Source organism: Hymenobacter sp. (assembly GCF_036388155.1).
Lineage (GTDB): Bacteria > Bacteroidota > Bacteroidia > Cytophagales > Hymenobacteraceae > Hymenobacter.
Map to the genome: position 1 here is coordinate 1 of NZ_DASVSI010000135.1, position 57,505 is coordinate 57,505.

A 57,505-nucleotide genomic window follows, 5' to 3' on the forward strand; every position below is an offset into this window, starting at 1 on the left:
CACCACTAATCCTTTTTCAACGATTGAATTACTGCCCCGAGCGAGATGCTTCGCTGCGCGCTGCATGACGGGCTTTTCCCCCCTTACCCTCCTACCCTCCTACCCTTAGTTAGTTGATGTATAGCAAAGCAGAAGCAACCCAATTACGCCAGGCTTTCTGGACGGCTTTTGGCCAGTACATGGCTCCGGTGCCCTCGGCCGAAGGCGACTCTACCAATTGGATTAACTACAAAACCGGCATCAAGCACCTGTACTTCCGGATGCAGGCCGACAACCGCCGCGCCAGCATCGCCATCGAGCTGACGCATCCCGACGCCGGCATTCGGGAATTGTTTTGGGAGCAGTTTTTGGAGCTGAAAACCCTGCTGCACCAAACCCTGGGCGAAGAGTGGACCTGGGAGCCCGACGCCACCGACGCGCAGGGGTTGCCACACAGCCGCATCTATGCCGAACTAAGCCCAGTCAACCTCTTCAATCGGGACGACTGGCCGGCCTTGATTTCGTTCTTTAAGCCTCGCATCATGGCGCTGGACGCGTTTTGGGCCGATGCGCAATACACATTTGAGGCGCTGAAGTGACAGGCTCGCCGCGCCTGAAAAAGCCCTGGCCGCGTGCGCGGCCAGGGCTTCTGGCTTTTGGTGAATTGCAAGGGGCCGCTAGGCGGCTGGCGCAGCGGCCAGCCCAGCGACAGGCGCGGTGGCACTTCCGCCCGTGCTGCCCACGCGCCGGGCTTTTTTGTAGGCCTGGTGCAAGGGCAGGTTTAGTAGCCGAAACACTTCCATGGGTTTGTCCAGTTCGTACACCTGCTGCAGGAGGTCGCGCAGCAGGTCGGAAGTGGATTGGTTGGCTTGGCTGCGCTGGTCGATGAGGGCGCTGGTGCCGCGCACGGTGCCGGCGAAGGCGGCGTGCAGGCCGCGCAGCTGCGCCAGCACGGGCGGCGTGAGGGCGTAGGGCAGCAGGGCCGCGGCCTGGGCTTCGGCTGCCTCGAAGAGGGCCTTGGCCACGTCGCGCAGCTCCTCGGGCTTCATCCGGCGCAGCTGGGTGCTGTTGAGGGTGGCGCGGGCCAGCAGGGCGGTGTCCTGGGTTTTGGTGGCCACGCTGCGCAGGGGGCCCAGCAGCACGGGCAGGGCGGCCAGCAGGGCGGCGCGGGCGTCGGCCGCGCCCTGGGTCACGGCCGTGGTGCTGAGCGGGGCGGTGCCCACGGCGGCCGTCAGCCGCTGGTAGGCCGGGGCAATGTCGGCGGCCTCAGCGGCGGCCACTTCGCTGGCCCCGATGGCCGCGCCGTTGTCGGCGATGAACTTGACCAGCACGGTGGTCATGGCGTATTGTTTCTCCTCGCGGGCATCCATGGAAAACAGGTAGAAAAGTGGCACCGGCCGAATAGCGGCCGGCCCCTAAGATTACCGATTTTTCCGCATTTGTCGAGCTTACAAAAGGCGGACGGTGGAACTAACAATTCGGTATAGTGAATATTCAGTCAGAGGCTATACATTTGATGCATTGACCCGCTGCGTTTCCACCGCGGCGCTGGTCATCGGGCTTCCTCCACGGCCTGCTTCACACTGCTCGAGTTTTTCTACCGAACTCTTGGCTTCCTGCCCCTGGCAGGATACTCGGCGTTCGTGCACGTTCCTGCACGCTGCTTGTCGGCTTCCGACCCGTAACGTTTTCTTGTTGGGCTGTGGCATTTCCTGGTTTAGGCCATGGCAATGCCCCGGTATGCGTGGTGCGCTTCGTGCCCCACCCTTCCATCTCACGTTCATTCATTCTGAATTTAGCAATCCTGCTGACCACTTTATTCTATTCAATCCATGAAATCCCTCTTCCTGAGCTTGCCGGCGGCCCTGCTGCTGGCCACCGCGCTGGGCGCCTGCAAGAAGCAGCCGGCCGAGTGCCCGCAGCTCACCCGCGCCGCGCAGGCGTTTCTCGACTACTGGTATTTCCCCGAGGGCAGTTCCTGGGTCTACCAACTCAAGGGCAGCCGCCCGGCTGTGTACGACACCATGCGTGTGATTGGCGCCAGCGAAAGCCACCTGACCGACCCCAGCGGCGGCGACCCGCGCACCCCCTGCGTGCAGAGCTACAGCGCGGCCATCACCCATTCCAACCGCACCTACTTTCCTGGGCCGAGAAGCTCAGACCCGAGAAGATTAGGGACGGAGTACTTGGCCTCGTCCCCTCTGTTTCATGGCGAAGACTGGGTTATGGAACACTCGTTGGATGTGCAAACCCTATATCCCCCGGAGGTCGGGTTTGCCTATCCTGTCCGCTTGGCGCAGAAGATTTTCAACCGCCTCACCTTCGTGGACACGGCCGCCGTCACGGTGCCGGCCGGCACCTTCCGTCAGTCTGTGCACGGGGTGCCCGATTACGGCAGCAGGGTCGATTCCACGCAAGGCGGCAACTGGATTCGGCACCTCTATCGCAGCCGCTACGTGGGCATCACCAAAGTCATTTACACCAATAACCAAACCTGGGAACTCGTCACCTTCACCATCAAGCGCTAACTTATGAAACACCTTTTCTCTTTCTTGCTGCTACTAGTCTTTTACTAAACAAGTTTCGCACAATCCGCCAACTCCGCGATGCCGGCTCCCGTTGATACGACCGGCTCGACTTCTTGCGAGCCGGAGCTGTTACGGCTTCGCTTCCACTCGTACGAGACCACCCAGCTAGATGGCGCGCTGGGCCTGCAAATGGACGTAGCAACGCCAGCCGGGACAACGAGCTTTGCGCTGGTGTCGGTTACCTCCTCAGCGCCTCAGCTAGTGCAGGCAGCGCCCAACAACACAGCTTCTCAGTCGCTCACCGCCGGGCAGATAATCACAACCAGCATCCAAGTAAGCTACGCCCCGGCCCACCTTCCTTACTATCCGGTGCGCATTAGCACCACGTTACGAGCGGGTTCCACTGCCGATGCCCCTTGGTCAGTCGCGATTGCTATGTCTACTTCACGCCTTACGGCAGCGCTGAAATCTGGGATATTGAGGACTACGGCCGCCTCCGGCGCTCGTGGCTGGTGGGCGATGAAGCGACGGCCCCCGTCCGGCTCAGTGTAGCCCGTAGCGCGGTTCCAGCGTCCAATATTGGTCCCACTGAGGAAGCCGGCCCGCAGGACTACATTGGGATGCGCTTTGTGGAAGGACTGGCCTACGCTGTGCCTATACGTTATTCTTCACCCACAAACTCTGAAAACGACCCGCCGGCGGACCCACAGGCCCGCGATGGCTGCGGTGGCCTGGGGCAGCGCCGGTACCGGGGACGGATTGAGAACGTACGCATCTTCACCATGCACACCGCTGATGATAGGAGAATAGTGCCCATTGCCCTGAAAAACGCCCGTGTGCGGATTATGCGCAGCGTAGACGTGGGGCCGGATATTACCATTAAGCAGTTGTACACTGATGACCAGGGTTTCGTAACCGAGTATGGCAGCCGCACCGTTGAATTTGACCACTGCTCCATCAATAACAATAAAATTCATGTCTATTTATCCGTTGAGTTGATTGATAGCCCCGAGAAGGTTCGGATTAAGCGTTCGGGTGCCTGGTACAGCTGGACCCGGATTGAAACCGGACGGCAACCGCTCAGCTACAATAGCAGCACCCGCCAGACCCTCAATTTTGGCAACGCGGTGGGCGGCAACAGAGAAATTTCGTTGGACCCCAACGACGCCGGGCGCACCTTCACTTGGATTAAGTGGTCAAAACAGTTGTTACAGCAGGAATTAGGTTCGGCCGCTAACCTGTCTACCACGCTGGCAATCAAAATCGAGACCTCGGGCAGGTCGGCTTATTATGACCGGTTCACCCACAATATTCATTTCCGGACAGACCGGCTAGGCTCCGAGCGCACGGCAATGCACGAGTTTGGCCACTTTGCCATGCACGAGATGCAACGGGGCAATTGGCTGTCTCAGACGGGAGGACTTCATTATTCCGAGCGCAACAACAAACATCCTAATACTACAATCACGGAGGGATTCGCGGATGCTTTCTCGTACATTATGGACGAGATGACTTGGAGCGTACTCGACCAAGAATCTGGCCTGAATGAAGCTGGCAGCAACATCCACGGCCTCTGGCGAACCACTGTGTATAACCGTCCAGACGTGCCTCGCCCGCTGGATTTAAATCATCCGTTTGTCTCGGAGGAGATTATTGCCCGTGTTATGCTGGATTTGTGGGATGGGCCAAGCAACCATGCTCGCTTCAACAACACCAATGCTCCTTTCACTTACACGGATGGTGGGAATGATACATTTGAAATGTCCCTGGCCGACTTATTCCGCCCCTTCTACAGCAAACTAATCCCCGACCCGGTACGATTCTACAATAATCTCTTGCTGGAAAATACAGGAGCCAATGCCAACCGCAACGTGCAGATGCGCGACATCTGGCACTTTAATTTCTCCGACACTAGATATAATGTTGCTGATTTCACCATCTTGGGCACGGATGAAATCAGCGGTTCCCGCGTCATTACGCACGACCGGGACGACTACGAGTTTTGGGATTCTGACAAATTTGATAAAGTCGAAACATACAGTTATCAATACATTGGCACAGACGTCGGGGCAATTAACAGCGCATCCAATTCATACAATGTAACGACTTACGTGCAAGATGACTACGACACCGCGGGCCGCCTCATCAGCAGTGAAACCAAGAATGCCAACGGGGTTACGCTGAGCGACCCGCTACAGATAAGGGGTGGCGCGGAACTGGGCCTGCACAGCGGCGCCGAACCGCGCTGGTACAACCAATCCTCGGGCCTCACGCGCTACACCAAGCGCACCGACCACCTGAATATTGAGCTGCGGGCTCAGGCCCGCCTCACGGTGGGCCCCGAAAGCCGGATAAGCATCGGCTCGGCCTCGCCCTACCAAACCACCAGCGTCAGCCTCTACGACGGCACCTGCATCGTGGTCGAGAACGGGGCCACGCTCACCATCGCGGCCGGCTCCACGCTCAACATCTGGGAAGGCTCCACCCTGCTCGTGCGCAACGGCGGCACCGTGCAGGCCGACGGCGACTTAATGATTCGCTGGGGTGGGCACATCTGCGTCGAAGACGGCGGCAACGTGCGGCTCTCGCCCAGCAGCACCCTCTACGTTGATGCCGGCGCCCGCATGGGCGTGCGGGCCGGCGTGGGCCTACCCACCAATCTGGCGTGCACTAACCGAGTGTCAGCCTGCGGCGCGACCACCATCCTCAACTCCGGCGTGGTGAACGTAGGCGGGGGCAACGAGGCCCTGCAGTTCGACGGGGACGACGTGGTGTCCATCCCCAACACCAACTCCTACGTCAACGAATTGGGCCAGCAGTTTGCCATCGAGGCCTACCTGCGGGCCGACGACCTGAACGCGCCCGGCGCCCAGACCCTCTTTTCCAGCCGGAAGTTTTCTTCCAGCGGCACCAGCACCTACAACGGCGTGCTCTTCACCCTCTACGGCGGCCGGCTCCTGCTGCAGTTGGACGGCCGCAACTACTTTTCCGACGACGCCCGGCTGCCCAACGACAACGGCTGCCACCACGTAGCCGTGACGCGGGACGGCACCAACCGGGTGCGCTTCTACGTCGACGGCCGGGAGTCCTCGTACTCGCCCACCACCCCGCTGAGCGCCTTCAGCGACGGCCCCCTCGCCCTGGGCGCCGACCACCTGAACGGAGCCTACGGGGAGCACTTCCGGGGCATGATGGGCGAGCTGCGCGTGTGGAACACGTGGCGCAGCGGCGAGCAAATCAAGCAAACGTACACCCAGCGGGCCGTCGCCCCCCAGTTCGGGCTGGTGGTGAACTACGACATGCAGGACCCTTCTGCCAGCCAAAGCCTGAGCGACCTGTCGGGCGTGGCCCAAAGCGGGCGCAACCCAGTGCCGGGGGTGCTGGGAGCAACCAGCAGCGGCGCGGCCGACGACCCTACCTGAGTGAGCAGCTGCGCCCTGGCTTGCACCGTGCAGGGCAACTTCCGCACCGGCCCGCTCACCTGGACCGCCCCCGACTCGTCGGCCACGGGCCTGGGCACTCCTCCTAAGGCAAAAAACCGGACCGTCACGGCACTGAGCATCTCGCCCAACCCCGCCGCCACGGGCGGAACCGCCACGCTGCACTTCGACCTGCGCCAAGCCGGCCTCGTGCGGGTGTCGGTGCAGGACCTGGCCGGCGCCGAGCGGGCCGTGGTGCTCCAGCAAACCCACCTCGCCGCCGGGGCACAGCAGCTGCCGCTGCCCCTTCAGCAGCTGCCGCCCGGCCTGTACCTGGTGCTGACGCAAAGCCGGGGCGAGCGCGAGCACGTCCGGTTGGAAGTGCGCTAGCGCGCACAGCGGAACTGACGGCCAGTGCCTGCCAAGGCCTCACCCCCGGTCACATCACCAAGCCATCTCAAAGCCCCTGGCGCATCGTCAGGGGCTTTTTTGTTGCGCGCTGGCTGCAACCGCGGCGCATAGGGCGGCAAGATGAGTTTACCACCCCGCGCCGCTCCTTGCCGGCTCGGTGAGTCCGCTTGCACGTCCTGCGAGTTGCATTAAAGGACCTGCGAGCGACCAGCAACGCCTTGCGACTTTGCTTCAAAGGCTTGCGAGAAGGCTTCGCGGGGCTGCGACTTTGCTGCTATGGCCTGCGACTTGGTATTACCGGTCGGCGACTTTGTTTCACTGGCCCGCAGGACCGGCCGTTCGGCATGAAAGCGCCCCTTGCCTTCATCCCCGGGGAATTGGTATCTTTGCAGTCCTCGTTTATATCCATGTCGGTTCTGCTCACCCGTTTTTGGTTTTCGCTGCGCTTTGCCCTGCTCGCCGCTTCGGTGCTGCTGGTGCTGGGCCTGAATCAGCGCGCCGTGAGCGTGCTGCGGCCCGTGGGCAAAAGCGGCGCCCCCTTTGCGGCGCCCACCAAAGCCACCGTGGTGAAGCAGAAAGTGCTGCTCGAAGCCACGGCTTCGATGGACCATTTCGTGGCGCCGGTAGCTGATGCTTGGTTGCCGCCGGCCGTACCGGCCCTGTGGCTGCCCACGCTACGTCAGGCCCTGGCGGTGCCCCGCCTGCTGGCGGGCGTGCGCGCCGGTGAGGTTTTCCGAGTGCGCCTGCTGGCCGTGGCCCTCTCGCCACAGGCTCCCTAGTTGATTGGCTGATGGCATGATGTGGGGATGTGCTGCGCTGGCAGCAACATCGGGCTGAGCCTATCAGGGGCTTTGAGCTTTGCACATCATCCGTTCCATCAGCCAATCCGTCGACAGGTACTGGGCCAAGCCCTTCCTCAGCAAATCAGCACATCAAACAATTAGGAAATCAACATGCGTAACAAAGGATTAATTATCGCACTCACCGTCGTGGTTTCGGCGCTGTGTGCGTACTTCCTCTTCTTCACCTACGTCTCGCGCGGGGTGCAGCAGAAGGCCGTGGCCTACGCCACGCGCAACGGAAAACTCAACGAAACGGCTCGCCAGCACTACCTCGATTCGGTGTGGCGCGCGCCGGTGTTTGGCCCCTTCACCTACCGTGAAGTGCGCCAGAGCGAGCTGGGCCTCGGCCTCGACTTGAAAGGCGGCATGCACGTGACGCTGGAAGTGTCGCCGGTAGAAATTGTGCGCGCCATGAGCGGCAACAGCAAAGACCCTGCTTTTGTGAAATCGCTGGAGCAGGCCCAGGAGGCGCAGAAGACCAATTCGAGCACGCCGTTTACGGCGCTGTTTGCCCAGGCTTACCAGCAGAACGCGCCTAGCCAGCCCCTGGCCCGCATTTTTGCCAACACCACCAACAAGAGCCGCAACATCGACATCAACTCGTCGAACGAGAAGGTAATTGGCGCCATCGACAAAGAGGTGGAAGAAGCCATCGACCGCTCGTTCAACATCCTGCGCACCCGCGTCGACAAGTTCGGCGTGAACCAGCCCAGCATTCAGCGCGTGAAGGGCACCGGCCGCCTGCAAATCGAACTGCCCGGCGTGGATAACCCCGACCGCGTGCGCAAGCTGCTGCAAGGCCAGGCCAAGCTGGAGTTCTGGGAAGTATGGAACCAGAACGAAGTGGGCCCCTACCTCGTGCAGCTCGACAAGCAGCTGTCGGCCAAGCAGGCCGCTGAGAAAGTGGCTCCTGCCGTTGCAACTGGCGACACCGCTGCTACTGCCGCTGCCGGCGACTCAACTTCGCTGGCGGCGCAACTGGCCAAGAAAACCAAAAGCGCTGCTGCCGACTCGGCGGCCACCTCGGCCCAGGGCGGCGTACTGGCCAAGCTCTTCACCATGCCCGGCCGCCTGGGCGTGAACCTGCGCGACACCTCGCGCATGAACACCATCCTGCGCTCGCCCGAGGCCAAGGCCACGTTGCCTCCCACCCTGGCGCTGCTCTGGAGCCTGAAGCCAACCACCATCGACAAGCAGGAGTACCTGGAGCTGATTCCGGTGCGCAAGACCCGCGACGGCGTGCCCCCCATGAGCGGCGAAGTGGTAAGCGACGCCCGCTCGGACATTGGCCAGAACGGTGCCCCCGAGGTGCAAATGAGTATGACGCCCGCTGGCTCGCGCAAGTGGCAGAAGATGACCGCTGCCAACATTGGCAAGCAGGTGGCCATGGTGCTCGACGACTACGTGTGCTCGGCGCCGGTGGTGCAGAGCGAGATTTCGGGCGGCGTGACCAGCATCACGGGCAGCTTCGCGCTGGAAGACACCCAGGACTTGGCCAACCAGCTGAAAGCCGGTAAACTCCCCGCTCCTACCCGCATTGTGGAAGAAGCCGTGGTGGGACCTTCGCTCGGCAAGGAAGCCATCAACCAGGGCTTGTACTCGTCGCTGGCCGGTGTGGTCATCATCATGATTTTCATGGCCCTGTACTACGGCCGGGCTGGTGTGGTGGCCGACATTGCGCTGCTCTTCAACATCTTCCTGATTTTGGGCGTGCTGGCGCAGTTCGGCACCGCTCTGACGCTGCCCGGCATCGCCGGCCTGATTCTGGTAATGGGTACGTCGGTGGATGCCAACGTACTGATTTTTGAGCGAGTTCGAGAGGAACTGGACCACGGCCTCGGTCTGAACGACGCCATCAACAAAGGCTACTCGCGCGCTTTCTCGGCCATCTTCGACTCGAACGTGACGACCATGCTGATTGCCGTCATCCTCGGCTTCTTCGGCACGGGCCCGGTGCAAAGCTTCGCCATCACGCTGGGCATTGGCGTGCTGACTTCGTTCCTGTCGGCGGTGTTTGTGTCGCGCCTCATCATCGAGTGGATGGTGAAAGGGAATGAGAACCACCCGATGACCTTCAGCACGTCGATTTCGCGCAACCTGTTCAAGAATTTGAACTTCGACATCGTGGGCAAGCGCAAGCTGGCCTATGCCTTCTCAACCGTCTTCATCATCGTCGGCTTCGCGCTGATGGCCTACCAGGGCGGCCCCAACCTGGGCGTGGACTTCAAGGGCGGCCGCGCCTACGTGGTCGACTTCAACAAAACCATGATTGCTTCCGATGTGGCCGATAAAATCCGCCCCGTGTTCGAAGGAGCCGGCCTTGAGGTGAAGCAATACGGCTCGCCCGACCGCCTGCGCATCACCACCGGCTACCTGGCGGAGGACGAGAGCGTAGCCGCCGACACCAAAGTGGTAAACGCCCTCAACCAAGGCCTGCAAGCTTACAGCGCCGACGCGCCGGTTATCAAGTCGACCTCGAAAGTGGGGGCCACCATCGCCGACGACATCAAGCGTACTTCGGTGCTTTCGCTGGGCCTCACGCTGCTGGGCATCTTCGTGTACGTGCTGTTGCGCTTCGAGCGGTGGCAGTACTCCATGGCAGCCGTGGTGGCCCTGTTCCACGACGCGCTGCTGGTGATTGCGGCCTTTCCGATTGCCCGCCTGTTTGGCCTGAACTACGAAATGGACCAGATTTTCGTGGCGGCCCTGCTCACGGTTATTGGTTTCTCGATGAACGACACGGTGGTTATTTACGACCGCATCCGGGAATACCTGCGCGAGAACCCCAAGCTGACCTTCGCCCAGGTGGTGAACCCGGCTTTGAACTCGACCTTCTCCCGCACGATGATTACGTTCACGACCGTGTTCCTGGTGGTGTTGGTGATGTACATCTTCGGCGGTGAGACGCTGCGCTCGTTCTCCTTCGCCATGATTATCGGCGTCATCTTCGGCACGTACTCGTCGCTGTTCATCGCCACGCCGATTATCCTCGACACCTACGGCAAGAAAGAGGAGCGGGAGCGCCTCGCCGCTGGCGAAGACGTAACCAACCTGACCGGCGACGCCCCCAAGCTGAGCCAAGCCAACGTGTAGTGTCTAAACCACGGATTCCTGCGGATTTTTTGGATTTTGCGGATTTTGTGAATGGCTCTAACAACAAAAAGGCCGCCCAATTGGGCGGCCTTTTTGCGTCCTGAGGATAGAAGTGTGTCACTCGCCGGTCCGACGCCCTAGGCGTCCGACCGGTTGTCGGCAGGGCTTTCGGGGGATTGTGCGACCAATAACCGGTCGGACGCCTAGGGCGTCGGACCGGGCAGAGCCGACTTGCGAAACCATTTATATAAAGGCCAATCGTGCACAAAATCCGCGAAATCCGAAAAATCCGCAGGAATCCGTGGTTCAGACAACTAGTGCAAGCAACCGATTGGGCTTACCTTCCGAGTGGTCGGTAGAAGTCTACCACCGCTGCGCTATGCTGCACCTCTCCTCGTCTTCCTCTGCATCGGTGCCGCTCGCGGCGCTGCTAGCCGCCTGCCAGCGGCAGGAGCGCGTGGCCCAGCGCCGCTTGTACGGGCAGTTTCACGGCTTTGCGATGAGCATTTGCCTGCGCTACGCCCGCAACCGCGAGCAAGCCCTGGAAGCGGCCAACGACGGGTTTCTGAAAGCCTTTCGCGACTTGTACCGGTTTGACGCGGCCCGGTACCCCGAGGACGTGCCGGGCTCGTTTCGGGGCTGGCTCAAGCGCATCATGATTCACACGGCCATCGACCACTACCGCGCCAACGAGCGCCACCAGCACCAGCAAGAACTCGACGACGTGACCCTCAACCAAGCCGACAGCGCCGCCACGCCCCTCGACGCGCTGAGCTACGACGAACTGCTGGCCCTGGTGCAGCGCCTGCCGCCCGCCTACCGGGCGGTGTTCAACCTGGCGGTGATTGACGGCTTCGGCCACGAAGAAATTGCGGAACAGCTCCACATTTCGGTGGGCACTTCCAAATCCAACTTATTCAAGGCCCGAGCCCACTTGCGGACGATGCTGGCCCAGTGTACTACTCCTTCAACAGTTCGCCATGTGGTCCGATAACGATATAGATAACGCGTTTCGACGGCTTGACCCACCGGAACCCGAACCGTCTTCTTTCCCCCTTGGCGCCTGGCTGCGCCTGGAAACGCAGCTCGACCAGGCCCTGATTGCGCGCGCCGTGCGCCGGAAGCTGTGGAAATTCTTTGCGGCCGAAGTAGCCATTGTGGCCGCGGTGGCATTGGGCTGGTTCCTCTGGGCCAATAACACGGCGATTGCGACAACAAAAACAAGGAGCGCGGTGCAGGTTCCGGCACCAGCTGCGCACTCCGCACCAAGCGCTAGAGCAGGGGTAGCGGGTGCCTCTGGTGCGGCAACAACCCCTGGTAAAGCAATGGACAAAGCGCCAACAGCTAAGACTGGTGAGCCAATTGATAAGTCTGTTCACACGTTGCCCGCGCGGCGACCGGCGCCGCTGGCAGCGACTATGCCAACAAAGGCGTCGCAGGCTACTGAGGTGGCCAAGGCCTCTTCCGCATTGGCTTTGACCCACGGCGTTGCCTCCCCAAAAAGAGAGCGTTTGGGTAAGGACGCAACGCGACAAGAGCGGAGAAACCGCCGCAGCGAAGTGGCTTTAGCCAGCGCGGGCTACAATGCTACTGGCCGGCTGCGGAAAGCGACAGAATCTGTTGCTTCGGCTTTAACCGCCGCTTCGGACGTGCAGTCCTCTTCGGGAGTGCCGGCTGAGGCTGGCGCTGCTGGTGTGCCGTCAGGGCAGAACCCGGCTGGGCAAGCCGAGCCGCGGCCCTCGTCGGCGCTCGAAGCTGGACAGCAACTCCCGATGGCACTTACCCAAGGCGCAGGGCTAAACCAGGAAGCCCGCCAGGCAAGTGGCGAACCGCGGAACGATGACGAGACGGAAGCCCTGATGGCCCGGCCCGTTGGGGTAGCGACCATTGCACCCGAGCGGCCCGCCACCCTCCCGACAGTGGCGGTGGTCGATACGCCAACCTTGCCCTTGCCGACGCACCAGCCACGTTTTTACGTGGGAGTGGTGGGTGCGCCGGACTTCACAACGGTAAAATTCGCGGGGGTGAAAGCGCCTTTGCTGAATGCCGGCCTGACGCTGGAATACCGCCTCGCCAACCGCCTGCGCCTGACCACGGGGCTGCTGCGCTCAACCAAGGAATACGTGGCCCGGCGCGAGGACTACGATTGGAGCAAAGCTCCCCAGGTGGTCCTCACCCGAAGCTTTACGCAGGTAGACGGCGCCTGCACCGTGCTCGACGTGCCGCTGAACCTGCGCTACGACTTCTTGGCGCGGCCGCAGGAACAGGTGTTCGGCAGCGCGGGCCTTTCGACGTTTTTCATGCTGCACGAGCTGTATTCCTACGACTATTACGACAGCTACAACCAACCCAGCTATTGGGAGCGCCCGGTGGTGAACGAAAACCGCCACTTTTTCAGCATTTTCAACTTCTCGTTTGGCTACGAGCGCAGCTTTGGCACGCGTTGGAGCGTGCAGGCCGAGCCCTACGTCAAGGTTCCGCTGGCGGGGGTGGGGGCTGGCAAAGTGCAGCTTACCAGCGGCGGCGTGTTTATGGGCGTGAAATACGGCTTTTAGCACGCGCTGCTCCCTTTTCCTATTTCACCCTAGATAAGCCTACCAGATGTTCATGGCCCGTTCTCTTACTGCACGTTTTCGTCCGCTGCTGGCCAGCGCCGCCCTGCTGGGCGTGTCTGCCGGCTGCACCTATTCGAACGGCGACTCCGCTGACCCCGACGAAGCTACGCCCCAACCCTGCGGCATTACCGCCCAAAACGTCACGTACTCCGGCGTCATTTCGCCTATTTTTGACGCTAACTGCCGGGGTTGCCACGGCAGCAACGTCGCTTCAACCCGCGGCGGAGGCAACGACTTCAGCACCTACCAAAGCATCGAGCGCTACCCCATGGCTACCCTGCTGGGCACTATCGAGCACGCCCCTAGCTACAGCCCCATGCCCAAAGGCAGGGCCAAGCTTTCGGACTGCGACATCGAGCGCATCAAGGCGTGGATAGCCGCGGGCAAACCCAACAACTAACCCTATTTTTTCATGCAACGCTCTCTACCGCTGCTGGTTTTGCTGCTGGCACTCTGGGTCACAACCCGTGCGCAAGCGCAGACGAAGTACCTGACCAAAGCGGGGCTCGTGTCGTTTTTCTCGGCCACCCCCATCGAAGACATTGAGGCCCGCAACCAGCAGGTAGCGGCCGTGCTCGACTTTGGCACCGGCCAATTGGCCTTCTCGCTGCCCGTTAAGGGGTTTGTGTTCAAGCGCACCCTCATGCAAGAGCACTTCAACGAGAACTACATGGAATCTGACAAATTTCCGAAAGCTACCTTCGCGGGGCGTTTCGTGAATTTTGACGCCGCGGCCTTGGCCACGGCCGGCCCGCACAACGTGCAGGTAGAGGGCGACCTCACGGTGCACGGCGTGACGCGCCGCGTGCAGGTGCCCGCCAGCGTGGAGCTGAAAAGCGGGCAGCTCCTGGCCTCTGCTACGTTTCCAGTGGCGCCGGCCGACTACAACATTGAGATTCCGATGCTGGTGCGCAACAGCATTGCCAAGGTCATGACCGTGCGCGTGGTCCTCAGTTGCCCCCCCGCACCTGGCGCTGTTGGCGCCGCCCCGCGCCCCACCAATTAAGTTTTTGCCCTGTTCCTGCCTCTTCTTATGACTCGTTCCTTTACCCCTCTCCTTGCCCTGACGGGCCTGCTGCTGGCCTTGGCCCGCCCCGCCCAAGCGCAAGACGACTTGCTGAAAGACCTTGAAAAACAAACCGCCGACTCCACCAAGCGCGAGGTGGTAGCGGCCACGTTCAAGGCCACGCACATCATCAACTCCCAATCGGTGGAAACGCCGGGCAAGGGCACGCTGGCTTTTCTCATTCAGCACCGTTTCGGCACGCTCAATAGCGGGGCCTACGAGTTTTTTGGCCTCGACCAAGCCGTGCTTCGCCTCAGTTTCGAGTACGGCCTCACCGACCGGCTGGCTTTGGGCATCGGTCGCAGTTCGCAAGACAAGACCTTTGATGGTTTTGTGAAGTACCGGGCCTTGCGCCAAACCACGGGCGCGCGCGCCATGCCGGTGTCGGTGACGCTGTTTGCGTCGTCGGCCATCACCACTCTCAAATTCAACGACCCCGCCACGGAGCGCACCACGGCCTCGCGCGTGGACTACGCCTACCAGGCGCTCATTGCCCGCAAGTTCAGCGAAAACCTGTCGGTGCAGCTCATGCCCACGCTCATCCACCGCAATTACGTGGCCACCTCCAACATGCAGAACGACGTGTACGCCCTGGGCGCCGGCCTGCGCCAGAAGCTGACCAAGCGCCTGGCCCTCACCGCCGACTATTTCTACGTGCTGCCCGGCAACACCGCCGATACCTACCGCAACGCGCTGGGCGTGGGCGTCGACATCGAAACCGGTGGGCACGTCTTCCAGTTGCACCTCACCAATTCCAAAGGCATGGTCGAGAAGTTTTTCGTGCCCCAGACCGATGGCAACTTCTTCGACGGCGACATCTACTTCGGCTTCACCGTGGCGCGGAATTTCACCATTAAGTCGCAGCTATAGCCATAATAGACCGCCTGTCATTGCGAGGCCGCAGGCCGTGGCAATCCGTCCCACCAACGCGACTACTCCCGAGAAGTGCCACTGCTTCGCTTACGCAAAAAGCCCCGACTCCATACAAAGTCGGGGCTTTTTACTTTATCAAGCCGGTCGCTGAGAACAGAACGGCTTGCCGCGCTGCGCTCGCCATGACAGGCGACGATTACACCATAATGCCTTCGGCCACTACGCTCTGTACTTCGGGCACCATGCGCTTGAGCAGGTTTTCGATGCCTGATTTCAGCGTGACGGTGGCCGAGGGGCAGCCGGAGCACGAACCCTGCAGGTTCACGGTCACGATGCCTTCGTGGTAGCTTTTGAAGGTGATGTTGCCGCCGTCTTGCTCCACGGCGGGGCGCACGTAGTTGTCGAGCAGGTCGATGACTTTTTGGGCAATCTGGCCGTCCTGCTGGGTGGGGTCGCCGGCGGTGGCAGCTTGGGCGGCCTTTTGCTCAGCAGCGGGGTCTACGGTGAAGATGGGGCCCCCGGCTTCCACGTAGCTTTTCAGGAACTGGCGCAGCTCGGGGATGAGCTGGGTCCAGGTCATTTCAGGCTGGTTTTTGGTGATGGTGACGAAGTTCTGGGCGATGAACACACGGCCCACGTAATCGAACCCGAACAACTCCTGCGCCAAGGGCGAATTGGCAGCGGCTTCGAGGGTGGGGTAATCCACGCTCACGCCGTCGACCAGCAGGTTGTTGTTCAGGACAAACTTCATGCTCTCCGGGTTGGGAGAGGCTTCGGCATAAATGGAAACAGCAGACATGAGCGTATTTTCTAAGGTCAAGTTGGAATCTGGGCTTGAGAAAGCGCAACCGTGGCGAAACAGGTCGTAAACGCCTTCCCTTCAACCCGAACCTTGCCTACAACAGTGCAAGGGCAGCAGAGGTTGCAAAGGTACTGACCGGCGCACGGTTCTAGCCGTTTTGCCGCCAGCGCCGGCCACTTTCCGAAGAAGGTTTCTGAACGGTCAGGCAGCGTAGGGTGAGGGGCGCCGCGGTGCCGCAGGACCTCTCTCCCCAGGAGAGGGGAGCCTGACGAAGTGTAGCGCGGACTTTTAGTCCGCGAGTGGCCCGCGGTCATCCCAATCAAGCCGCGGACTAAAAGTCCGCGTTACAGCCGCGCCGCCGTAGCACCCTTCTTCGCGGGAGAGGAGCCGGGGGTGAGGTCCGCGGCACTGCGCCGACCTTCACGACGGGCTGGGCCATTTCAAACCTTCCCCGCACCCCCAGCAAAAAAGCCGCTCCCGCATTTTTTTCGTTATTCTGTTTTGGCCGCAAGGCCAACTTGCCGCCCTGCTCATTTTCCCGCTGCTACCAAGTGCTCCCAGTTTTGTCATCTCCGGAAACGCGCTTGCGCGACCTTCTCTTCCAACCCATCGACATGGCTTGGCTGGTGTTTTTCCGGCTGGGCGCTGGGCTGCTCATTGCCGTGGAGCACGCGGGCGCCGTGGTGCTGGGGCACCCGCAGCGCTACTTGGCGGCGCCTCACCACTTCACCTACCTGCTGGCGCCCTTGCCCAACTTGTCGGCGCCGGTGCTGTACGCACTGTATGCGGTGGTGATAGGCAGCGGCCTAGCAGTAGCGGCCGGCTGGCACTACCGGGTGGCGGCCGCGCTGCTTTGTGTGGGCTGCTGGTGGCTGTTTTTGCTCGACTCGACGACGTACATCAACCACCACTACCTGTTTTGTTTGGTGGCGGGGTTGCTGGTGGCGGTACCGGCCCACCGCGCCGCTTCGCTCGACGTGCGCGCGGGCCGCGTGGCACCGGCCACCACTGCCCCGGCCTGGACGCGCTACCTGCTGCTGGGCCAGCTCGGAGTGGTGTATTTCTTCGCGGGAGTGGCCAAGCTCAACCCCGACTGGCTGGCGGCCCGGCCCCTCACCGTGTGGCTGAGCCACAAAAGCGGCTGGTGGCTGGTGGGCCCACTGCTCACACAACCCTGGTTGGCGTGGCTGATGAGCTACGCCGGCTTGGCCCTCGACCTGCTGGTGGTGCCGCTGCTGCTGTGGCGCCCCGCCCGGCCCTGGGCCTACGGAGCCACCGCCATTTTTCACCTGAGCAACGTGGTCATCTTTGGGCTGGGCACCTTCCCGTGGTTTTCTCTGCTGATGACGGCCTTGTTTTTCGACCCCGACTTCCCGAGGCACTTGCCAGGGCCGGTGGGCCGGTGGTTTCGGCGACAGGTGCCCGTGCCCACGGAGCAGGCCGCGGTGCTGCCGTCGCGGGCGTGGCAGCGGCTGGTGGTGGTCGGGCTCACCACATACGCCGCCGTGCAGCTAGCCCTGCCGCTCCGGCACTTCTTATACCCTGGCCAGCCCCATTGGACCGAAGAAGGCCACAATTTTGCCTGGCACATGATGCTGCGCAGTAAAACCAGCACCGCCAGTTTCCGGGTACGCCTTGCCGACGGGCGCGAAGAGCTGGCCGACCTGTCCACCGTCGTCACGCCGGCCCAGGCCCGCTTTGCCAACCACCCCGACTGCATCCTGCAAGTAGCCCACTGGCTGGCGGCAGAGTACCGCGCCAAGGGACGGCCCTTGAGTGCGGTTTTCGTCACCTCTCAAGTGTCGCTCAACGGCCGCCCGGCCCAGCCCCTGATTGCGCCCGACGTGAATTTGCTGCGCTACCAGCCCACGCTACTAGCAGCCACTTGGATAGCGCCAGCGCCAGAATAGCTGGTTATGGCAGGCTTCGGGGTGGGGTCGCAAGGCTGAAAGGTAGCGCGGCCTACAGCCGGTTGGCCCGGGCCCGCAACAGCAGGTCGGCCAGCACCAGTTGGGTCATGGCTTCGACGATGGGCACGGCGCGCGGCAGCACGCAGGGGTCGTGGCGGCCCCGGCCCACCAGGGTCACCGCTTCGCCTTGGTCGTTGATGGTCTGCTGAGGCTGCAGCAGCGTGGCCACGGGCTTGAAGGCCACCCGGAAGTAAATGTCTTGCCCGTTGCTGATGCCGCCCTGGCTGCCGCCGCTGTGGTTGGTGCGGGTACGCACTGCACCGGCTTCGTCGGTATAAAACTCGTCGTTGTGCACTGAGCCTGGCAGCTTGGTGCCGGCAAATCCCGACCCGAACTCAAATCCCTTCACGGCATTGATGCTGAGCAGGGCGTGCCCTAGCACCGCCGGCAACTTATCGAACACCGGCTCGCCGAGGCCGGCGGGCACGTGGCGCGCCACACCCGTAATTACGCCGCCCACGGTGTCGTGCGCCGCCTGCGCCTCCCGAATGCGGGCTTCCATGCGCACGGCCGTTTCCGGATGGGGGCAGCGCACCGGGTTGGCGTCGATGAGGCCAAGGTCCAAGTCTTGGTATTCCACGGGCACTTCCACCTCACCCACTGCCGAGACGTAGGCGGCAATCTCGACCCCAAAATGGGCCAGCACCCGCATGGCCACGGCACCCGCCGCTACCCGGGCGGCCGTCTCGCGGGCCGAGCTGCGGCCCCCGCCGCGGTAGTCGCGGCGGCCGTACTTGGCGTCGTAGGTGTAGTCGGCGTGGCTGGCCCGGTAGGCGTGGGCAATGTGCGAATAGTCGTCGGAGCGTTGGTCGGCGTTGGGGATGAACAGGCTGATGGGAGTGCCCGTGGTCACGCCTTCGAACAGGCCCGATTGAATGTGCACGGTGTCGGCCTCCTTGCGCGGGGTGGTCAGGTCGGACTGGCCCGGCCGGCGGCGGTCGAGGGCGGCCTGAATGTGGGCCGCGTCCACGGGCACGCCGGCCGGGCAGCCGTCGATGATGACGCCAATGCCCGCGCCGTGCGACTCGCCGAAGGTGGTGATGCGAAAGAGGGTGCCGAAAGTATTGGCCATTTAAGCTTGGTTGTTAGTTACTCGTTGTCAGATTTTAGTTGTCAGTTGCTCGTTGCTCGTTGTTAGTTGTTAGTTGTCAGTTTTCAGTTTTCAGTTTTCAGCCTGACAACTAACAACCAACAACTGACAACTAAAATCTGCGCAAAGCTACCCCCGGCGCCCGGCTCGCCACCACCCAAAGCCCGCCACGGCCGCCAGGCCCACCAGCAGCCAGTTGGCGTAGCGGCGCACGTCGCGGTACACATCCAGCGACTGCGGCGTGGTGGCTGCTTCGGCCAGCGCCGGGCCGTAGAAGGGGTCGTCTTCGGGCTTGGGCAAGGCCACGGGTTGCGCCACGCGCCCCCGCACCACCGGCCGCACGCTGGGCCGGAGGGTGTCGTAGCGGGCCGTGGCGGGGTTAAACACCACGAGCTGCAACAGGCTGTCGAGCGGCACAGTGCCCGGCCGCCGCGCCACCAGGCGGTAGCGAAACAGCTTGCGCCCACCGCCCACGGCGGGCGCCACGCTCACCTCGGGCCCGTACACGTCCAGGCCCGGCCAGGGGGCCACGGGCGGGGCCAGCACCGCCGACAGGTTGCCTTTGCCCTCCACGCCAAACGAGTAAATGAACGACTGACCCACCCGGAAACTGCTGCGGCTGAGGGCCTCACGGAGCTGGTAGTTGCCCACGGCCACCAGCTCGTTTTGCCCCGGCAGCGGCCGCACCTGCACCGACACGCCCGGCGACAGATAGGTTTTGTAGCCCGCCAGGCGGTTGTCCTGTCCCGGCTCGGGCTTTTTCAGGAATTTAAACTTCACCATCGTCAGGGCCAGCGGCGGAAAGCGCAGGGGCTCCGGCGTGAGCGGATAGTACACGCTCTCGGCCAGCCGGAAGCGCAGGTAGGTTTGGCCGGCCCAGCGCACGCTGTCGGGCGTCACGCTGGCTTCTGGGCCGGGCTCCTGCCAGGCCGTGGCCTGGTGCAGCTGCCGCAACAGCGGCGGCAGCTGGCTGGTAAAATCGTGAAAGGCCAGCATGGCCTGGTCGGCCGGCGTGAGGTAGAAGTACAGGCCCACGCGCACGCCTTCGCCCACAAATACGCTGGGGCGCTCGGCCACCACGGCCAGAAAAGCGCGGTCGGGCAATTCCTGGTACAAGGCCGGCTTGGGCTTGCCAAACAGCTTGTCGAGGTCGCCCACGGCTTGCAGCGGGGCCTGCGGGCTGGCCGGCTTAGTGAGCGCCGTTGGATTGGGTGCCGACGCAGGGTTGGGAGTTGACGCTGAATTGGGCGGTGATGCCGGATTGGGCACGGCCGCGCTGGGCGCCTGGGCTGGTGCCGGACCGACACGCACCGTGGCTCCCGCACTGCGCAGCACCGCCCCGTTCACCGTCAGTTGAAACGGTTTGATGACGTACTCGCCCTCGCCGTAGGGCATGTAGCGCTGCGCGATGGTGAGGTCGGTGAAGCGGCGGCCTTGCACGATGCGCGTGGTGGTGGTGCTGGTTTTGCCGCTTTTCTTGAAGCCTTCCAGCTCCGGAAAGTCTGAGTATTTCTCCAGCACTCCTCCCCGCAGGCGAAACGCTAGCGTGAATACCCCGGTCACGGGGAGGCTGGCGGGCGGGGGCAGCAGCGCCACGTCGGCCGGACCCGTGCGGCTGAGCGCGGCGGGCTGCTGGGCCGCTGGTGGGGCCGGTTTGGGCACGGCCGCCGGCGAGGGTTGCTGCCCCAGCGTGGGAACGGTGCCCAATAGCGCCCCCAACACACCCATCCACACAATAATTCTTCGCATCACAACTCGGGTGGTTAGCAGGCCTCAAAAGTAGCGTCAAACGCTGGAATCCTGCTTCTATTACAATTTATAATTCATAATTGCAAGCGTTGTGCTTAGGCTGAAGCAAAAAAATACGGGCCTCCTGAATCCTTCAGCGCATGTAACGCCGTATCTGCCCTCACAATCCCCATACTGTCCTGGTTTTCCGCCCAAAAACGAGCCTTTGGCGTCGTTCAGCCTTCTATTGCCTTTTCCCAGCCAAGTTCAATTTTCACCTAACCATTCCTACTAGCATGTCTGACAACATTCAGCCACGTGGCACCGACGACGCCACGCTCGCCAAGCCCCTCTACACGCCCATCAAGCGGCGTTCGTTCTTCATGTACGCTGGCGCTACCGCCGGCGCTACTGCCTTGCTGCTAGCCGGTTGCGACGACGACTCCGATGACCCCATCATGGCCAACACCGTCAACGTTGGCTCGGGCGACGTGGGCGTGCTCAACTATGCTTATGCGCTCGAACAGCTGGAAGCCGCATTCTACACGCAGCTGCGCGACGGTGCTTATTACAGAGGCTTGGCCGCCAGCAGCGCCGAGAAGCAAATTCTCGACGACCTCTATTACCACGAAGTCATTCACCGCGAGTTCTTCAAGGCGGCCATCACCGCCGCTGCGCCCACTGCCATCATCAAGGGGTTGACGCCCAATTTTGGAGCTGTCAATTTCGGCGACCGTACCTCCGTGCTCGGCACTGCTAAGGCGTTCGAAGACCTCGGCGTAGCGGCTTACAACGGTGCTGGCCAGTACATCACCTCGCCCCTCTACCTCACCATTGCCGGCAAGATTGTGTCGGTGGAAGCTCGCCACGCGGCCATTATCCGCGACCTGGTGCAGGAAGGCAGCTTTGCCGCCAACGACGTGGTGACCATCACCTCGGCCAACACCAGCAACGTTGCCACCAACGCCGCCCCCGCCAACTCCAGCCTGGAGCGCTCGAAGTCACCGGCTGAAGTGGTGGCCATTGCCAACACGTTCCTGGCTGACGGCTCCAAGCTCAACGTTTCGGGCCTCGTGTAGTCGGTCCCTTTCCCAATTTCTCAATCTTGTCTTTTCTTCACCATGAATATTTTTCAAATTATCTCGGAAATCGAGAAAGTGGACCCGGAAGTATACGACCGCCTCGACTCGCGCCGTAGCATTTTCAAGCACATGAGCGGCTTGGGCCAGAAGCTAACCGCCGCTGCCGTGCCCTTGGCCATGGGCGCCATCTTCAATAAAGTTTATGCGCAAACTCCCATGGGTGCCGGCGTCAACGACGTGCTCAACTTTGCCCTGAGCCTTGAGTATTTGGAAAGGTACTTCTACGACCGTGGCCAGACCACTGCTGCTCTGCAAGCTGGCTTCAGCACGAACAACCAGGCCGCGCTAAACCTGATTCGGACCGACGAAGCCAACCATGTCACCTTCCTGCGGAGCGTACTTGGTGCTGCTGCCATTGCTGACCCCACCGCCGCCACCTTCGACTTCACCGGCGGCAAAGGCTCCGGTGCGGGCCCCCTGGCCACAGTATTCACTAGCACGGGCACCTACCTCGCGGTGGCCCAGTCGCTGGAAGACACTGGCGTGCGCGCCTACAAAGGCGGCGCCCCTCTGCTGATTGGTGCAGCCAACAGAACGGTGCTCACGGCTGCGCTCAACATCCACTCGGTGGAAGCCCGGCACGCCTCGCGTCTGCGCACCATGCGCCGCGCCTTGGCCACCAGCACTACCCCCGCGCAATCGGCGCAGAGCGGCAGCCTCAACAACTCGCCCAAGAGCTGGATTTCCGGCAACGACAACGGCGGCGCCGCCCCGGGCATTACTGACGCCATCTACAATGCTGGCAACAACATGAACGCACCAGCCATGGTGACGTTCGACGCCGAAAGCAACGTGACGCAGGGCGGCGTAAACCTCCAGAACGCTCTGGCTTCGCTGAACTTCCCGGCCTCGGCATTCTCCGAAGCCTTCGACGAAGCGTTGGACGTAACCACGGTAAAAGCCATTGCCCGCACGTTCGTCGTGAACGGCAGCAACTTCTTGGCTTAAAGCCCCGCACCCCATTCCGGGTGCTTCAAAAGCCGGCCTCGCTCACGCGGGGCCGGCTTTTTCTGTTAGCGCGCCACCGCGCCACTAGGGTTCAGCTTTTCCTTTTCACCTTTCACCATCATTCATTTTTTTACTCTTGAATAAAGCTCGCCCCTTTGGTCATTCAACTTTCTCTCTGTCAAAATTCTTTGCGCTTTGGGTTTGAAATACTGCCAATTAAGGCATAAGCTTATTCGGTTGCGAGTCAATCCTTTCGTCAATCGCCGCCGTATTCTTCCACAGGTCCTTCCCCAAACCTATCAGTTTTTTAAGGTTTTGTGCCACTAATCCCCGGAGCTCCCGGGGAGACTGGCTTTGCTTTGTCCACATTTTCCATCCACTTCATTCCTCATTTTTTATGTCTGACACGCTTCGGTCTACTGGCTCCGACGACCCCCAACTCGCGCGGCCCCTGTATGTGCCCATCAAACGGCGCTCTTTTTTCATGTACGCCGGCGCCACCGCCGGGGCCACGGCGCTGCTCCTTTCGGGCTGCGACGACGACGAGGACTCCCCCAACACCAACGCCATCGACGTGGGCAGCGGAGACGTGGGCATCCTGAACTACGCCTACGCCTTGGAGCAGCTCGAAGCCGCTTTCTACGCCCGGGTTCGCACCGGCGCTTACTACACAGCGGCCAATACGCCGGCCGCTTTCAAGCAGGTTTTCGACGACCTGGCGCTGCACGAGGCCATACACCGCGACTTCTTCAAAGCAGCCATTACGGCTACCCCAGGCGCTACGCTGCTAAAAGACCTAACGCCGGATTTTTCAAAAATCGACTTTGACACGCTCAATGGCGTCCTCTCGGCCGCCCGCACGTTCGAGGACATCGGGGTAGCCGCCTACAACGGCGCCGGCCGCTACATCACCAACAATACCTACCTGGGCTTGGCCGGTAAAATTGTATCGGTGGAGGCTCGCCACGCGGCGCTTATCCGCGACATGATTACCTACAACAGCTTTGTGGCGGCCGATGTGGTGAACGTGTTCACCCCAACCATTGCTGCCGGCGCTGGCACGGCCTACACCGGCGCGGGCACTCCCAGCCTGACCCCGGGCAATGGCAACCCCGTGCCCGGCGCCGAGCGCTCGCGGAGGCCGCAGGATGTGCTGAATTCTGTGAACAACTTCCTCGCCGCTGGCTCGAAGCTTTCGGCCAACAGCTTCTCGTAGGTTCACCTGCTCCTTTTTTCCTTCCACTCGCATTTCCAACTATCATGAATCTTTTCAAGCTAATTTCCGACCTGGAGCAGGCCGACCCCGAGTTCCTGGACCGCGTCAATCCCCGCCGTCGGGTATTTAAGTACCTGGGCAATGCCGGCCAGAAGGTAACGGCCGCTGCCGTGCCCGCTGTCTTGGCTTCGTTCTTCAGCCGCGCTTACGGCCAAACCACCACCCTGCCCGACCCCGTGCAGAAGGTGTTGACCCTGGCGTTGCAGCTCGAGTACCTGGAGTTTCACTTCTATAACACTGCGCTGGGCATCCAGGGCCTGATTCCGGGGACTGAGACGCCCGGCGTTACCACCATCCGCAACGACGAGGCCGGCCACATCAGAGCCCTGCGTGACGTGCTTGGCACCAATGCTCCGTCCTACCTCGTTACAGACTTCGACTACTCGGGCGGCGGTGGCACGGGTACCGGCCCGATGGCGAGTGCGCTTACCCCAAATGGCCCCGGCAACACCAACGGAGCCCTGTTTTTTGCCGCCGGCCAGGCCTTTTCCGATGTGGGACAACGGGCTTACAAAGGCGGTGCGCCCACGCTAAACACTGCATCTACCAAGGATATTCTGGAAGCGGCCCTCAACATTCACTCGGTGGAGGCCCGCCACAATTCGCACTTCCGCAGCGTGCGCCGTGCCATTGTGGCCAACACGCCGGGCTCGGCCATGGCGCCGGCCGTAGCACCGTTCGACAACGCCCCCAAGAGCTGGATAAACCTGATAGACAACGGCGGACCTACCGCGCCCAACGGCAGCAAGCCGGCCAGCGCGGTGTATGGGCCGGGTAGAACCACGGATTTCCCGGCGGATAGCAACACCTCGCAAGCCGGAATAAACCTGACGACTCTCAATAGTGCTTACACCGCCGCCGCGGTATCGGAAGCGTTTGACGAGCCGCTCGACCCGGCTACCGTGCAGGCCATTGCGCTGAATTTCACTTCCGTCGCTGGCAAAGCGAAAGGGCTGTTTCAGCAAACGTTTTAGTGGTTCGGCCAGGTCGGCCGGCAGCAAACATCCTTAGCAACCCGCAGCAATGCGGCCGCTTGAGGGTAGTTACTGGCACCACCTCCGCCGCCGAAAACGTGCCGCAAGCCAGCGTGCACGCGCCAAAGGGCAACCCCACCGGGTTGCCCTTTTTTGTTCCCGTTGCGGCAAGGCAACCATCTAGACGCGGGGAGTATCTTTGCAGGGAGCCGCGTTTGGGCGGCCCCGCCGATTTCTTGTTGATGACTGATTTGACTTCTCCTCTTTCTCAAGCCCCTGCGGCCCTGCCGCGGCGCGCGTTTATGCGCGTGGCGGGTGCGTCTGCTGCCACGGTGGGGCTGGTGCTGGCCGGTTGCGGCTCCGACGACCCCACGCCCACCACGTCTGACCCGAACCTGCTCCGGCTGGGGGGCGACGACAACGGCTTGCTGAACTACTTCTACCTGCTGAAGCAGCTGCAGGCTTCCTTGTACCAGAAGGTGGTTGACGCACCGCCGTCCGACTTGCTGCCCGGCGACCGAACCATTTTTACCGATTTGCGCGACCACGAGCTGGTGCACCGCGTCACGCTGCGCTTCGCGTTGGCCACCAACGCCTACGACGCCAACCTGGCCACCCCACTGGCGTTCGATTTCTCCACCTTTAGCCTCACCACCCGGGCTGGCGTACTGGCAGCGGCCCAGCAGCTCGAAGACGTGAGCGTGGCGGCGTATGCGGGAGCCCTGCGGCTCATCGACACCCCGGCCACCTTGGCCTTGCTGGCCAAAATTGCGTCGGTTGAAGCCCGGCACTCGGCGGTGGTGCGCGACTTGCGCACGCCCGGCTCTTTTGCCAACGACGACACCGTGGTCACGGCCGGCGCCCTGCAAAACGTGAGCGTGGCCAAAACCCCCGTGCAAGTAGTGGCCGAAACCAGAGCTTTTTTCCTGCCCATCGTGGTATCCCCCGATTTGCTGCCCACCACCTAAGCGGCCCTTTTTGCCTGTTCTTGCATGAAACTACTTTCTCTCCTCGACCGCCTCAGCGCCGCCGATGCCGCTTCTGCTCATGAGGCAACTCCGCGCCGCCAGTTGCTGCGCCAGCTGGGCCAAGCCGGGGTTCGGGCGGCAGCCGTGGCGTTGCCGGTGTCATTGGCCCAGTCGGCCCAGGCCAGCACCCTGGCTGACACCGCCCTCGACGTCATCCTGCGGCTCCTGAAGCTGGAGGACTTGCTTAGCGCCCTCTACACCCAGGCCCTGGCCCCGGGCGCGGTGCTGGCCAACCCCGCGCAAGCAGCCGTTCGGGCCGATTTTGAGCGCGTGCTGCGGCACCAGCAAGGCCACGCCATCTTTCTGCGCAACGCCCTGACGGGCGCGGGACTCACCCCGCCCGCGGCGCCGGCGTTCGACTTCAGCGGCCGCCGCAACAACCCGGCTAACCCCGAGCTGTTTCCGAACGTGCTGACCGACTACGCCGCCTTCCTGCAGCTGGCGCAGCAGCTAGAAGACGCCAGCGCCAGCATTTACCTGGCCCAGGTGCCCTTCCTGGCCGCCGACCGCCAACTGCTCGACGCCGTGCTGCGCATGCAAACCGTGGAAGCCCGCCATGCCTCGCACGTGCGCACGCTCCGCCGCAACCTCACCGCGTCCGGCCTCAAAAGCTGGCCCAGCAACGCCGACGCGGCCCCCAGCCCCGCGGTGTTGGTGCCCAGCCCGGCGGGCGGTACCGCCGCGCCGGTGTCCATCTACGCCTTCGAGGCCAACGAAAACCAGGTCACTACCGGCACCACTACCGTGCCCTTCGTCGCTTTGCTCAGCGGCACCAATGCGGTGCAGTTTGTGGCCCTGTCGGAGGCATTCGATGAGCCGTTGCCGGCCACGCAGGTTACGGCATTGTTCGCCCTGTTTGCGTAACGAAACAACATTTTGGCATTACCAGTAAAAGGAGCGGCGCTGGCTGCTCCTTTTGCGTATCCGGGGGGCTGGCAGCGCACCCTAGGGCGCGGCCTCTTGCGAAGCCCCGCCTTCATTTCGTATCTTTCTTATGGGGTGACCACCAAGCTCTTTTGCAGGGTTTGGGGCTGCCCCACCTACCCTTTCCCCTCGTATTCCTGATGCTATGCTTGACTACGTGAAAATGATTCTCCTTAAGGTCAGCTTCAACAAAATGCTCTTTGAGAAGGAACTGCGCAAAGCCCTTAAAGTGCTGACGCCGGTCGAAGTGCCCGATTTTCGTAGTTGGTGCTACCAGCAATTTGCCCGCGTTTACCGCAAAGTGCTCAAGCGGGTATTTGGCGGCTTGGAGTTGACCGGGGCCGGGGCTTAGCCGCCGGTCACAAACTTGATGTTGCGCTTCAGTCCCTCGTAGCCCGTCCGCTTCACGGCCGACTGGCGAAACAGCTCGGAAAACAATTCGTGGGTGATTTCGCGCCAGTCGCCGGGCGTCAGGTCTTTCAGGCCCGGCGCCGGGTTGAACTCGGGCTCGCTGTGGGCTTTGGCGAAGCGGTTCCAGGGGCACACGTCCTGGCAGATGTCGCAGCCAAAAACCCAGTTGCCAAACTGCCCGGCCGCTTCCATCGGAATTTGGTCCTTGAGCTCGATGGTGAAGTAGCTGATGCACTTGCTGCCGTCCACGACGTAGGGTTCGGTGATGGCTTGGGTGGGGCAGGCGTCGAGGCATTTGGTGCAGGTGCCGCAGTAGTCCCGGATGGGCCCGTCGGCGGGCAACTCCACGTCCACAATCAGCTCGGCAATGAAGAAAAACGAGCCCGTGCCGGGAGTTATCAGGTTGGCGTTTTTGCCCACCCAGCCCAGGCCGCTTTTCTTGGCCCAGGCCTTGTCGAGCACCGGCGCCGAGTCCACAAAACAGCGGCCGCCAATCTGGCCTATTTCGGCCTCCATGTCGGCCAGCAGCGTCTTCAGCTTGTCCTTGATGACGAAGTGGTAGTCGCGGCCGTACGCGTACTTGCTGATTTTCAGAGTGTCGTCGGGCTGCTGGGTTTCGGGGGCCGGGTAGTAGTTCAGCAGCAGCGAGATAACGGACTTGGCGCCGTCCACGAGCAAGCGCGGGTCAAGGCGCTTGTCGAAGTGGTTTTCCATGTAGCCCATGCGGCCGTTCATGCGCTTGGTGAGCCAAGTTTCCAGGCGCGGCGCTTCTTCCTCCAAGAATTCTGCCTTGGAAATGCCGCAGGCCATAAAGCCTAGCTCCGCCGCACGGCGCTTAATGAAGGGGGCCCATTCGGACTGGAGAAGCATTAGATGGAGGGGTAGGGCAGCAACACAAGGCCCGATTCGTCCAAGAATCGAAAATCGCGCTGGTTTTTGCTGAGCAATGGCAAGTCATATTCAATGGCGGTAGCTGCGATTAACGCGTCGGGTATTTCCAAGTTCTGGCCCAGATAGTAGTGGCTGATTAACTCGTCGGCGCGGCGCGAAATGGCTTCGTCCAAGGCAAGGACTTGGAAGCGCCGCAGCAGTTTCTCCGCTTGCTGCTGCACCTCGCGGTTGCGACATCTCCGAATGGTTTTCATGCGCGAAACGATGCTAATGCCCAACGGGGCAGCGCTCCCTAGGGTGGTCACCAGCGTTTCGGCCACGGCATCTTTCCGCAACACGTCGATGAGCACGTCCGAATCTAACAGTATCAGGCCCGCCATTACGCCGAACGCAGGCCCCGCCGTACCTGGTGAATGTACTCCGCCCCGTCCGTGATGTCGGTTCGGTCGGCCCAGGCTCCAAAAAATTCAGGGTCGCTGAACGGCTGCCCTTCCTGAGCAGGGTCGGCGGGGTACAGAACCGGCGGCTGTCGCTTTGTCGGTTCAGTGGCCTGTTTTTTCAACAGCAAAACCAATCGCTCAAAACTGGCACGGGTGCGTTCTGGCAGGGCATTGAGTTCTTGTGCAAGTTGAAGCGTTTCCATACAAAACAAGAGTAGCCGGCATTAAATGTAAGCAAGTAGAAACAAGAAACGCGCCGCTTGGGGCGGCGCGTTCCGTAATCCGAATGCAGCGCGGACTTTGTAGTCCGCGCCGGGGTTGTTCAGTACGCGGGCTGCGCAGCCCGCGCTACCCCTGCGTAATCTCGGCGAACAAGTCGCCCGAGTTGCCGCGCAGGTGCTGGGGCAGCAGGCGGCCCAGGTGCTGGTAAGCCGCCTCGGTGGCTTCGCGGCCGCGCGAGGTGCGCTTGATGTAACCTTCCTGAATCAGGAAGGGCTCGTACACTTCCTCAATGGTTTCGCCTTCCTCGCCGCAAGCCGTGGCGATGGTGCTGATGCCCACCGGCCCGCCTTTGAACTTGTCGATGATGGTGGTGAGGATGCGCTTGTCCATGTCGTCGAGGCCGCGGGCGTCCACGTCGAGGGCGTTGAGGGCAAACTGCGCAATTTCGACCGTGATGGTGCCGTCGCCCTTGATTTGGGCAAAGTCGCGGGTGCGGCGCAGCAGGTTATTGGCAATACGGGGCGTGCCGCGCGAGCGGCGCGCAATTTCAAAAGCCGCGTCCTCGTGAATGGGCGTGCCCAGAATTTCGGCCGAGCGTTTTACGATGCTGGTCAGCAGCTTCGAGTCGTAGTACTCCAAGCGGGCCGAGATGCCGAAACGGGCCCGCAGCGGCGCCGTGAGCATGCCCGAGCGCGTGGTGGCGCCCACCAAGGTGAAGGGTGACAGCGAAATCTGCACCGAGCGGGCATTGGGGCCCGAATCGAGCATGATGTCGATGCGGTAGTCTTCCATCGCCGAGTACAGGTACTCTTCCACCACGGGGTTGAGGCGGTGGATTTCGTCGATGAACAGCACGTCGTGCGGCTCCAGGTTGGTGAGCAGGCCGGCCAGGTCGCTGGGCTTGTCCAGCACCGGGCCGCTGGTCATCTTGATGCCCGCGCCCAACTCGTTGGCGATGATGTGGGAGAGGGTGGTTTTGCCCAGGCCGGGAGGGCCGTGCAGCAGCACGTGGTCGAGGGCGTCGCCGCGCTGCTTGGCGGCGGCCACGAAGACTTTCAGGTTTTCCAGGATTTTTTCCTGGCCCGTGAAGTCGTCGAAACTAAGCGGCCGGAGGGCTTTGTCGATGTCCTTGTCGGTGGCATCGTAGCCGTCGGTTCCGCCGGAGAGAAAGGCTTCGCGCATAATGATATTGCTAAAATGATTGGTCGGCGCTTGCTAAGCTAATGAGTAACCGATTTGCTGGCGAAAAAGCTCCATAGCTTTCAAAAAACAATTTATACAAAGAACGTCATGCTTCGACTGCGCTCAGCATGACGTTCTTTCCTACTCGTGCAGCAGCACTTCAATGTCCAGATGCAACCAGTCGGTTTCCCAGGACTTGTGGTTGAGCCGGGCCGAGAGGTGCTTGCCGGCATCCAGCAGGCGGGCCACGGTTTCGTTGCGTCCCTCGGGCAGGTAGCCGAGCCACACGTTATCGGGCGAGTCGGGGGGGGCGGTGTGCACTTGCACGGCCCAGTCGTCGTAGTGGTTATCGGGCTCGCGGGTGAGCAACAGCGCCTGGCCCACGGTTAGCTTGGGCTCGTACTTCTCCAGGTTGGGGCGGTGCGAGGTGCCGGCTACGAGGCATTCGAGCAGCACAAGGGGTTCGGAATCAGTGACGATTTTCATCATGCAGCCAAATTACGGCACGGACGGCGGCTTGTGCTACCCGGCCGGGACGTGGAACCAAGGCCCCACTTCGGCCCGCTGGCCGGGCCAAGCGTTGCTTAGGCCGCTACTTCGGCCAAAGGTTGCCGGGCAAACGAACTGGTCCGGTAGCGGTGGCGCACGTAGCGGCTGCCGGGCACCTCCACGTATTTGTGCAGCACGTAGCTCAGGCCCAGACTCAGGATGAAGCAGATGGCGGCCATCACGTAGCTGTCAGTAATCACCTGGCGTTGCGAATTCTCAATGGTCAAATACCGAATGATGAGTTGGTGAATCATATAAAAGCTGAAGCTGATTTCCCCCAGAAACACCAATAACTTGGCTGAAAACAACGCCGACAGGTACCCACGCTGGTACGCAAACGAGAAAATGACCAAGGATATGGGCAGCCAGTAGTAGCACGAAAATCGATACACTTTGGGCACATCGTTGTGAAAATACAGGGCCACGGCCATTGCCGCAATCGACAAGCCTTCTAGCAGCGTGGCCCCCGGCCGGGAGCGAAAAGCCCGCCGCGCGTAGGCATGTTTGTACACCTGATGCAACAGAATGCCCAACAAAAAATCGACGATGCGAAAGAAGGGATTGATGTAAAAAAATTGGTGAAAATTTTCTTCCTGCGAAAGCTGAATGATGAATGGAACAGCGGCCAACAGCACCCAGCCGAAGCGGAGCAAAAGCTTGTTGCGAACGGCCAGAAACACAATGAACGGGAATGCGAAATAAAAAAACATCTCGTCCGACAGGCTCCAGGCGGGCCAATTGTAAGAGAAGTAGTAAGCCATGTTGGGCACGAAGGCCTGCAGCAGAGCCGCGTTGGTAAAGAGCTTGACAAGGCTGGCGGCTAGGTCGGCAGTGAAGGCCACGCCGTCTTCGGGGGCGTAAAGCATCAATAGCAATCCGAGCAGCAACGTGAGCAGGTGCAGCGGATACACCCGCGCAATGCGGGCCACCCAGAACTCGCGAAACGTGACCTCGCGGCTCAGCAGGCGCTCGTCGTAGTTGAACGACAGGATGAAACCGCTCAGAATAAAGAAGAAGCCGACGCCGATGAACCCTTCGCTCAGCACCAAGGTGTAGAATCTGTTAAAATCAGGGTATTTCTCGGCGTCGAAAAACTGCAGGTGGCTACCGAACACCATGAGGGCAAACAGAAACCGGAGCGAAGTGAGCGGTTTTATCATGCAGCCAAATTACGGCGCTAGCGGCAGGTTTGTGACGGCTCGGCTTCATTCCGTTGCCCGGTTCGTTCGATGGACGGGACAAGCCCCGAGGCAATACGGTGCCTTTTCAGTTGGTCTCAGGGCACATGTTGCCACTTCCCCAGCTATAGAAAAATCTTGTTCATCCCATCGTCACGTTTGCCTTGATATTTTGAGGTTTCTTAGCCTCGAAGGGGCTCATTAAGAAGCTAGCCCAGAAAAACATATTGAGTTGATTTATAACAAATTTACTTCTGCCAAGAGTCCTTTTTCACGCAAGCGGGAGCGGTAGGCAGCCCCTTCCGTAAAAAAAGCAAGTCGTTAATTTATAGCACTGTAAAATTAATTGGATGTATTTAAACTATATTAGCAGTAAGCCATTTACACAGAAGCAATGACTTGTATTCTATGCAGTAACTTTCTGATTAATTGAGTGTACCTGGCCTTACGGCTCTCTTAATGAATAAACCGTTATCTATCCAGTTGCTGTACCAACAAGGCGTTATACAATTCCGCGACCAACTTGCGGTAGTGGCTGGTGAGCGCGCCTATACCTACGGTGCGATAGGCGAGGCAGTAACTCGCTTGTGTTCACAAATTTCTGCACAGGCACCGGAGGCAGCGTTCATTGGCGTCAGCACGACCCGAGGGTGGGCAATGGTGGTGAATGTGTTGGCCATTCTGCAAGCGGGAAAAACCTACGTGCCGCTCGACCCGCAGTACCCGACCGCGCGCCTGCAGCAAATAATAGACAACGCCGGGCTTGCTTATTGCTTGGCGCCAAGCGAGGAAACTGCCCTTTTTGAAGGGCTGGGGCTGCACGTCGTGGTGGCGGAAGATGGCCCAGCTGCCAACCCCCAGGCAGAAGCTATTGGTAACGAGCATTCTGGCAAGCAAGAGGCCGCTTATGTGCTTTATACTTCCGGTTCGACGGGCGTGCCCAAGGGCGTGAGCATGGGCCATGCGGCGCTGCTGAACCTACTGCAATGGCAACAAGCCAATTCGACGGCTGGCCCTGGGACGCGCACGCTGCAATTTGCGCCCCTGAGCTTCGACGTGTCGTTTCAGGAAATATTCGCTACCCTGACTACCGGCGGCATACTGGTGTTGGCGAATGAAGCGCAGCGCCGGGACTTGGCTGCCCTTCTTAACTTTATTGACTCGGCGCGCATCAATCGGCTTTTCCTGCCTTTTGTAGCCTTGCAGCACTTGGCCGAAATGGCGGTGAGCCGCCGGCAGTTTCCGGCCACACTCACGGAAGTCATGACGGCGGGCGAGCAGCTGAAAATCACGCCGCAGCTGGCCGATTTTTTTACCGCTCTGCCGGCCTGCACCCTGTACAACCAGTACGGGCCCACCGAGTGCCACGTGGTGACCCAGCTGGTGCTGCACGGGGACCCGGCCGGCTGGGAACGACTGCCGGCCATTGGCCAAGCCATTGCCAACACGGTGGCGCATGTGCTCACGCCCGACTTGCAGCCCGTGCCGGCTGGCGAAATAGGCGAGCTGTGCATCAGCGGGGTATGCCTGGCCGACGGCTACTTAAACCAGCCCGAGCTAACCGCTGAGAAATTTATTATCTGGTCCCCGCCCACCGGCCCGGTCATTCGCCTGTACCGCACCGGCGACCTGGCCCGGCTGCGGCCCACTGGCGACCTGGAGTTTTTGGGCCGGCGAGATGAGCAGGTCAAGGTCCGGGGCCACCGCATCGAGCTTGGCGAGGTAGAGGCCTTGCTGGCTACGCTGCCCGGCGTGGGCCAGGTGGCCGTCGCGGTTCGTGAAATTGCCGAAGGGCACCCCGACCTGGTGGCGTATGTGGTGCCGATGGGTGAAGCCAACGTGGAGCCCGCCACCCTGCGCCTGGCAGCCGCCCAGGTACTGCCAGCCTACATGCTGCCCGCCGCGTTTGTCGTGCTGGCCGAATTTCCCAAAACCAGCAGCGGCAAAATCAACCGGCAAGCCCTGCCGGCCCTTGCCACGCAACGGCGCGCGGCGCTGGGCCTCCCCTATCGGGCGGCGCGCACCGCCACCGAGCGCAGCTTGGCGGCGGTATGGGCGCGAATGCTGCGACTGGAAGAAGTAGGCGTTGATGACAACTTCTTTGAGTTGGGAGGCACTTCGCTGCTGGCGCAAACCGCCGTGGCCCTGCTTCAGGCTGAGTCCGACATCAAATTGCCCGTCACGCAGCTCTACCAACACCCCACCGTGGCCGGTGCCGCGGCCTATTTAAATGAGCAGCGCAACCAAGTTGCGGCCGAAGACGAGCCAACTGCGCCGGAGCCCGCCCGCGCGCTGGCCCATGAGGTGGCCATCATCGGCATGGCAGGTCGTTTTCCGGGCGCCCAAACCATAGAGGAGCTGTGGGACGTGTTGCGCGAGGGCCGCGAAACCACCCGCTTTTTCACCCCCGCCGAGTTGGATGCCACCATCGCGCCGGCCCTGCGCAACGACCCGCGCTACGTGGCGGCTCGGGGCGTCATTGCCCACGCCGATGAATTCGACGCCTCTTTTTTCAAGCTAAATCCCAAACTGGCCGCGGCCATGGACCCGCAGCAGCGGGTGTTTCTGGAAATTGCCTGGGAGGCCCTTGAGCAAGGCGGCTGCCTGCCGGCCCATTATGCGGGCCGGGTGGGCGTGTTTGCCGGAGCTGGCAACAACTCCTATTACCCGCACAATGTGCAGGGCAATGCGGCGGTCCTGGCCCAGCTGGGCGACTTCCAGGTGATGACCGTGAACGAGAAGGACTACATGGCCTCTCGGGTTGCTTACACGCTGGACCTGCGGGGGCCCGCCGTGAGCGTGCAGTCGGCGTGCTCAACGGGGCTGCTCGCAGTGGCGCAGGCCGTGCAAAGCCTGCGCGCCGGGCAGTGCGAAGTAGCGTTGGCTGGGGCGGCCAGCATCACCTCCCCGCTCAATAGCGGCTACCTCTATCAGGAAGGCTCCATGCTGAGCGCCGATGGGCACTGCCGCCCTTTCGATGCACAGGCCAAGGGCACCGTTTTCAGCGACGGTGCGGCCGTGGTGCTGCTCAAGCCGCTCGACGCGGCTTTGCGGGACGGTGACCGGTTATATGCCGTTATCAAAGGCGTGGGCATCAGCAACGACGGCGGCAAGGGCAGCTTTTCGGCCCCCAGCGCCACGGGGCAGGCGGCGGCCATCTCGGCGGCGCTGGCCGATGGCGCCGTGGCCCCGGCTAGCATCAGCTACGTGGAAGCCCACGGCACGGCCACGCCCATTGGCGACCCCATTGAAGTGGAAGGGCTGCACTTGGCTTTTGGGCCGGGAGCACCCGCCAGCTGCGCGCTGGGCTCCATCAAGAGCAACATGGGGCACCTTACGGCTGCCGCCGGCGTGGCGGGCCTGATAAAAACCGTGCTGGCGCTGCAACATCAGCAATTACCAGCCTCTCTGCATTATACCCAGCCTAACCCGCTGCTGGATTTGGCCAACGGACCGTTTTTCGTGAACGCGCAGTTGCGGGAGTGGCCCGCGGGCGGGGCCGCCCCGCGCCGGGCGGGCGTGAGCTCATTTGGGGTAGGGGGCACCAACGTGCACGTGGTGCTTGAGGAAGCGCCCGAAGCACAAGTCGCCCCGGAGCCTGAAAACCGCACCGTCGCAGCCACGCGTCCTGCCCAGCTCATCACCTGGTCGGCGCGCACGGCGAGCAGCTGCAGCGCTTACGCTCAGCACTTGAGCAGTCGTCTCGCCGCGGCGCCCAATTCGACGCTGGCCAAGGTGGCTTTCACGCTCCAAACCACCCGGCAGCCCATGAGCGAACGGCGGTTTGTGGTGGCAGCCAGTGCGGAGGAAGCCGCCGCAGCTTTGCAATTGGCGAGCAGCGCTTCTGCACCGGGCAGCGCCGGAACGGTAACCGAGCTGCCGGGGGCCGTGGCCTTTCTATTTCCGGGCCAGGGTGCGCAATACCTGGGCATGGGAAGCGGCCTCTACGCCACCGAACCGGTCTTCCGGGCCGCGGTAGACGAGTGCGCAAGCTTGCTGCAGCAGTTTTTGGACGTCGACATTCGCCAAGTCATCCACCCCGCCGAGAACGCGGACGCTGCCGCAGCGGCCTCCCGCTTGCAGAATACGCGCTACACCCAGCCGGCCCTGTTTGTGGTAGAGTATGCGCTGGCTAAACTGTGGCTCAGCTGGGGCATTAGTCCCACGGCGCTCTGCGGGCACAGCATCGGAGAGTGGGTAGCCGCCTGCCTGGCGGGGGTATTCACCTTGGCCGATGCCCTGCAGCTGGTGGCGCGGCGGGGGCAGCTGGTGAGCGAGCTGCCCGGCGGCAGCATGCTGGCCATACGAGCCACCGAAGCCCGGGTGCTTGCCCTGCTGCCAGCTGGCTTGAGCGTCGCCGCGGTCAACGGCCGGCAGGCGGTGGTGGTAGCGGGCGAGGCGCCGTTGGTAACGGCATTCGCCGAGTTGTTGACAACTGAGGCCATTCCGAGCCGCCTGCTGGCGGCACAGCATGCCTTTCATTCGACGATGATGGCGCCGGCGGTGGCGGCGTTTGAGCGCGAAGTGGCGCTGGTGACGCTGGCAGTTCCGCAATTGCCCATCGTGTCTACGGTGACTGGCACTTGGCTAACCGATGCACAGGCCACGGACCCGAGCTATTGGGCCCAGCAGTTGCAAGCGCCCGTGCAGTTTGCTGCGGCTCTGGACACCATACTGGCTGAACCCAATCCGCTTTTGCTGGAGGTAGGGCCCGGTAACACCACGGCCACGTTGGCCCGGCAGCAGGCCGCGGGGCGTCCGCACGCGGCGCTGGCTGGTCTGCCCGCGCCAGCCAACGGCCTTACCGACTCCCATGCGCTGCTCACTACCCTGGGCCAACTCTGGCTGCGCGGCCTCGAGCCCGACTGGCGCGCTTTTTACGCCGGGCAGTCTTTAGAAAAGCTAGACTTACCGACTTACTGTTTTGATAGGCAGCGCTGCTGGCTCGACCCGGTGGGTCCCGCGCCGCGCACTGCCCCGGCAGTGGTGCCGGCCATCCCAACTCCTGCTGTGCTTCCTCCCGCTGCTATTTTACCCGAAATCCCAATGCGCCGCCCTGTCCTCCTGCAAAAAATAACCGCTGTGCTGGCCGAAGCCGCCGACATAGAAATTCTGCCCGCTCAAGCCAACCACAGCTTCCTGGAGCTGGGACTCGACTCCCTCTTGCTCACGCAAGTGGCTCTTAACCTAAGGAAGACCTTCGAGGTGCCCATCACGTTTCGGCAGTTGAGCGAAACGCTGGCGACGCCAGCGGCATTGGCGGCCTATTTGGATGAGCAGTTGCCGCCGGAACCCCACCGCGCCGCGCCGCCCATTATCGCGCCCAGTAGCAGCGCCCAGCCGGAACCGGCGGGCCTGCTACCCGCGGCTGCTCCCGATTCAGCCCTCGGCCTTATTGCGGCTCAGCTCCAGCTCCTGGCCCGTCAGGTGGCATTGCTGCAAGGAAGTGACGGCGCGGGCCCAACAAGGGAAATCCTGACGCCTAGCATAGCGCCTGCCAACAGCGCCAAAGCTCCGGCAGGGCCAGAACTCACGCCTGCGGAAGCGGCCGAGCACGCCAAGCCGTTCGGGGCTACGGCGCGCATCGAACGGCAATCTTCGGCGCCCATGCCCGCGGCCCAACAACGGTTTTTAACCGATTTCACCAAGCGGTACAATCAGAAAACGGGCGCTAGCAAGGCGTACGCCCAGCAGCACCGCCCCCACATGGCCGACCCGCGGGTGGTGTCGGGCTTCACGCCGCAGCTCAAGGAAATCACGTACCCGCTGGTGGTGAGCCGGTCGGCCGGCAGCCGGCTCTGGGACCTTGATGGCCACGAGTACGTGGACGTGCTCAACGGCTTTGGCTCGTCGCTGTTCGGCCACCAGCCAGCGTTTGTCAAAACGATTTTGCACGAGCAAATTGAAAGCGGCTACGAGGTGGGCCCCCAGCATGCCCTGGCCGGTGAGGTGGCGCAACTGCTGTGCGAGCTAACCGGCCACGACCGCGCGGCCCTGTGCAACACGGGGTCGGAGGCCGTGCTGGGCGCCCTGCGGGTGGCCCGCACCGTGACGGGACGCTCCCTGGTGGTGGCCTTCACGGGCTCGTACCACGGCATCAACGACGAGGTGATTGTGCGCGGCAGCCGGCAGCTGAAGAGCCGGCCCGCCGCCCCCGGCATCCTGCCGGAGGCGGTGCAAAACATGCTCATCCTGGACTACGGCACCGAGGAAAGCCTGCGCATCATCGCGGAAAGGGCCCATGAGTTGGCCGCCGTGCTGGTGGAGCCGGTGCAAAGCCGCCGACCCGAATTCCAACCCGTAGCTTTTTTGCAAGAAGTACGCCGCATCACGGCCGAGGCCGGGGTAGCGCTGATTTTTGACGAAGTAATTACCGGCTTCCGCCTGCACCAGGGCGGGGCACAAGCCTTGTTTGGGGTGCGCGCCGACTTGGCCACCTACGGCAAAGTCATTGGCGGCGGGCTACCCATTGGGGCCATTGCGGGCCGTCGTGGGTTCATGGATGCCCTGGATGGCGGCACCTGGCAGTACGGCGATGCCTCCGTACCCGAAATGGGCGTGACGTATTTCGCCGGCACATTTGTGCGCCATCCCCTGGCGCTGGCGGCGGCCAAAGCATCGCTGCACCACCTCCGGGCCGAGGGGCCGGAACTGCAAACCCGCCTCAACGCCACCACCCACCGCTTGGCCACGCAGCTCAACGCGGAAGCGGCCCGCTGGCAACTGCCGCTGCAAGTGGTGCAGTGCGGCTCCCTATGGAAAATCAAGTTTACCACTGAGCAGCCCTACAATACGCTTTTGTTCACGCTCATGCGCGAAAAAGGAATACACATCTGGGACCATTTTCCCTGCTTCCTCACCACGGCGCACACCGACGCCGACGTGGCACAGGTAGTAGCGGCTTTTGCCGCCAGCGCGGCCGAGTTGAGCGCGGCTTGCTTCTTTAGCGCGGCCGGCTTCTTTCCTGCCGCAGTTCTCCCCTTTCAGCCGGCGCCCGCAGAGCAGCCGCAACCAAATGCTGCGGCCCTCAACCGCCCGCCCGTGCCCGGGGCGCGACTGGGCCGAGACGCGGCGGGCAACCCCGCGTGGTTTCTGAGCGACCCCGTGCAGCCGGGCAAGTTCTTACAAGTAATCAATAATTAATTTAACTAATTATTAATACTTTCACAAGTATTAATACGCTACATTTTGAGCCAATATCCTTTGCTAGCAGTAGCACTGCGATGGGCTCATCTATCTTTTTAGTTTACCATGACTGTATCTGCGCTCGCGCCAGCCGTGCAAGCGGTTGATTTTAACCCCTTTGCCGGGGCTGAACTCACGCACTTGGTGCCGCTCACGGCTTCCCAAGCCGAGATTTGGCTGGCCTGCCAGCTCGGGGGCGACGATGCGAGCCGCGCGTACAACGAATCGGTTTCCCTGCGCTTGCACGGCGCAGCCTTCGACGTAGCCGCCCTGCGCACCGCCCTGAGTGCCCTGGCCGAGCGGCACGAGGCCCTGCGCGCCACTTGCAGCGCCGACGGCACCGTGCTCTGCATTGCCAGCGAACTCACCCCGGAGTTGACTTTCCAGGACCTGGCCGCTCACGACACCGCCGCTCGGGCCGCGGCCCTGGCGGCCCATGCGCAGGGACAGGCCCAGCACGTGTTCAACATGCAAGCTGGGCCGCTCTGGCACGTTGCTTTGCTGAAGCTGGCGGAAAATGAGTTTCATCTCACCTTCACCGCGCACCATCTCGTTTGCGACGGCTGGTCGCTGGGCTTGCTGCTGCAAGACCTGGGCCGGCTGTACTCAGCGGCGATTTGGGGAGTACCGGCTGTGCTGGCCACGGCCACTTCCTTCAGCGAATACGCCGATGCCGAGACCCTTTTCCAACGCACTGCCGAGTACCGCACTGTCGAACAATACTGGCTGCAAACCTACCGCGACGGGGCGCCGGCGCTGAATTTGCCCACCGATTTTCCGCGGCCCGCGGCCCGCACTTATCAAAGCAGCCGCCTCGACTATCCCCTGGACCCGACCTTGGTGGCCAGCCTGCGGCGGCTGGGCGTGCAGGTAGGCGCCAGTTTTGTGACCACGCTGCTGGCCGTATTCGAGGTGTTGTTGGGTAAACTCACCGGCCAGGAAGACCTTGTGGTGGGCATGCCCGCGGCCGGGCAGGCGGCCACCGGCCTGGCCACGGTGGTAGGCCACTGCGTAAACCTCCTGCCCCTACGCAGCCAGCCCGTGGGCTCCGCGCCCTTCGAAGACTACCTACGCAGCCGCAAGTCCACGCTTTTCGATGCACTGGAACACCAGCAGCTCACCTACGGCAGCCTACTGAGCCAGTTGCCGCTGCGCCGCGAACCCGGCCGCTTGCCTCTGGTGGCCGCGGTGTTCAACGTGGATATGGGCCTGGACGATGACGTGGTGTTCGACGGCTTTGCCCATGAGCTGCACAGCAACCCGCGCGCCTTCGAAAACTTTGAGCTTTCGCTCAATGCCAGCGGCCGGGGCAACCAGCTGGTGCTGGAATGCTCCTACAACGTGGCCCTGTTTCGGCCGGAGCGCATCGAGCAGTTGCTGGCCAGCTTTGCGCGCCTGGCCGAACAGCTCGTCGCCAATCCGGCCACCGTGCTGGCCGACCTGCAGCTGGCAGTCCCCGCCTTGCCTGAAGCCTATCAGCGGCTGAACGCCACCCGAGCCGACTACCCGGCCGCGGCCACCTTGCCTGCGCTCATTGCCGCGCAAGCCCGCGCCACGCCAACGAGCGTGGCCGTGGAATTTGGCGCGGTTACAATGACTTATGCCGAGCTGGACCATCAGGCCAACCAGCTGGCCCACTGCCTGCACGCCCATCAGGTGCAGCCCGGCGACTTGGTGGCCGTGGCGGTGGAACGGTCGGTGGGCCTGCTGGTGGCGCTGCTGGCGGTGCTCAAGTGCGGCGCGGCCTACGTGCCGCTCGACCCGGCGTATCCGGCCGAGCGCATCGAATTCATGCTGGCCGACTCAGGGGCCCGGCTCCTGCTCACGTCGGCGGGCGGCCTGCCGGGGTTGGGCACCGCAACCCCGCGCTTGGTGCTGGAGGAAGCGCTGGCCGAAGCCGTCGGGCTGCCCGGCACCGAACCCGCCCCCGCCAGCACTAGCGCCGCTCTTTGCTACGTGCTCTACACCTCGGGCTCCACCGGCCAGCCCAAGGGCGTGGCCATAACGCACCGCAACTTCGTTAATTTTCTGGTCAGCATGCAGCGGGAGCCCGGCATGGCGGCCACCGACCGGATGCTGGCCGTTACCACCATTTCGTTCGACATTGCGGGGATGGAGCTGTTTCTGCCGTTGATTAGCGGGGCCACCGTGGTGCTGGCCGACGCCTACAGCGTGCGCGACGGCCGCGCCCTGCGCCACCTGCTCGAAACCAAAAACATCACGATGCTGCAAGCCACGCCGGCCACCTGGCACCTGCTGCTGGCGGCGGGCTGGGAGCAGCCCCTGCCCCTGGTGGCGCTGTGCGGCGGCGAGGCCCTGCCCCTGGAGCTGGCCCGCCAACTGCTGCCCCGCTGCCGGGCCCTGTGGAACATGTACGGGCCCACCGAAACCACCGTTTGGTCGGCGGTGCAGCAGGTGCCGCCCAATCCGAGCGTCATAACCGTGGGCCGGCCCATTGCCAACATTCAGTACTACGTGCTGAACGAGCGGCGGGAGCCAGTGGCGCCGGGCACCCCCGGTGAAATCTTCATCGGCGGCGCGGGCGTGGCCCAAGGCTACTGGCAGCGCGAGGCGCTTACGGCCGAGCGGTTCACGGCCGACCCTTTCTCCGCCGAGCCCGGGGCCCGGCTTTACCGCACCGGCGACGCCGGCCAGTTGCTGGCGAATGGCGAAGTGCAGGTGCTGGGCCGGCTCGACAACCAAATAAAACTGCGCGGCTACCGCATCGAGCCCGGCGAGATTGAAGCGCACCTAACTCAGTTGCCCGGGGTGCGCCAGGCGGTCGTGGCCTTGCAGGCGCACGGGCCCCACGACCAGCGCCTTGCGGCCTACCTGGTGCTGGCCGAAGAGCCCGCCGCCCCGGAAACGACCGCCGAACAACTGGCGGCGCAGCTGGCGGCCCGCCGGGCCGGTTGGCAGGCGGCGCTGCGGGCCCACCTCCCGGCCTACATGGTGCCGGCCGATTTCGTGGTGCTGGCGGCCCTGCCGCTCACGCCAAACGGCAAGGTGAACCGCCGGGCCCTGGGCCAGGGCCCGGCGCCCGTGCCGCCTCCCGCACCCGTCACGGCAGTGGGCCACGTGGCCCCGCGCACCAGCGTTGAGCAACTCATAGCCGGCGTCTGGGCCAAGGCTTTGGGGTTGGCGAAGGTAAGTGTTTACGCTAACTTTTTTGACTTGGGAGGGCATTCGCTTATTGCCGTGCAGGTGATGGCGCAGCTAGAGAAAGTCAGCGGCAAGCGGCTGCCACTGGCGGCGCTCTTTACGCATCCCACCGTGGCGGCGCTGGCACTGCTGCTGCAGCTCGACGGCAAATTCATTACCTGGGACGCGCTGGTGCCCATCAAGCCGGCGGGCCAAAAAATGCCGCTTTATATTGTACACGGAGCGGGATTGAACGTCATGCTTTTCAACGCCCTGGCCCATAACCTGGACCCCGACCAACCCGTGTACGGCCTGCAGTCCAAGGGCCTGAACGGCGTAGACGAGCCCCTGGCGCGCATCGAGGACATGGCCGCGCACTACGTAGCGGCCATTCGCGTACAAAACCCCGACGGGCCGTATGCGCTGGCCGGGTTTTCGTTTGGCGGCATCATTGCCTTCGAAATGGCCCGGCAGCTGTTAGCGCTGGGCAATGAGGTTAGCATGCTGGCCGTGTTCGACACCTATGCCGACCAGTCGAACCACTCGGCCCCCTGGTACCGGCGGGTGCCGGGCACGGCCATGCTGACGCTCAAGGAATGGCTCTACAAACTCATGTTGGTGGCCCGGGCGCCCGGGCGCGCCACTGCCCGCCGGCGCCGCTTGCTCAAGCAGCGGCTGGCGCGCCTCAAGCACCGCAGCCCCGCGCTGCCAGAAGCCAATGCCAGCCAGCAAGCGCGCATCGACCGCACCAACGAGCAGGCCTGGCGGCAGTATGTGTTCTCGCCCCTGCCCATAGCGGTTGAGCTGTTTCGAGCGCGTGAGCGCACGTTCTATATGCCCGACCCCACATTTTTGGGCTGGAAGCCGCTGGCCCTGCACGGCGTCAACGTTCACGACATGCCCGGGGAGCACAGTTTAATGTTTGCCCCTCCGCACGACAAGGCGTTTGCCGCCTCCCTGCAAGCCGTGCTAAACCAAGCCGCCGCGGGCTAAGCGCATGGTGGCCGAACCAACCTGCTGGCTACCAATTGCTGTTGAGGCCGCGGCTAGCCAGGAGCCACCCAGTTCGGTACTAACGGTTTACCGCTTGGCCCTGGCCGAATTTGAGCACCTGGAATCTGTTCTCCTCAAGCGGGTCAGTGCAGCGGAGCAGGCTCAGGCGGGGCGCTACCTCCGCCCCGCCGACCGGGCGCGGTTTCTGGTTGGACGGGCGGGCCTGCGGGTGCTCCTGGGGCGCTTATTACGCTGCGCCCCTAGCGCCGTGCCGCTGGAAACGAATGCTTTCGGCAAGCCACAGCTGCCAGCGCCAGCAGCTGTGCAATTCAACGTCACGCATTCGGGGGCGTGGGTGGTAATAGCCCTGGGTGCCCAGCCGGTTGGCATCGACGCAGAGAAAATAGAGCCTGGTTTCGACTACGAAGCCGTGCTGGCTCACAGTTTCGGCGCGGCCGAACAGGCTGCAATCCGCCAAAGTGCCCATCCTCAAGCGGCCTTTTATGCCCACTGGACCCAGCACGAAGCGCGCGCCAAAGCCGCCGGCCACGGCCTGCTCGGCCGCCGGACTTCCGACCAGGCGGCCGAGTGGACGGTGCTCAGTTTAGACGTGGCTCCGGGCTACGCCGCCGCACTTGCGTACCCAAGCAGCTGGCGGCCGGTGTTGCAGTATCGCACGTGCGACGTCGGCCTTATCGGCTAGTTCTGCTTGCCGCTCTTGCTGCCGCCGGCTTTGCCTTGGCCGCCGTCGCCGCGGGGGCCTTTGGCGGTGTGCGAGGTTTGGGCGCTGGGCGTGCGCAGGTGCGGCTCGCGGCTCTGGCCGGCGCCTTTGGTGCCGCCCTGGTCGCGGTTGGGGCTGGTGGTGTCGGGGTTGAGTTCGGCGTGGCGGCCGGGCGTATTGCCCCCGTCGCCGCTGATGACGCTGGAAACGCCGTCGGACGAGCCGGTGTCGGCAGTGCTGTCGGGGGAGTAGAATCCTTCGCCGGTGCCGGTGCGCTCGTGGTGGGGCAGGTCGGGGTTGGGGCCGCCCTGGCGCATTTCGTCGCCTTCGCGGCGGTAGTTTTCTTTGTCGTGCTCGCGGCGCTCCTGGCGGCGGGTTTCGGCGTTCTCGTGCTCTTGGTTGTCGGACATGGCTGGATAGGAAGTAAGCATGGAAAGGCTTTTTATACGAGCAAATTCAAATCATGACAGCTTGTAGCTGTGATGTTTATCTATTTTGTCGCAGAACGAAGCGCTTACATAAACTACCGACGAACTAAGTTGTGCGGGCATTCATCATCTTACTTTATTTTTTTGCCGTTCATGAAAAAAGCAGTTCTCTCCCTCGCATTGGCATTGGCCGTGGCAGGCTCTTGGGCTTTTTACCCGAAACCAGCCGAGCCCGCAGGGTCCATGATGGTCATCAGCAATGTGTCGTTGGGCTTCGATGCAGTGGCCTCGATTATTACCGTTGCCCCCGACGGCACCCAACAAGAGAAAGCGGTGGAATTCAATCGGGGCAGTGCCAAGAAAGTAGCAGCCAACCTGACCGAAGTGCACAAAGCCACCTTGGCAACCATCAACCAATACACCCGAGCCGGCTGGCACGTCGTGAGCGTCACCCCAAGCGGCTTAGCCAATCAAGGCAGCACGTTTTTTAGCCAGAGCGTCTATCTGCTGGAGAAATAACGGGTCTTTGACACAGGAAATTTTGCAAACAAAAAAGCCGCCCTGGCAATAGGGCGGCTTTTTTGTTTACTCTGCGTAGCGTCTATTTAAATGCCTGAATGCCGGTGATGTCGGCTCCCGTGATGAGCAAGTGAATGTCGTGGGTGCCTTCGTAGGTAATTACCGATTCCAGGTTCATCATGTGGCGCATGATGGGGTATTCGCCCGTGATACCCATGCCGCCGTGGATTTGGCGGGCTTCGCGCGCTACGTGCAGGGCCATGTCCACGCTGTTGCGTTTGGCCATCGAAATCTGGGCGCTGGTGGCTTTGCCTTCGTTTTTGAGCACGCCCAGGCGCCAGGCCATGAGTTGGGCTTTGGTGATTTCGGTAATCATCTCGGCCAGTTTCTTCTGCTGGAGCTGGAAGCCGGCCAGGGGCTTGCCGAACTGCTCGCGCTGCAGCGAGTACTTCAGGGCCGACTCGTAGCAGTCGATGGCCGCGCCAATGGCGCCCCAGGCAATGCCGAAGCGGGCCGAATCGAGGCAGGAGAGCGGGCCGCGCAGGCCTTCGATGTTCGGCAGGATGTTCTCCTTGGGAATCTTCACGTCCTCAAATACCAGCTCGCCGGTGGTGCTGGCGCGCAGGCTCCACTTGTTGTGGATTTCGGGCGTGCTGAAGCCTTCCATGCCGCGCTCCACAATCACGCCTTTGATGCGGCCTTGCTCGTTTTTGGCCCACACCACGGCCACCTGGCACTCGGGCGAGTTTGAAATCCAGAGTTTGGCGCCGTTCAGCAGGTAGTGGTCGCCTTTGTCCTCGATTTTGGTGGTCATGCCGCCGGGGTTCGAGCCGTGGTCGGGCTCGGTCAGGCCGAAGCAGCCGAGCCACTCGCCGCTGGCCAGTTTGGGCAGGAACTTCTTGCGCTGCTCTTCCGAACCGTATTGATAGATGGGGAACATCACCAGCGAACCCTGCACCGACGCCGTGGAGCGCATGCCGGAATCGCCGCGCTCAATTTCCTGCATGATGAGGCCGTAGCTGATGTAGTCCAGGCCGCCGCCGCCGTATTCCTGCGGAATGGTGGGACCAAAAGCGCCCACGTCGCCGAACTTCTTGACGATTTCGGAAGGAAAGTGCGCGTCCTGCGCCCACTTCTCGATGTTGGGCGAAATTTCCTTCTTGACGAAGTCGCGAATGCTTTGGCGGATGAGCAGGTGCTCTTCGGTGAGCAGGCCGTCGAGGTCGAAATAGTCGGTGAAGCCGTTGGCGTTGGTGCTGCCTTTTTGGGCAGTGTGGGCTTTGGCTTGCGGGGAAAGAACGTCGGCTTCGGAAGACATGGGCGGGAGTTGGGAGTGAGAGTGGGCGTGTTGAGACAAAGGTAACAGCCCGGGCGACGGCGCGGTTCGGGGCCCAGGTTCTCGCCATGCTGCCAGCCCCGACCCAGTGGCGCAGGCTCACCGCTTTTCGCTTCTTTCGGCTGCAAATCGTATGCTTGCCACAACGCTTCATTCATCCAAGGGCCCCGTATGAGCCACGCCAAGAAACTAAACGAACTGGAAGCCACCGCCATTTGCGGCAACGACATTTCCTCGTCCTGTCTGCCGTGGCCGTGCTCAGCGGGGCCGTGCTCACGTCGTTTGTGGGCGTGAGCGGGCTGATGAAGCGCATGACGCTCGACCGCATTCTGCCGCAATTCTTCCTCAAGGAAAACGGGCGCGGCAGCAACTACGTCATCCTCATCACCTTCTTTGTGCTGTGCGTGTCGGTGCTGCTGATTACCAACGGGCAGTTGGGGCCGCTGGCGGGCGTGTACACCATTTCCTTCCTGTCGGTGATGGCCTTTTTTGCCCTTGGCAACTTCCTGCTGAAGGGCAAGCGGCCCAACCTGCCGCGGCCGGTGTACGCGGGCATCCTCACGGTTACGCTGGCGCTGCTGGGCGTGCTGGCGGCCTTGTTTGGCAACGTCAAGATTCACCCCGAATACTTGATTGTGTTCCTGCAATACTTTCTGCCGGCCATGGCGGTGGTGACCATCATGCTCAACCGCTTGGCCATCCTGAGGCTGTTGCTGTCGGCCGCCGAGTCGTTGGCCAAGCACTTGCCGCGGGCCTCGCGCGTCGGCCGGCTTATGGTGCGGCGGCAAATGCGCGAGCTGGCCAGGCAGGAGTTTGTGTTCTTCACCAAAAGCGACAACGTGTTCAACATCAACAAGGTGATGGCCTACGTGGTGGAGAACGAATTCACCAATCGCCTCAAAATTGTGACGCTGCTCAAGGCAGGCGAAAAGTACCCCGAGGAATTGCTCAACGACATCCACGTGCTGGACCGCGCCTACGAACAGATTGAAGTGGACGTAGTGGCAATGGAGGGCCAATTCAGTCCCGAACTGATTGACAAGCTGTCGAAGAAGTGGCGCATCCCCAAAAACTTAATGTTCATCGGCTCGCCCGGTGACCAGTTTCGTACCAGATTTCCGAGCTGGGCGGCGTGCGACTGGTTATCTGAACCACGGATTCATGCGGATTTTTCGGATTTCACGAATTTTGTGGACGGCGCACATTGTGCCACCACTTCTTCTACTTCCCATAATTCTTTTACTTCCCATAAAAAAAAGGCCCCTCAATGAGGGGCCTTTTTGGGTTATCATTGGATTACAATCGTCCACAAAATTCGTGAAATCCGAAAAATCCGCATGAATCCGTGGTTCAGAATTTCACGCCCACCGAGGCCAAGAAGTTGCGCGTGGCTTGCGGATAGAAATAATTGAAGGTTTCCTGGCGGCCGCTGAAGCCCACGTAGCTGTAGGTGTAGCCGTTGGCCACGTACTCGCGGTTCAGCACGTTATTGACCAGGACAGCCAGCTCAATCTCCTTCATAAAGGACGGATGAATGGCGTAGCGCACCCGGAAATCCAAGGTATTGTAGGGCTTGATGCTGCGGTTTTCGTTCTCAGAATTGTCGAGGTACTGGCGGGCTACCGTCTTCAGCAGCAGCGCCACGCGCAGGTTCTTCAGCGGCTGGCCTTCCAAGGTGTGAGCTGACACCACGGCGGGCGAGTAGGAAATGGCGGACGTGCGCGGCGCGGCTACCACGGCTTCAAAATTCTCGTCATACACCACGTCGCGATAGTTCAGAATGCGGTTCTGGCTCAGCGTGAGCGTGCTGCTGAGGCTGATTTTGTCATTGGCCGACACGAAGCCGGTGAGCTCCACGCCGCGGCGGTAGCTGCGGGCCACGTTGGTACGCAGGGGCGTGCCCACGTCGTTGAGCTGGCCGGTGGCCACCAGCTGGTTGCGGTAGTTCATGTAAAAGCCGTTGGCCTCGAAGCGCAGGGCCGTGCCGGGGCCCAGCAGGTTGAGGCCGGTGCGGGTGAGGCGGTAGCCGCCCTCAAAGTCGTGGAGGCGCTCAGCTTGGGCGGTTTGCTGGCCAGCCGGGCGGTCGGTAAAGTCGGAGCGCACGGGCTCGCGCTGGCCCACGGCGAAGCTGGCGTAAAGCTGCTGGCCCTCGGCGAGGGTGAACGTGGCGCCGGCTTTGGGGTTGAAAAAGGTGTAGGCGGCCCGGGTGGTCACGTCGTTCTGCTCATCCTCCACCCCGTCGATGCGGTACTTGATGTGGCGCACCTGCACGTCGCCGTACACCCCCAGCTTCCGCAGCACCTGCCAGGTGGCGCGGGCGTAGGCGTTGTAGTCGGTTTTGCGGGCGTTGTTGAAATAGTAGCGCTGGCGCAGGGAGCTGTTGGACGCGTATTGGGCCCAGATGATTTCGCCGTAATGGTCGTTGTCGAACTGGTTCCAGGCGCCGCCCAGCGTGGCTTGCACCTTGCCATCCTGGGGCTGGTAGTTCAGGGCGAACGTGCCGCCGTAGAAGTAGTTATCCAGCCATTTGCGGTCCACGAGGTTGGTGCGGGTGATGGTGTCGCCGCCGATGATGACGTCATTCAAGCCGTAATCCGAGAAGCGGCGGCGCTCGCGGTAGCTCTCGTAGTACCCAAAGCCGCGGGTGAGGTGCAGGGCCGCGCCCAGGTTCCAGTCGGAGCCCAGGCCTTGCGAGAGGTGCAGCTGGTAGTGGTTCTGCTGGTAGTTGTCGGTCTGGTTGTCGTAGGTGTAATAGCTGTAGCGGCGGCCTTCCGCGAGCACCCGGGCCGCGTCGGCTTCCGACAGTTCGCCGTTGTCGACGTAAACCTGCAGCTGCTCGCGGTTGCCGGTGAGGGCCGGCTCGGGCACGCCGTTCCAGGCCTGGTAGGTTCGCTCCCGGCCCGAGAAGGTAATGAACTTGAGCAGCGTGTTCTTGGCCTGGTAGCCGGCGGCGAGGTAGTACGACTTCAGGTCCGAGGCCGCCCGGTTCATGTAGCCGTCGGTGGCAATGCGCGAGAGCCGGCCGTCCACCGTGAAGTGCCCGTTTATGAGGCCGGAGCCAAACTGCACGTTGTTTTTCCAGGTGTTGAACGAGCCGTAGGTGTTCTGGCTTTCGGCGTAGGCCTCGCGGCGGTTGTCGAGCGTGGAGATGTTGATGCTGGCCCCGAAGGCCGCGCCGCCGTTCTGGCTCGTGCCCACGCCGCGCTGCACCTGCAGGTTGTTGACGGACGAAGCCAGGTCCGGCAAATTCACCAGGAAAGAACCGCGCGATTCCGGGTCGTTCAGCGGCACTCCGTTGATGGTCATGTTGATGCCCGTGTTGCTCGTGCCCCGAATGCGAATGTCGGTGTAGCCCACGCCCGCCCCGGCGTCGGAGGTCACCACCACGGAGGGCGTCTGGTCGAGCAAGTAGGGCAGGTCCTGGCCGAAGTTGCGCTTGGCGAGGTCTTCTTTACTGACGTTGGTATAAGCCGTGGCCGTGCGGTCGCTGGCGCGTTGGGCCGTCACCAGGGCCTCACCGGTTATCACGGCGCTGGGCTGCAGGGCACTTTTGATGCGCTGCTCCGCGGGCTGGCCCTCCACGCGTTGCACCAGCGCTTCGTAGCCCAAAAAGGAAACGCGCAGCTCGTGCGCGCCGGCTGGCACGGCCGGTAGCGTGAAGGCGCCCGTGGCGTCGGTGGTGCCGCTGGCCGCCCCGTCGAGCAGAATGGTGGCACCGGGCAGGGTCTCGCCCGTGCGGGCATCGGCTACAATGCCGGACACGGGGCCTTGTGCCCATGCCGGCGCGGCGGTCAGCGCCAGCAGCGCGGCCCCCGCAAAAAGGGTAGTTTTCAAAAAGATTATGGCGTAAAAAATGGAACGCGCCGTCGCCCCAGGGGTCGGAGCGGCAGCGGAAACGTCCGCGGATTGTTTGTTCCCTTCGCCGGCATTACCCGGTTCAGGTTCGATGGGTATCATCTCAGCCGATGTCGTGCACAACATCAGCACCCCTAAACATGCGGCAAAGGTAGTGCGGCGCGGCGGGATGGCCGATGGCCGCCATTAATTACTCGGCCCGCGGAAACTTGCAGCTTGTCGGTTTGTTGAAAGTCAGTTAATTTAGGACGTCGGTTGGCGCAACGCCAGCCCGTGAACCTGCGTTGTATGGGTTGCACCGCTTTAGTCGCTTTCGTCATGTTTAGCCTTGTCTACGCCGTAGCCTTTTGCGCCTTCTTTTTGTTCGTGCTGGTGCTGCCGCGGCGCCGGCGTGTCGTGCCGCCGCCCCCGCCCTCCGACGGCGACGACGACGGCGGCGAACCGCACGACCCGGGCTTGCCCGACCTCGACCTGCCGCCCGGCATTTCGCGCCCCATCAACGATTGGGAGCCCGAGTACAACCGCCGCCGCATTGGCGTATAAAATTCTGTGCACCAGTAATTTACCTTACTGCTTTTAGCATTACAGGACGCAGCTCATCCGCACGTAGGGAATAGGCCCTTTGTAGAATATTTCGCCTTCGGGCTGCATGCCGAAACGGGCATAAAAGCCCGCGCTGTCCTGCCGGGCATCGCACCAGATGCGTTGCGCCGCCAGCTGCCGGGCCTCATCGAATACCCGGCCCAACAAGACCGTGCCGATGCCCTGCCGCTGGCAGTCGGGCCGGGTGGCAAACTTGCGAAACCGGGCTTTGCGGCCCTCCACAAACAAGGAAATGACGGCCACCAACTCTTCTTGTTGGAAAGCCCCGAAATGGTGGCCCGCGGCGTCGTTTTCAACCTTCACGTATTCTAGCGGCTTATCGGGCCACAGCACTTGGTGGCGCAAGGCGTAAGTGGCCTCGGGCGCGATGCGGCGAATGTCGACTGCCATGTCCTAGGAAGCTGTTTGCGTTAGCAACAACTGCGCTTGTTTGCGGTAGAGACGCAATATGTTGCGTCTCGTCGTTGAACAATACTGCCTGAACGAAGCCCGAACGGCGCACACGACGAGACGCAACATATTGCGTCTCTACTTCTAAGAACGCGCTTCAGTTGCGCTAGCCTACTTCAATGGTATACGCCGCCGAAAACACCTGCCCAGGTTCCAGGGTCAGAATGCCTTCTTTCTCGCTGAGTTCGCCGGGCTCGCCGGCGGGGCTGGCGATGCCGTGCCAGGGCTCGACGCACACGAAGCTGGCGCCGGGCCCCTTGGTCCAGAGGCCGAGGTAGGGAAACCCGTCGAACTGGAAGCGGACGAAATGCGACGACTTGCGCGAGCGCAGCGTAATGCGCGTAAAATCGTAGTGCTTGAACACCAGCGCGTCGTCGGCAAACAGGTCGTAGCGGAGCGGCAGCTCTTGCGCGTCGTTGAGCACGGGCGCGGTTTGGCCCGTGAGCAAGCCGCCCTTCAGCAAGTGGCGCTCCAGGGTGACGGGGTGGTCGAAGGCGAAATAGTAGTCTTCGAACGCCTCGCCGGGCAGCAGGGGGCAGCGCACGGCCGGGTGGGCCCCAATGCTGAACAGCAGCGGCTGGTCGGCGGCCGGGTTGTGCACGTCCCAGCGCACGGTGAGCAGCGCTTCTTGTAGCGTGTAGGTAATGGTGAGCTCGAAGGCGAAGGGAAACACCGCGCGGGTGGTTTCGTCGTGCGTGAGGCGGAAAACCAGCTCAGTCTCGCTTTGGCTGGTGACGGCAAATTCCTGGTCGCGCGCAAAGCCGTGCTGCGGCAGCTTGTAGTCGTGGCCTTCGTAGTAATACTCGTCGTTGGGCAGGCGGCCCACCAGCGGGAACAGCACCGGGGCGTGCCGGGCCCACACGGCGGGGTCGCCGGGCCACATGTATTCGAGGTCGTTGTCGGTGGTAACCAGGCTGGTGAGCTCGGCGCCGTGGGCGGCAAACGTGGCGCGGCAGCGGGGCGTGGTCAGGGTGTAGTGCGTGGGCATGGTTTGGTAGGACATGGTTTGGTAGGACATGGTTTCCTCTTCAACTACTGCTAATTGCTCAAGGGGTTGCTCGGGCGGGGCGGCATTGCGCAGCAGCTCGTCCACCAAAAAGCGCGCGTGCTCGAAGCGGCGGTCGCCGTCGCCGGAGACTTCGGCGAAGTTGGACATCTGCTCGCGCAATTCGCGCTGGTACAGGTTGTAAAAGTGCTGCCGCAAAAAGGGGTGCTCGCGCAAGGGGTCGGGCTCCCAGGGCAGGTCGACGCCCATGAGCAGGACCAGGTCGTAGCGCTGCTCGGCAATGCATTTCTGAATCCACTCGGGGCAGGCGCCAAACGAGTGCTCGGCCCAGATTTTTATCACCAGCAAGTCGCTGTCGAAAAACACCACGCGGTGCGCACGAGCTTCGGCCTCGGCCTCGGCGGCCAGTTGGCCCAGGGCTATTTTCTCGAGGTCTTCGGCCGTGTAATGAGGTCCGGTAAGAGCGAGGTATTCGCGGGCGTACTCGGGGGCAAATGAGGTGCCGTAATGCGCCGCCAGCTGGGCAGCCAACGTCGATTTGCCCGTTGATTCGGGGCCAGTCAGGGAAACACGCAGCAACTTTGAAGGGGGTGGAACGAGCGGGTGAGGGAAATGATGAGGGAGCCGGCAAGTCATTATTTGGGTGGAATAATGCGGGTGTCTTGCTGTTGCTAAGCCAACAAAGGTGGCACAATTCGCCACATTCAACATGAATTTTCAAGGATTATCCGACTGATACTGAAGTACTTCGGCTTTCAATGGTCGCACTTTGGGCCCGCAACTCGCGGCGCCACTGCCAGTAGCCGTAGGCGGCCAGGCCCAAATACAGGGCGTATAGCAGGCTGGTGGGGTACAGCTCTTTGAACCACAGCACCGGCACGTAGATAATGTCGACCAGTATCCAAATCAGCCAGTTTTCGAGGCGCTTGCGGGTGAGCAGGTACTGGGCCACGATGCTGCCGGCCGTGGTGAAGCTGTCGAGGTAGGGCAGCGACGCGTCGGTGTGGTGGCGCAGGTAGTAGCCGAAGCCGACGGTGTAGGCCACGGCAAACAGCGCCCCGAGCAGCCACTCGCGGCCAGTAGTTTGGCTCACGCCTAGCTCGGTGCGGCCGCGCCCGCCGTACAGCCACTCGTACCAGCCGTATAAGCTGAGAGCAATGAACAGGAACTGCAGGTTGCGGTCGGAGTAGAGCTGGGCGCGATGGTAGATGAGAACGTATAACGCGCAGCTGACCAGCGCTACTGGGAAGTTCCAAAGCGACTCGCGGGCCGCCAGCCACACACAGGCAAAGCCCGTAGCCACGGCCACCCACTCCAGCAGCGTGGTGGTGCGCAGGAACTGCGCGAACGCCGCGGAAATATCTAGCAACAGAAAAGCAAGCACAAGACAACGGAAAGGAGGAGCCGCAAGTTAGGCGCCGTCGAGCCTATTTTTGCCCCTCCCACCCCCTCGCCATGGAAAGCCCCACCCTCGAAATAACCCCCGAAGAGCTGCACCAGCGCTTGCAAGCCGGCGAAGACCTGCAGCTGGTGGACGTGCGCGAAGAAATGGAATTCGAGTACGGCCACCTGCCCGGCAGCCTGCTGCTGCCCCTGGGCGAACTGCCGCGCCGCGCCCACGAAATCAGGGCCGAGGGGCCGGTAGTGCTCATTTGCCACCACGGGGTACGCTCGGCGCAGGCGCTGGGGTACTTGCGCCACCGCCTGGGCCTCACCAACCTGCTAAACCTGCGCGGCGGAGTGGACGCCTGGACCGACCAAGTAGACTCAACGTTTCCGCGCTACTGATTCGCCGGCTGGTATTTCTGGGCAGCAACCATCGTTTGGGGCTGACGTTTGTTCTACAACCGTCCCCTCACTCCTGCTGCCCATGCCCGACTCTCCACTGGCCACTCAACTCCTGACCCCGCCCGGCTCTCCCACGCTGACCGACCGCCTGGCCCTGCGCGAGCGCCCGGTGGGCACGCCGCTGCTGCGGCAGGAATGGAGCGACCTGTTGTTTATGCACTGGCCGGTGCCGGCGGCGCTGTTGCAGCCCTACCTGCCGCCGCGCCTGACCATTGACACCCACGACGGCATGGCGTGGCTGGCAGTGGTGCCGTTTCGCATGTCGAAGGTGCGCACGCGGGTGAGCCCGCCGGTGCCGGGCGCCGATGAGTTTCTGGAGCTGAACGTACGCACCTACGTGCACCTCGACGGCGTGCCCGGCGTGTGGTTTTTCTCGCTTGACGCCACCAACGCCCTAGCCGTGTGGACGGCGCGCACGTTTTTCCACCTTCCCTACCTGCGTGCCAACATGCGCATGGAAAGCCCCAGCGCCCAGCTGCGCCAGTTTACCGCCAAGCGCACCCACGCCCGTACCCCGGCGGCGCAGTTCCGCGCCACCTGGAACATTGGCGCCCCGCTGCCGCCCGCCGAGCCCGGCTCGCTGACCTTTTTTCTCACCGAGCGCTACTGCCTCTACGCCAACAACAAGGACCAAACCAAACTGTATCGGGGCCGGGTGGCGCACGCGCCCTGGCCGCTGAGTTCGGTCCAAGTGTTGCACTACGAGTCCTCGTTGGTGGAAAGCCACGGCCTGCCCACGCCCGCCGGGGCGCCGGTGCTGCACGCTGGCGGGCCGGTGAGCGTGGAGCTGTGGCCCATGCAACGGGTGTAATTTTGGGCAGTGAACCCTGCCTTCGTCTTACCGCCGCTGCCCGATTTGCCCATCATCGCGGCGCTGCCCGCTTTGCGGGCGGCGCTGGCGGCCAACAGCCGCGTGGTGCTGGAAGCGCCGCCCGGCGCCGGCAAAACCACCGTGGTACCGCTGGAGCTACTGGCCGCTGAGTGGCGCAACCCGGCTGACAAAATCCTGGTGCTGGAGCCCCGCCAGCTAGCGGTGCGCGGGGCCGCGGCCCGGCTGGCGCAGCTGCTGGGCGAGCCCGTGGGCCGCACCATCGGCTACCGGGTGCGGCTCGACAGCAAAGTGAGCAAGGAAACCCGCGTAGAAGTCATCACTGAGGGTATTCTGACCCGCATGATTCAGGACGACCCGGCGCTGGAAGGCGTGGCCGCGGTGGTGTTCGATGAATTCCACGAGCGCAGCCTGAATGCCGACTTGGGCCTGGCCCTGGCCTTGGATGCGCAAGCCGTGCTCCGGCCGGAGTTGCGCATTCTCATCATGAGCGCCACGCTGGAGGCGCAGCGTCTGGGGCAGTGGCTGCCTGCGCCCGTGGTGTCGTCGGCCGGCTTTTTGTTTCCAATCGAAACGCATTACCTCGACCCGCGGCGGGCTTCGGCGCTGCCCAACAAACCCGCCGAGCGGCTGTCGGAGCTAGTACCTGCCCAGGTGCGTCAGGCCCTAAACACACACGCCGAAGGTGACGTCCTGGTGTTCCTGCCCGGCGTGGGCGACTTGCAACGCAGTGCCCGCAAGCTCACCGAAGCGCTGCCCGACCACGTGGACCTGCACCTGTTGCACGGCGAGCTTCCGCTCGAAACGCAGGACGCGGCCCTGCGTCCCAGCCGGGCCGGGCGGCGCAAGGTCATTCTGGCCACCAGCATTGCCGAAACCAGCCTCACCATCGAAGGCGTGCGGGTAGTAATTGACGGCGGGTTTGCGCGGGTGCCGCGCTTTGTGCCCCGCACCGGGTTCACCACCCTCGAAACCGTGCCCGTGGCCCGCGCCGCCGCCGACCAGCGCCGGGGCCGCGCCGGCCGCCTGGCTCCCGGCACCTGCTACCGCCTCTGGACCGAGGCCGAGCACCACAACTTACCCGCCCACCGGCCGCCTGAAATTCATACCGCCGACCTGAGCAGCTTGGTGCTGGAACTAGCCCTGTGGGGAGCAGCCGACCCCAGCAGCCTGCGCTGGCTCGATGTTCCGCCCGCCGCTGCTTTTGCCCAAGCGAGGGAGCTGTTGCTCCGACTGGGGGCGCTGGACGGGGATGTTTCGCCTTCTGCTTCGCTTAATGAAGAATTAGGAATGAAGAACGAAGAATTGGCAGGTCTGCTTAATTCCTCATTCCCCATTCCTCATTCTTCGTTCAAATTAAAGCCCACTCCCCACGGCCGGCAGCTGGCGACGCTAGGCCTGCCGCCGCGCCTAGGCCATGTGGTGGTGCGCGGCCAAGAGTTGGGCCACGGTGCTGCTGCTGCCAACCTGGCGGCGCTGCTGGCCGAACGCGATTTACTACGCTGGGCCTCCCCCACCGACACCCGCCCGGCCCCGCCCGACCTGCGCCTGCGCCTCGAAGCGCTGGCCAGCGGCCGGCCGCCGCTGCCGGGCCTAGCGTTGCACCACGCCACCTTGCAGCGGGTGCGCGAGTTAGCCCGCAACTTGATGAATCGGCTGGGCAAAACCGTCCATTCACCCACTCACCCATTCGCTCATTCACCCATTGGCCTACTCACCGCCCTGGCCTACCCCGACCGGCTGGCCCAGCGCGAAAGCCACGACCGATTGCGCCTCGTCACGGGCCAGCGCGTCAGCCTCAATACTACTGAGGTGGACCCACAGGCGACTTTTTTCGCCGTGGCGCATTTGACGGGCACTGCTTCGGCGCCGCGGGCTACGCTGGCCGCGCCGCTGACGCCAGAGGAGCTGGAATTAGAGTTTGCCGACCAAATCACGACCACCAATGAGGTGCGCTACGATGCCGCGGCTCAGCGGGTAATTGGGCGGCGGGTGCGCCGGCTTGGGGCGCTGCTGCTGGCCGAAACCGTCATTGGCCAGCCCGACTCTGAGCTGGTTGCCCAGGCCCTGCTGGCCTACCTGCAAGAGGCTGGGGTAAATAAACTAAACTGGACGCCCGGCGCCCGGCAGTTGCAGCAGCGGCTGGAGTTTCTGCGGCAACATTTCCCCCAAGCGGAAGCAGCAGACGCCACGGCCGAACACTGGCCTGCTTTCGACGACAACACCCTGGCGCGGGAATTACCGGTGTGGCTCGGCCCGCACCTCACCGGCCTCAAAACCCTGGCCGACGTGCAGCGCCTCAACCTGACCGGGCCCTTGCTGGCGCGCCTCCCCGGCGGCTGGAACCAGCGCCAGACCCTGGACCGCCTCGCGCCGGCCGAGCTGGAAGTGCCCAGTGGCTCGCACATCACCTTGGACTACAGCGACGCCGCTGCACCCGTACTGGCCGTGAAGCTGCAAGAGCTGTTCGGCCTGACCGAAACGCCCACAATAGCCGGCGGACGCGTGCCGCTGCTGCTGCATCTGCTCTCGCCGGGCGGCCGGCCCGCGCAGGTCACCCGCGACTTGCGCAGCTTTTGGGAACGCGGCTACTTCGACGTACGCAAGGACTTGAAAGGCCGCTACCCCAAACACCCCTGGCCCGACAAACCCATGGAGCACATCCCCACCAAGCTCACCAAGAAACGGCTGGGACAGTGACGCCTGCGGCTTAATGAGAAATAAAAGAATGAGGAGTGAAGCATTGATACCGGCGGTGCTGGCGCGCGTCTGTGACGAGTGCCGACTGACTTCGAGCCTCTGGCTCGCCGCCTGAACGAGGCCAGCACGACTCCAAAACGGCGCGGCTGGGGGCGTTGAAAACGCCCGTCTAGGGTGTACGGACAATTATCTTTGTGTTCGTGAGTAATCTGGATGAAATCAGTGACCGTGCGTGGGCGGCTTTGGCCCCGCATCTCTCCGGAAAAGCCGGCGATGTGGGCCGCACAGGCGCGGATAACCGGCTCTTTCT

At 62.4% G+C, this 57,505-nt stretch carries 44 protein-coding genes and 1 riboswitch; of the genes, 28 read left to right on the plus strand and 16 right to left on the minus strand.

The window, feature by feature from the left end; all coding sequences use genetic code 11:
* Positions 1-116: 116 nt before the first annotated feature.
* Entirely contained in the window at positions 117-578 is a 462-nt protein-coding gene (locus VF629_RS18575; protein WP_331059999.1) for a DUF4268 domain-containing protein, read from the plus strand.
* Between the two features lie 78 nt (positions 579-656).
* Here the strand turns inward: VF629_RS18575 and VF629_RS18580 are convergent, their stop codons facing one another.
* Positions 657-1,349 (minus strand): hypothetical protein, encoded by a 693-nt coding sequence (locus tag VF629_RS18580; RefSeq protein WP_331060000.1) that lies wholly within the window; start codon positions 1,347-1,349, stop codon positions 657-659.
* Positions 1,350-1,811: 462 nt separating this feature from the next.
* Between VF629_RS18580 and VF629_RS18585 the strand changes: the two genes are divergently transcribed.
* From VF629_RS18585 to VF629_RS18630, 10 genes are all read left to right on the plus strand, one after another.
* Positions 1,812-2,507, plus strand: coding sequence for a hypothetical protein (locus VF629_RS18585; protein ID WP_331060001.1), 696 nt, complete (start codon positions 1,812-1,814; stop codon positions 2,505-2,507).
* Positions 2,508-2,923: 416 nt separating this feature from the next.
* Positions 2,924-5,929, plus strand: a complete 3,006-nt coding sequence (locus tag VF629_RS18590; protein WP_331060002.1) for a LamG domain-containing protein — start codon at positions 2,924-2,926, stop codon at positions 5,927-5,929.
* Positions 5,930-6,316: a hypothetical protein gene (locus VF629_RS18595; protein ID WP_331060003.1), complete on the plus strand. Its 387-nt coding sequence runs from the start codon at positions 5,930-5,932 to the stop codon at positions 6,314-6,316. It abuts the gene before it with no gap.
* Between the two features lie 428 nt (positions 6,317-6,744).
* On the plus strand, positions 6,745-7,116 hold the full coding sequence (locus VF629_RS18600; protein ID WP_331060004.1) for a hypothetical protein: 372 nt from the start codon (positions 6,745-6,747) through the stop codon (positions 7,114-7,116).
* Between the two features lie 174 nt (positions 7,117-7,290).
* Positions 7,291-10,272 carry a protein translocase subunit SecDF gene (gene secDF / locus VF629_RS18605; protein WP_331060005.1) on the plus strand — a complete coding sequence of 994 codons (2,982 nt, stop codon included), beginning with the start codon at positions 7,291-7,293 and terminating at the stop codon, positions 10,270-10,272.
* 379 nt (positions 10,273-10,651) lie between these two features.
* Positions 10,652-11,266, plus strand: a complete 615-nt coding sequence (locus VF629_RS18610; RefSeq protein ID WP_331060006.1) for an RNA polymerase sigma factor — start codon at positions 10,652-10,654, stop codon at positions 11,264-11,266.
* Between the two features lie 778 nt (positions 11,267-12,044).
* Positions 12,045-12,827: a hypothetical protein gene (locus VF629_RS18615; RefSeq protein ID WP_331060007.1), complete on the plus strand. Its 783-nt coding sequence runs from the start codon at positions 12,045-12,047 to the stop codon at positions 12,825-12,827.
* 52 nt (positions 12,828-12,879) lie between these two features.
* A complete protein-coding gene (locus tag VF629_RS18620; protein WP_331060008.1) occupies positions 12,880-13,287 on the plus strand; it encodes a cytochrome c in 408 nt (135 codons plus the stop codon).
* A 12-nt stretch (positions 13,288-13,299) separates the two neighbouring features.
* Positions 13,300-13,893, plus strand: coding sequence for a YceI family protein (locus VF629_RS18625; protein WP_331060009.1), 594 nt, complete (start codon positions 13,300-13,302; stop codon positions 13,891-13,893).
* Between the two features lie 27 nt (positions 13,894-13,920).
* Positions 13,921-14,823 (plus strand): DUF5777 family beta-barrel protein, encoded by a 903-nt coding sequence (locus tag VF629_RS18630; protein ID WP_331060010.1) that lies wholly within the window; start codon positions 13,921-13,923, stop codon positions 14,821-14,823.
* Positions 14,824-15,022: 199 nt separating this feature from the next.
* Here VF629_RS18630 and VF629_RS18635 read toward each other — a convergent pair whose 3' ends face one another.
* Complete coding sequence (locus VF629_RS18635; RefSeq protein ID WP_331060011.1) at positions 15,023-15,625, minus strand: NifU family protein; 603 nt, start codon at positions 15,623-15,625, stop codon at positions 15,023-15,025.
* A gap of 587 nt (positions 15,626-16,212) precedes the next feature.
* Here VF629_RS18635 and VF629_RS18640 point away from each other — a divergent pair.
* Positions 16,213-17,538, plus strand: coding sequence for an HTTM domain-containing protein (locus VF629_RS18640; protein WP_331060012.1), 1,326 nt, complete (start codon positions 16,213-16,215; stop codon positions 17,536-17,538).
* A 52-nt stretch (positions 17,539-17,590) separates the two neighbouring features.
* Here the strand turns inward: VF629_RS18640 and aroC are convergent, their stop codons facing one another.
* Positions 17,591-18,670, minus strand: a complete 1,080-nt coding sequence (aroC, locus tag VF629_RS18645) for a chorismate synthase (protein ID WP_331060013.1) — start codon at positions 18,668-18,670, stop codon at positions 17,591-17,593.
* A gap of 147 nt (positions 18,671-18,817) precedes the next feature.
* Positions 18,818-20,437 carry a BatD family protein gene (locus VF629_RS18650; protein ID WP_331060042.1) on the minus strand — a complete coding sequence of 540 codons (1,620 nt, stop codon included), beginning with the start codon at positions 20,435-20,437 and terminating at the stop codon, positions 18,818-18,820.
* 275 nt (positions 20,438-20,712) lie between these two features.
* Between VF629_RS18650 and VF629_RS18655 the strand changes: the two genes are divergently transcribed.
* The 7 genes from VF629_RS18655 to VF629_RS18685 all read left to right on the plus strand — a co-directional run bounded on the left by VF629_RS18655 (position 20,713) and on the right by VF629_RS18685 (position 27,060).
* A complete protein-coding gene (locus tag VF629_RS18655; protein ID WP_331060014.1) occupies positions 20,713-21,495 on the plus strand; it encodes a ferritin-like domain-containing protein in 783 nt (260 codons plus the stop codon).
* Positions 21,496-21,537: 42 nt separating this feature from the next.
* The gene (locus VF629_RS18660) at positions 21,538-22,506 is read left to right on the plus strand and encodes a ferritin-like domain-containing protein (protein WP_331060015.1); all 969 of its coding nucleotides are present in this window, start codon (positions 21,538-21,540) and stop codon (positions 22,504-22,506) included.
* 397 nt (positions 22,507-22,903) lie between these two features.
* Positions 22,904-23,722 carry a ferritin-like domain-containing protein gene (locus tag VF629_RS18665; RefSeq protein WP_331060016.1) on the plus strand — a complete coding sequence of 273 codons (819 nt, stop codon included), beginning with the start codon at positions 22,904-22,906 and terminating at the stop codon, positions 23,720-23,722.
* A 44-nt stretch (positions 23,723-23,766) separates the two neighbouring features.
* Positions 23,767-24,756: a ferritin-like domain-containing protein gene (locus VF629_RS18670; protein WP_331060017.1), complete on the plus strand. Its 990-nt coding sequence runs from the start codon at positions 23,767-23,769 to the stop codon at positions 24,754-24,756.
* 242 nt (positions 24,757-24,998) lie between these two features.
* Positions 24,999-25,724: a ferritin-like domain-containing protein gene (locus VF629_RS18675; protein WP_331060018.1), complete on the plus strand. Its 726-nt coding sequence runs from the start codon at positions 24,999-25,001 to the stop codon at positions 25,722-25,724.
* 24 nt (positions 25,725-25,748) lie between these two features.
* On the plus strand, positions 25,749-26,648 hold the full coding sequence (locus VF629_RS18680) for a ferritin-like domain-containing protein (RefSeq protein ID WP_331060019.1): 900 nt from the start codon (positions 25,749-25,751) through the stop codon (positions 26,646-26,648).
* Between the two features lie 205 nt (positions 26,649-26,853).
* Complete coding sequence (locus VF629_RS18685; protein ID WP_331060020.1) at positions 26,854-27,060, plus strand: hypothetical protein; 207 nt, start codon at positions 26,854-26,856, stop codon at positions 27,058-27,060.
* On the opposite strand, the gene queG is transcribed toward VF629_RS18685, so the two are convergent.
* The 6 genes from queG to VF629_RS18715 form a co-directional block, all read right to left on the minus strand.
* A complete protein-coding gene (gene queG, locus VF629_RS18690; RefSeq protein WP_331060021.1) occupies positions 27,057-27,989 on the minus strand; it encodes a tRNA epoxyqueuosine(34) reductase QueG in 933 nt (310 codons plus the stop codon). The two genes, VF629_RS18685 and queG, sit on opposite strands and share 4 nt — an antisense overlap.
* A complete protein-coding gene (locus tag VF629_RS18695; RefSeq protein ID WP_331060022.1) occupies positions 27,989-28,390 on the minus strand; it encodes a type II toxin-antitoxin system VapC family toxin in 402 nt (133 codons plus the stop codon). The genes queG and VF629_RS18695 overlap by 1 nt, the downstream gene beginning before the upstream one ends.
* Positions 28,390-28,653, minus strand: a complete 264-nt coding sequence (locus tag VF629_RS18700; RefSeq protein WP_331060023.1) for a hypothetical protein — start codon at positions 28,651-28,653, stop codon at positions 28,390-28,392. The genes VF629_RS18695 and VF629_RS18700 overlap by 1 nt, the downstream gene beginning before the upstream one ends.
* A gap of 145 nt (positions 28,654-28,798) precedes the next feature.
* A complete protein-coding gene (ruvB, locus tag VF629_RS18705; protein WP_331060024.1) occupies positions 28,799-29,854 on the minus strand; it encodes a Holliday junction branch migration DNA helicase RuvB in 1,056 nt (351 codons plus the stop codon).
* 141 nt (positions 29,855-29,995) lie between these two features.
* Positions 29,996-30,343, minus strand: coding sequence for an HIRAN domain-containing protein (locus VF629_RS18710; protein ID WP_331060025.1), 348 nt, complete (start codon positions 30,341-30,343; stop codon positions 29,996-29,998).
* 95 nt (positions 30,344-30,438) lie between these two features.
* Positions 30,439-31,563, minus strand: a complete 1,125-nt coding sequence (locus tag VF629_RS18715; protein WP_331060026.1) for an acyltransferase — start codon at positions 31,561-31,563, stop codon at positions 30,439-30,441.
* 477 nt (positions 31,564-32,040) lie between these two features.
* On the opposite strand from VF629_RS18715, the gene VF629_RS18720 reads away from it, so the two are divergent.
* The 3 genes from VF629_RS18720 to VF629_RS18730 all read left to right on the plus strand — a co-directional run bounded on the left by VF629_RS18720 (position 32,041) and on the right by VF629_RS18730 (position 43,603).
* The gene (locus VF629_RS18720; RefSeq protein WP_331060027.1) at positions 32,041-38,724 is read left to right on the plus strand and encodes an amino acid adenylation domain-containing protein; all 6,684 of its coding nucleotides are present in this window, start codon (positions 32,041-32,043) and stop codon (positions 38,722-38,724) included.
* Positions 38,725-38,832: 108 nt separating this feature from the next.
* Positions 38,833-42,900, plus strand: coding sequence for an amino acid adenylation domain-containing protein (locus VF629_RS18725; RefSeq protein WP_331060028.1), 4,068 nt, complete (start codon positions 38,833-38,835; stop codon positions 42,898-42,900).
* 94 nt (positions 42,901-42,994) lie between these two features.
* Entirely contained in the window at positions 42,995-43,603 is a 609-nt protein-coding gene (locus tag VF629_RS18730) for a 4'-phosphopantetheinyl transferase family protein (RefSeq protein WP_331060029.1), read from the plus strand.
* On the opposite strand, the gene VF629_RS18735 is transcribed toward VF629_RS18730, so the two are convergent.
* A complete protein-coding gene (locus tag VF629_RS18735; protein WP_331060030.1) occupies positions 43,600-44,031 on the minus strand; it encodes a hypothetical protein in 432 nt (143 codons plus the stop codon). The two genes, VF629_RS18730 and VF629_RS18735, sit on opposite strands and share 4 nt — an antisense overlap.
* Positions 44,032-44,202: 171 nt before the next feature.
* Here VF629_RS18735 and VF629_RS18740 point away from each other — a divergent pair, with 171 nt between their 5' ends.
* Positions 44,203-44,568, plus strand: coding sequence for a hypothetical protein (locus tag VF629_RS18740; protein WP_331060031.1), 366 nt, complete (start codon positions 44,203-44,205; stop codon positions 44,566-44,568).
* An 82-nt stretch (positions 44,569-44,650) separates the two neighbouring features.
* Here VF629_RS18740 and VF629_RS18745 read toward each other — a convergent pair whose 3' ends face one another.
* Entirely contained in the window at positions 44,651-45,886 is a 1,236-nt protein-coding gene (locus tag VF629_RS18745) for an acyl-CoA dehydrogenase family protein (RefSeq protein ID WP_331060032.1), read from the minus strand.
* Between the two features lie 266 nt (positions 45,887-46,152).
* Here VF629_RS18745 and VF629_RS18750 point away from each other — a divergent pair, with 266 nt between their 5' ends.
* Positions 46,153-47,175: an amino acid permease gene (locus VF629_RS18750; protein WP_331060033.1), complete on the plus strand. Its 1,023-nt coding sequence runs from the start codon at positions 46,153-46,155 to the stop codon at positions 47,173-47,175.
* Positions 47,176-47,254: 79 nt separating this feature from the next.
* Here the strand turns inward: VF629_RS18750 and VF629_RS18755 are convergent, their stop codons facing one another.
* Positions 47,255-49,738: a TonB-dependent receptor gene (locus VF629_RS18755; RefSeq protein ID WP_331060034.1), complete on the minus strand. Its 2,484-nt coding sequence runs from the start codon at positions 49,736-49,738 to the stop codon at positions 47,255-47,257.
* Positions 49,739-49,799: 61 nt separating this feature from the next.
* A riboswitch (TPP riboswitch) is annotated at positions 49,800-49,905 on the minus strand.
* A gap of 172 nt (positions 49,906-50,077) precedes the next feature.
* Here VF629_RS18755 and VF629_RS18760 point away from each other — a divergent pair.
* On the plus strand, positions 50,078-50,302 hold the full coding sequence (locus tag VF629_RS18760) for a hypothetical protein (protein ID WP_331060035.1): 225 nt from the start codon (positions 50,078-50,080) through the stop codon (positions 50,300-50,302).
* A 39-nt stretch (positions 50,303-50,341) separates the two neighbouring features.
* Here VF629_RS18760 and VF629_RS18765 read toward each other — a convergent pair whose 3' ends face one another.
* The 3 genes from VF629_RS18765 to pnuC form a co-directional block, all read right to left on the minus strand.
* On the minus strand, positions 50,342-50,752 hold the full coding sequence (locus tag VF629_RS18765) for a GNAT family N-acetyltransferase (protein WP_331060036.1): 411 nt from the start codon (positions 50,750-50,752) through the stop codon (positions 50,342-50,344).
* A gap of 166 nt (positions 50,753-50,918) precedes the next feature.
* A complete protein-coding gene (locus tag VF629_RS18770) occupies positions 50,919-52,397 on the minus strand; it encodes an AAA family ATPase (RefSeq protein WP_331060037.1) in 1,479 nt (492 codons plus the stop codon).
* A 145-nt stretch (positions 52,398-52,542) separates the two neighbouring features.
* Positions 52,543-53,202, minus strand: coding sequence for a nicotinamide riboside transporter PnuC (gene pnuC / locus VF629_RS18775; RefSeq protein ID WP_331060038.1), 660 nt, complete (start codon positions 53,200-53,202; stop codon positions 52,543-52,545).
* A 71-nt stretch (positions 53,203-53,273) separates the two neighbouring features.
* Between pnuC and VF629_RS18780 the strand changes: the two genes are divergently transcribed.
* From VF629_RS18780 to hrpB, 3 genes are all read left to right on the plus strand, one after another.
* The gene (locus VF629_RS18780; RefSeq protein ID WP_331060039.1) at positions 53,274-53,606 is read left to right on the plus strand and encodes a rhodanese-like domain-containing protein; all 333 of its coding nucleotides are present in this window, start codon (positions 53,274-53,276) and stop codon (positions 53,604-53,606) included.
* Positions 53,607-53,688: 82 nt separating this feature from the next.
* Positions 53,689-54,477 (plus strand): DUF2071 domain-containing protein, encoded by a 789-nt coding sequence (locus VF629_RS18785; RefSeq protein ID WP_331060040.1) that lies wholly within the window; start codon positions 53,689-53,691, stop codon positions 54,475-54,477.
* Positions 54,478-54,486: 9 nt separating this feature from the next.
* Complete coding sequence (hrpB, locus tag VF629_RS18790; RefSeq protein WP_331060041.1) at positions 54,487-57,195, plus strand: ATP-dependent helicase HrpB; 2,709 nt, start codon at positions 54,487-54,489, stop codon at positions 57,193-57,195.
* Positions 57,196-57,505 lie beyond the last annotated feature (310 nt).

Coding starts and splice junctions, on each gene's coding strand:
- VF629_RS18575 (WP_331059999.1), top strand. CDS start 117: ATGTATAGCAAAGCAGAAGCAACCCAATTACGCCAGGCTTTCTGGACG.
- VF629_RS18580 (WP_331060000.1), bottom strand. CDS start 1,349: ATGGATGCCCGCGAGGAGAAACAATACGCCATGACCACCGTGCTGGTC.
- VF629_RS18585 (WP_331060001.1), top strand. CDS start 1,812: ATGAAATCCCTCTTCCTGAGCTTGCCGGCGGCCCTGCTGCTGGCCACC.
- VF629_RS18600 (WP_331060004.1), top strand. CDS start 6,745: ATGTCGGTTCTGCTCACCCGTTTTTGGTTTTCGCTGCGCTTTGCCCTG.
- secDF (WP_331060005.1), top strand. CDS start 7,291: ATGCGTAACAAAGGATTAATTATCGCACTCACCGTCGTGGTTTCGGCG.
- VF629_RS18610 (WP_331060006.1), top strand. CDS start 10,652: ATGCTGCACCTCTCCTCGTCTTCCTCTGCATCGGTGCCGCTCGCGGCG.
- VF629_RS18615 (WP_331060007.1), top strand. CDS start 12,045: ATGGCACTTACCCAAGGCGCAGGGCTAAACCAGGAAGCCCGCCAGGCA.
- VF629_RS18620 (WP_331060008.1), top strand. CDS start 12,880: ATGGCCCGTTCTCTTACTGCACGTTTTCGTCCGCTGCTGGCCAGCGCC.
- VF629_RS18625 (WP_331060009.1), top strand. CDS start 13,300: ATGCAACGCTCTCTACCGCTGCTGGTTTTGCTGCTGGCACTCTGGGTC.
- VF629_RS18630 (WP_331060010.1), top strand. CDS start 13,921: ATGACTCGTTCCTTTACCCCTCTCCTTGCCCTGACGGGCCTGCTGCTG.
- VF629_RS18635 (WP_331060011.1), bottom strand. CDS start 15,625: ATGTCTGCTGTTTCCATTTATGCCGAAGCCTCTCCCAACCCGGAGAGC.
- aroC (WP_331060013.1), bottom strand. CDS start 18,670: ATGGCCAATACTTTCGGCACCCTCTTTCGCATCACCACCTTCGGCGAG.
- VF629_RS18650 (WP_331060042.1), bottom strand. CDS start 20,437: ATGCGAAGAATTATTGTGTGGATGGGTGTGTTGGGGGCGCTATTGGGC.
- VF629_RS18655 (WP_331060014.1), top strand. CDS start 20,713: ATGTCTGACAACATTCAGCCACGTGGCACCGACGACGCCACGCTCGCC.
- VF629_RS18660 (WP_331060015.1), top strand. CDS start 21,538: ATGAATATTTTTCAAATTATCTCGGAAATCGAGAAAGTGGACCCGGAA.
- VF629_RS18665 (WP_331060016.1), top strand. CDS start 22,904: ATGTCTGACACGCTTCGGTCTACTGGCTCCGACGACCCCCAACTCGCG.
- VF629_RS18670 (WP_331060017.1), top strand. CDS start 23,767: ATGAATCTTTTCAAGCTAATTTCCGACCTGGAGCAGGCCGACCCCGAG.
- VF629_RS18675 (WP_331060018.1), top strand. CDS start 24,999: ATGACTGATTTGACTTCTCCTCTTTCTCAAGCCCCTGCGGCCCTGCCG.
- VF629_RS18680 (WP_331060019.1), top strand. CDS start 25,749: ATGAAACTACTTTCTCTCCTCGACCGCCTCAGCGCCGCCGATGCCGCT.
- VF629_RS18685 (WP_331060020.1), top strand. CDS start 26,854: ATGCTTGACTACGTGAAAATGATTCTCCTTAAGGTCAGCTTCAACAAA.
- queG (WP_331060021.1), bottom strand. CDS start 27,989: ATGCTTCTCCAGTCCGAATGGGCCCCCTTCATTAAGCGCCGTGCGGCG.
- VF629_RS18695 (WP_331060022.1), bottom strand. CDS start 28,390: ATGGCGGGCCTGATACTGTTAGATTCGGACGTGCTCATCGACGTGTTG.
- VF629_RS18700 (WP_331060023.1), bottom strand. CDS start 28,653: ATGGAAACGCTTCAACTTGCACAAGAACTCAATGCCCTGCCAGAACGC.
- ruvB (WP_331060024.1), bottom strand. CDS start 29,854: ATGCGCGAAGCCTTTCTCTCCGGCGGAACCGACGGCTACGATGCCACC.
- VF629_RS18710 (WP_331060025.1), bottom strand. CDS start 30,343: ATGATGAAAATCGTCACTGATTCCGAACCCCTTGTGCTGCTCGAATGC.
- VF629_RS18715 (WP_331060026.1), bottom strand. CDS start 31,563: ATGATAAAACCGCTCACTTCGCTCCGGTTTCTGTTTGCCCTCATGGTG.
- VF629_RS18720 (WP_331060027.1), top strand. CDS start 32,041: ATGAATAAACCGTTATCTATCCAGTTGCTGTACCAACAAGGCGTTATA.
- VF629_RS18725 (WP_331060028.1), top strand. CDS start 38,833: ATGACTGTATCTGCGCTCGCGCCAGCCGTGCAAGCGGTTGATTTTAAC.
- VF629_RS18735 (WP_331060030.1), bottom strand. CDS start 44,031: ATGTCCGACAACCAAGAGCACGAGAACGCCGAAACCCGCCGCCAGGAG.
- VF629_RS18740 (WP_331060031.1), top strand. CDS start 44,203: ATGAAAAAAGCAGTTCTCTCCCTCGCATTGGCATTGGCCGTGGCAGGC.
- VF629_RS18745 (WP_331060032.1), bottom strand. CDS start 45,886: ATGTCTTCCGAAGCCGACGTTCTTTCCCCGCAAGCCAAAGCCCACACT.
- VF629_RS18760 (WP_331060035.1), top strand. CDS start 50,078: ATGTTTAGCCTTGTCTACGCCGTAGCCTTTTGCGCCTTCTTTTTGTTC.
- VF629_RS18765 (WP_331060036.1), bottom strand. CDS start 50,752: ATGGCAGTCGACATTCGCCGCATCGCGCCCGAGGCCACTTACGCCTTG.
- VF629_RS18780 (WP_331060039.1), top strand. CDS start 53,274: ATGGAAAGCCCCACCCTCGAAATAACCCCCGAAGAGCTGCACCAGCGC.
- VF629_RS18785 (WP_331060040.1), top strand. CDS start 53,689: ATGCCCGACTCTCCACTGGCCACTCAACTCCTGACCCCGCCCGGCTCT.